40 protein-coding genes (2 of these 40 cut by a window edge) are annotated in these 57,671 nt (G+C 33.1%); 25 read left to right on the top strand and 15 right to left on the bottom strand.

Going from position 1 to position 57,671, the window contains the following annotated elements; all coding sequences use genetic code 11:
* From BM246_RS15950 to rplS, 5 genes are all read left to right on the top strand, one after another.
* Nucleotides 1-1,155: the 3' portion of a glyceraldehyde-3-phosphate dehydrogenase gene (locus BM246_RS15950; protein WP_074939239.1), read on the top strand. It extends 294 nt beyond the left edge of the window; the window shows 1,155 of its 1,449 coding nt (coding positions 295-1,449); its start codon lies beyond the left edge, outside the window; the stop codon is at nucleotides 1,153-1,155.
* Nucleotides 1,156-1,287: 132 nt separating this feature from the next.
* Nucleotides 1,288-1,902 carry a hypothetical protein gene (locus BM246_RS15945; RefSeq protein ID WP_042502859.1) on the top strand — a complete coding sequence of 205 codons (615 nt, stop codon included), beginning with the start codon at nucleotides 1,288-1,290 and terminating at the stop codon, nucleotides 1,900-1,902.
* Between the two features lie 138 nt (nucleotides 1,903-2,040).
* Complete coding sequence (gene trmD, locus BM246_RS15940; protein ID WP_042498253.1) at nucleotides 2,041-2,718, top strand: tRNA (guanosine(37)-N1)-methyltransferase TrmD; 678 nt, start codon at nucleotides 2,041-2,043, stop codon at nucleotides 2,716-2,718.
* Nucleotides 2,719-2,834: 116 nt separating this feature from the next.
* Nucleotides 2,835-3,560, top strand: coding sequence for a tRNA-uridine aminocarboxypropyltransferase (locus tag BM246_RS15935; protein ID WP_231961871.1), 726 nt, complete (start codon nucleotides 2,835-2,837; stop codon nucleotides 3,558-3,560).
* Between the two features lie 350 nt (nucleotides 3,561-3,910).
* The gene (rplS, locus tag BM246_RS15930; RefSeq protein WP_042502860.1) at nucleotides 3,911-4,261 is read left to right on the top strand and encodes a 50S ribosomal protein L19; all 351 of its coding nucleotides are present in this window, start codon (nucleotides 3,911-3,913) and stop codon (nucleotides 4,259-4,261) included.
* A 781-nt stretch (nucleotides 4,262-5,042) separates the two neighbouring features.
* On the opposite strand, the gene BM246_RS15925 is transcribed toward rplS, so the two are convergent.
* Nucleotides 5,043-6,629: a solute:sodium symporter family transporter gene (locus BM246_RS15925; protein WP_083415831.1), complete on the bottom strand. Its 1,587-nt coding sequence runs from the start codon at nucleotides 6,627-6,629 to the stop codon at nucleotides 5,043-5,045.
* A 163-nt stretch (nucleotides 6,630-6,792) separates the two neighbouring features.
* On the opposite strand from BM246_RS15925, the gene BM246_RS15920 reads away from it, so the two are divergent.
* The 5 genes from BM246_RS15920 (at nucleotide 6,793) to BM246_RS15900 (ending at nucleotide 19,672) form a co-directional block, all read left to right on the top strand.
* A complete protein-coding gene (locus BM246_RS15920; RefSeq protein WP_175489808.1) occupies nucleotides 6,793-7,671 on the top strand; it encodes an aldose 1-epimerase in 879 nt (292 codons plus the stop codon).
* Between the two features lie 17 nt (nucleotides 7,672-7,688).
* Nucleotides 7,689-8,837, top strand: coding sequence for a galactokinase (galK, locus tag BM246_RS15915; protein ID WP_074939233.1), 1,149 nt, complete (start codon nucleotides 7,689-7,691; stop codon nucleotides 8,835-8,837).
* A 23-nt stretch (nucleotides 8,838-8,860) separates the two neighbouring features.
* Nucleotides 8,861-9,880 (top strand): UDP-glucose--hexose-1-phosphate uridylyltransferase, encoded by a 1,020-nt coding sequence (locus BM246_RS15910; RefSeq protein ID WP_042498245.1) that lies wholly within the window; start codon nucleotides 8,861-8,863, stop codon nucleotides 9,878-9,880.
* A 559-nt stretch (nucleotides 9,881-10,439) separates the two neighbouring features.
* Nucleotides 10,440-13,106: a LamG-like jellyroll fold domain-containing protein gene (locus BM246_RS15905; RefSeq protein WP_074939231.1), complete on the top strand. Its 2,667-nt coding sequence runs from the start codon at nucleotides 10,440-10,442 to the stop codon at nucleotides 13,104-13,106.
* A gap of 182 nt (nucleotides 13,107-13,288) precedes the next feature.
* A complete protein-coding gene (locus tag BM246_RS15900; RefSeq protein ID WP_083415829.1) occupies nucleotides 13,289-19,672 on the top strand; it encodes a LamG-like jellyroll fold domain-containing protein in 6,384 nt (2,127 codons plus the stop codon).
* A 92-nt stretch (nucleotides 19,673-19,764) separates the two neighbouring features.
* Here the strand turns inward: BM246_RS15900 and hisS are convergent, their stop codons facing one another.
* From hisS to rpsF, 7 genes are all read right to left on the bottom strand, one after another.
* Entirely contained in the window at nucleotides 19,765-21,135 is a 1,371-nt protein-coding gene (hisS, locus tag BM246_RS15895) for a histidine--tRNA ligase (protein WP_074939227.1), read from the bottom strand.
* A 71-nt stretch (nucleotides 21,136-21,206) separates the two neighbouring features.
* Nucleotides 21,207-21,674 (bottom strand): DUF6495 family protein, encoded by a 468-nt coding sequence (locus BM246_RS15890; RefSeq protein WP_042498229.1) that lies wholly within the window; start codon nucleotides 21,672-21,674, stop codon nucleotides 21,207-21,209.
* Nucleotides 21,675-21,713: 39 nt separating this feature from the next.
* Entirely contained in the window at nucleotides 21,714-22,586 is an 873-nt protein-coding gene (locus BM246_RS15885) for a glycerophosphodiester phosphodiesterase family protein (RefSeq protein WP_074939225.1), read from the bottom strand.
* A gap of 66 nt (nucleotides 22,587-22,652) precedes the next feature.
* Nucleotides 22,653-25,787 carry a TonB-dependent receptor gene (locus tag BM246_RS15880; protein WP_074939223.1) on the bottom strand — a complete coding sequence of 1,045 codons (3,135 nt, stop codon included), beginning with the start codon at nucleotides 25,785-25,787 and terminating at the stop codon, nucleotides 22,653-22,655.
* Between the two features lie 136 nt (nucleotides 25,788-25,923).
* Complete coding sequence (gene rplI, locus BM246_RS15875) at nucleotides 25,924-26,370, bottom strand: 50S ribosomal protein L9 (protein ID WP_042498223.1); 447 nt, start codon at nucleotides 26,368-26,370, stop codon at nucleotides 25,924-25,926.
* 13 nt (nucleotides 26,371-26,383) lie between these two features.
* Nucleotides 26,384-26,680 (bottom strand): 30S ribosomal protein S18, encoded by a 297-nt coding sequence (gene rpsR / locus BM246_RS15870; protein ID WP_042498218.1) that lies wholly within the window; start codon nucleotides 26,678-26,680, stop codon nucleotides 26,384-26,386.
* Nucleotides 26,681-26,682: 2 nt separating this feature from the next.
* Nucleotides 26,683-27,021: a 30S ribosomal protein S6 gene (rpsF, locus tag BM246_RS15865; protein WP_042498216.1), complete on the bottom strand. Its 339-nt coding sequence runs from the start codon at nucleotides 27,019-27,021 to the stop codon at nucleotides 26,683-26,685.
* Nucleotides 27,022-27,227: 206 nt separating this feature from the next.
* Between rpsF and BM246_RS15860 the strand changes: the two genes are divergently transcribed.
* Nucleotides 27,228-27,923, top strand: coding sequence for a LytR/AlgR family response regulator transcription factor (locus BM246_RS15860; RefSeq protein ID WP_042498213.1), 696 nt, complete (start codon nucleotides 27,228-27,230; stop codon nucleotides 27,921-27,923).
* Nucleotides 27,924-27,993: 70 nt separating this feature from the next.
* On the opposite strand, the gene priA is transcribed toward BM246_RS15860, so the two are convergent.
* From priA to nadC, 4 genes are all read right to left on the bottom strand, one after another.
* A complete protein-coding gene (gene priA / locus BM246_RS15855; protein ID WP_074939221.1) occupies nucleotides 27,994-30,444 on the bottom strand; it encodes a replication restart helicase PriA in 2,451 nt (816 codons plus the stop codon).
* 24 nt (nucleotides 30,445-30,468) lie between these two features.
* A complete protein-coding gene (locus tag BM246_RS15850) occupies nucleotides 30,469-30,891 on the bottom strand; it encodes a DUF2147 domain-containing protein (RefSeq protein WP_042502886.1) in 423 nt (140 codons plus the stop codon).
* A 2-nt stretch (nucleotides 30,892-30,893) separates the two neighbouring features.
* Complete coding sequence (locus BM246_RS15845; protein WP_074939219.1) at nucleotides 30,894-31,835, bottom strand: YihY/virulence factor BrkB family protein; 942 nt, start codon at nucleotides 31,833-31,835, stop codon at nucleotides 30,894-30,896.
* A gap of 114 nt (nucleotides 31,836-31,949) precedes the next feature.
* The gene (gene nadC / locus BM246_RS15840) at nucleotides 31,950-32,810 is read right to left on the bottom strand and encodes a carboxylating nicotinate-nucleotide diphosphorylase (RefSeq protein ID WP_042498210.1); all 861 of its coding nucleotides are present in this window, start codon (nucleotides 32,808-32,810) and stop codon (nucleotides 31,950-31,952) included.
* Nucleotides 32,811-32,938: 128 nt separating this feature from the next.
* Here nadC and rlmH point away from each other — a divergent pair, with 128 nt between their 5' ends.
* Nucleotides 32,939-33,412, top strand: coding sequence for a 23S rRNA (pseudouridine(1915)-N(3))-methyltransferase RlmH (rlmH, locus tag BM246_RS15835; RefSeq protein WP_042502889.1), 474 nt, complete (start codon nucleotides 32,939-32,941; stop codon nucleotides 33,410-33,412).
* Between the two features lie 138 nt (nucleotides 33,413-33,550).
* Here rlmH and BM246_RS15830 read toward each other — a convergent pair whose 3' ends face one another.
* From BM246_RS15830 to BM246_RS15820, 3 genes are all read right to left on the bottom strand, one after another.
* Nucleotides 33,551-33,850 (bottom strand): HPF/RaiA family ribosome-associated protein, encoded by a 300-nt coding sequence (locus BM246_RS15830; RefSeq protein ID WP_074939217.1) that lies wholly within the window; start codon nucleotides 33,848-33,850, stop codon nucleotides 33,551-33,553.
* A 107-nt stretch (nucleotides 33,851-33,957) separates the two neighbouring features.
* Nucleotides 33,958-34,371, bottom strand: coding sequence for a response regulator (locus BM246_RS15825; RefSeq protein WP_042498201.1), 414 nt, complete (start codon nucleotides 34,369-34,371; stop codon nucleotides 33,958-33,960).
* A 10-nt stretch (nucleotides 34,372-34,381) separates the two neighbouring features.
* A complete protein-coding gene (locus BM246_RS15820; protein ID WP_074939215.1) occupies nucleotides 34,382-39,619 on the bottom strand; it encodes a PAS domain S-box protein in 5,238 nt (1,745 codons plus the stop codon).
* A 274-nt stretch (nucleotides 39,620-39,893) separates the two neighbouring features.
* Between BM246_RS15820 and BM246_RS15815 the strand changes: the two genes are divergently transcribed.
* The 13 genes from BM246_RS15815 to BM246_RS15755 all read left to right on the top strand — a co-directional run.
* Nucleotides 39,894-40,472, top strand: coding sequence for a non-canonical purine NTP diphosphatase (locus BM246_RS15815; protein WP_074939213.1), 579 nt, complete (start codon nucleotides 39,894-39,896; stop codon nucleotides 40,470-40,472).
* A gap of 66 nt (nucleotides 40,473-40,538) precedes the next feature.
* Nucleotides 40,539-42,764 (top strand): RelA/SpoT family protein, encoded by a 2,226-nt coding sequence (locus tag BM246_RS15810; protein WP_074939211.1) that lies wholly within the window; start codon nucleotides 40,539-40,541, stop codon nucleotides 42,762-42,764.
* Nucleotides 42,765-42,790: 26 nt separating this feature from the next.
* Complete coding sequence (locus BM246_RS15805) at nucleotides 42,791-43,258, top strand: Fur family transcriptional regulator (RefSeq protein ID WP_042502895.1); 468 nt, start codon at nucleotides 42,791-42,793, stop codon at nucleotides 43,256-43,258.
* Nucleotides 43,259-43,269: 11 nt separating this feature from the next.
* Complete coding sequence (locus BM246_RS15800; RefSeq protein WP_042502897.1) at nucleotides 43,270-44,547, top strand: adenylosuccinate synthase; 1,278 nt, start codon at nucleotides 43,270-43,272, stop codon at nucleotides 44,545-44,547.
* A 147-nt stretch (nucleotides 44,548-44,694) separates the two neighbouring features.
* Nucleotides 44,695-45,273: an RNA polymerase sigma factor gene (locus tag BM246_RS15795; RefSeq protein WP_042502899.1), complete on the top strand. Its 579-nt coding sequence runs from the start codon at nucleotides 44,695-44,697 to the stop codon at nucleotides 45,271-45,273.
* A 99-nt stretch (nucleotides 45,274-45,372) separates the two neighbouring features.
* Complete coding sequence (locus BM246_RS15790) at nucleotides 45,373-46,305, top strand: FecR family protein (protein ID WP_074939209.1); 933 nt, start codon at nucleotides 45,373-45,375, stop codon at nucleotides 46,303-46,305.
* Nucleotides 46,306-46,387: 82 nt separating this feature from the next.
* The gene (locus BM246_RS15785; protein WP_074939207.1) at nucleotides 46,388-49,825 is read left to right on the top strand and encodes a SusC/RagA family TonB-linked outer membrane protein; all 3,438 of its coding nucleotides are present in this window, start codon (nucleotides 46,388-46,390) and stop codon (nucleotides 49,823-49,825) included.
* Between the two features lie 11 nt (nucleotides 49,826-49,836).
* Nucleotides 49,837-51,273 carry a SusD/RagB family nutrient-binding outer membrane lipoprotein gene (locus BM246_RS15780; RefSeq protein WP_074939205.1) on the top strand — a complete coding sequence of 479 codons (1,437 nt, stop codon included), beginning with the start codon at nucleotides 49,837-49,839 and terminating at the stop codon, nucleotides 51,271-51,273.
* 10 nt (nucleotides 51,274-51,283) lie between these two features.
* Nucleotides 51,284-52,861 (top strand): calcineurin-like phosphoesterase C-terminal domain-containing protein, encoded by a 1,578-nt coding sequence (locus tag BM246_RS15775; protein ID WP_074939202.1) that lies wholly within the window; start codon nucleotides 51,284-51,286, stop codon nucleotides 52,859-52,861.
* A 60-nt stretch (nucleotides 52,862-52,921) separates the two neighbouring features.
* The gene (locus BM246_RS15770) at nucleotides 52,922-53,827 is read left to right on the top strand and encodes a glycerophosphodiester phosphodiesterase family protein (protein WP_074939200.1); all 906 of its coding nucleotides are present in this window, start codon (nucleotides 52,922-52,924) and stop codon (nucleotides 53,825-53,827) included.
* 124 nt (nucleotides 53,828-53,951) lie between these two features.
* Nucleotides 53,952-56,114: an OstA-like protein gene (locus BM246_RS15765; RefSeq protein WP_074939198.1), complete on the top strand. Its 2,163-nt coding sequence runs from the start codon at nucleotides 53,952-53,954 to the stop codon at nucleotides 56,112-56,114.
* A gap of 37 nt (nucleotides 56,115-56,151) precedes the next feature.
* On the top strand, nucleotides 56,152-57,336 hold the full coding sequence (locus BM246_RS15760; protein ID WP_074939196.1) for an aspartate aminotransferase family protein: 1,185 nt from the start codon (nucleotides 56,152-56,154) through the stop codon (nucleotides 57,334-57,336).
* A 147-nt stretch (nucleotides 57,337-57,483) separates the two neighbouring features.
* A protein-coding gene (locus tag BM246_RS15755) for a tetratricopeptide repeat protein (protein WP_042498179.1) crosses the window boundary here: on the top strand, nucleotides 57,484-57,671 show its start. Its footprint extends 1,204 nt past the window's final position; only the first 188 of its 1,392 coding nucleotides appear in the window; the start codon lies at nucleotides 57,484-57,486; the stop codon falls past the right edge of the window.

The following is a 57,671-nucleotide window of genomic DNA, read 5'->3' as shown; positions in this document are numbered from 1 at the left end:
GAGTTTCAATCAGAAGACAACAAGTATAATAACGCCACAGCATTTGTTGCTTCAAAATTGAAAGATGCTCACAAAAACGGAAGTATTGATCCTAAAAACGTGATACTTTATGGTTTTGGTAGAATTGGTCGTTTGGTAGCCCGAGAACTTATGGCCAAAACAGGCCAAGGTAGTCAAATGCGTTTACGCGCTATTGTAACACGAGGAACTATAGATGCACAAATTTTAGAAAAACGCGCCGCGCTTTTACGTAATGATTCTGTACATGGAGATTTTTCAGGAACTGTTTCTATTGATGTTAAAAACGAAGCTTTAATTATTAATGGCACTACTGTAAAAATTATTTCAGCTAATAACCCAGAAGATATTGACTACACCGAATTTGGTATAGACAACGCTTTAGTTATTGATAACACTGGTGCTTTTAGAGATAAAGAAGCTTTAAGCAGACATTTAAAATCTAAAGGTGTCGATAAAGTATTGCTTACTGCACCAGGAAAAGGAATACCAAATATTGTATACGGTGTAAACCATAAAGAGAATAACCCAGACAAGCATGCTATTTTCTCAGCCGCATCGTGCACAACCAATGCCATTACGCCTATTTTAAAAGTTATGGAAGATTCTTTTGGTATAAAAAGTGGCCACTTAGAAACTATTCATGCCTATACAAACGATCAAAATTTAGTCGACAATTTTCACGGAAAATACCGTCGTGGTCGTGCAGCCGCATTAAATATGGTAATTACAGAAACTGGTGCTGGCACCGCAGTTTCTAAAGCTTTACCAAGCTTAGAAGGCAAGCTAACATCGAACGCCATCCGTGTGCCTGTACCTAACGGATCGTTAGCAATTTTAAATTTAGAACTTGAAAAAGAAACATCTCTTCAGGCTGTAAATACTATTTTAAAGAAATATGCTTTGGAAGGTGATTTAGTTGAACAAATAAAATATGAGCTAAGCGATGAGCTAGTATCTAGTGATATTGTGGGTTGTTCTGCACCTTCTATTTACGATAGTAAAGCCACTATTGTTAGAAAAGACGGCAAAAACATCCTGCTTTATATATGGTATGATAATGAATATGGCTATAGCCATCAAGTTATTAGATTGGCTAAATATATTTCTAAAGTAAGAAGGTTTACCTATTATTAGAATAAAACATCTAAAATAAAATGTTACCCGTATATAAATTAGCCTCATTTTAATGAGGCTTTTTAACTAATTATAAGCATATTTTCATAACTTCGTAAACCGAATTCAACCCATAAAAAATTATTCTTAGAAATGAATTTTACTAAACAACTGTTCTTCATAGCCTGCGCGTTTTTATTGACGCTTTCGTCTTTTTCTCAAACCAATGCAACACAAGAAGAAGATAAATTATCTTTAAATAGTGGCTCAATAGATAACCAGTTTGAATTTGTTATCCGTCGTTCTAACAGCTGGCAAGATTATAAAACCGTAAAGAAAACATGGCTTTACACGCTTAAAGCACATACTTTAGATTCTCTAAAAGCAGTGCATAAAGATTTAGTAGACACCCAATTGGTAGTTAAAAATCAAGCAAAAGAAATTGCTGATTTAAAACTAAACCTTTCTAATACACAAACAGACTTAGAAAAAACAAATACCGAAAAAAATAACATGGCATTGTTTGGTTTACAAATGAGTAAATCGAGCTACAACGTGCTTATGTGGTCTATTATTGGTGGGTTATTAGCTTTTCTACTTTTCTTTATCTACAAGTTTAATAATAGTAACGCGATTACTCGTGCTGCAAAGAAAAGCTTAGCAGAAACAGAAGAGGAATTTGAAGAGCACAGAAAAACAGCTCTAGAACGTGAGCAAAAAGTACGTCGCCAATTGCAAGACGAAATAAATAAGCAGAAAAAAGCTTAAACGCTTCAGTATACAATATTTAAAATCCGTAATCTTTATTACGGATTTTTTTTGTGCTAAACTTTAATTATGATGCTCTAAAACTTAATTAAAAATACCAAACAATTCATTTATCTTTGTGGCAGATAAAAACAAGCCATGCGTATAGATATTATTACCGTTTTACCAGAATTATTAAAAAGTCCGTTTGAAGCTTCTATTCTAAAACGTGCCATTGAAGCCGATTTAGTAGAAGTGCATTTTCATAATTTACGCGATTATACTACCGATAACTATAAATCTATTGATGATACTCAGTTTGGTGGTGGCGCAGGTATGGTAATGATGGTAGAACCTATTGATAAGTGTATTTCGGCATTAAAAGAGCAACGTGAATACGACGAGGTGATTTACATGACACCCGATGGTGAAACCTTAAAGCAAGGTATTGCTAACCAATTATCGATGCATGAAAATATTATTATTTTATGCGGACATTATAAAGGTGTAGACCAACGTGTGCGTGATCAATTTATTACGCGCGAAATTTCTATTGGAGATTATGTGCTTTCTGGTGGAGAACTAGGAGCAGCTGTGCTTTGTGATGCAATAATTAGATTAATACCTGGGGTTTTGGGTAATGAAACTTCTGCCCTAACCGATTCTTTTCAAGATAATTTATTAGCGCCTCCTATTTATACAAAACCTAGAGAATATAAAGGGTGGAAAGTTCCTGAATTATTATTTAGTGGCAATTTCCCTAAAATTGAAAAATGGAGAGAAGAGCAAGCTTACGAGCGTACTAAAAAATTGAGACCCGATTTATTGGATGAATAAAAAGGCTGTGGTGCGTACTTTAGTTGTGAATTGTAAATAGGAAAAACCCAATGCGCAAAAAGTAGATAGACAATTCGATCAATTTTAAAAATTGAAAAACAAAAACGATTCCCAACTTGCAATCAGAAATAACAAACCCAAGAATAACATGTTACAAGTGCATGAGACCTTCAAGTACATGTATTTGTGAGCACATTAGTCCTTTAAAGACTAAAACTCGTTTTATTATTCTTATGCATCCTAAGGAATATAAAAAGGAAAAAAGCGGAACAGGACATATAACAAATCTTCAACTTGAAAATTCAGAAATTATAGTTGGTGTTGATTTCACCAATAATAAGCGTGTAAACGACATACTGGCTAAAGAAAACAGTTCTTCTTTTTTACTTTACCCTGGGAAAGATAATTTCAACTTATCAATAAGAGAAAGTTTAGAAATAAATTCTTTTATGGGCAATAATGCAAACCTATTTCTTATTGATGGCACCTGGCCTTGCGCTCGTAAAATGCTTAAACTAAGCAGAAACTTGCAGAAATTAAAAAGAGTGAGTTTTGATAATACAATAAAATCAAAATTTATTATCAAGCAGCAACCAGAATCTCTTTGCCTTAGTACTATTGAGTCGGTTTACACGGTATTAAATTTACTTAAGGATAGTGATTTAGAAGAATGTGACACAAAAGACTTTCTTATTCCTTTTGAAAAAATGATTGAGCATCAACTGGAATATATGCTAAACCCAAATAATAAAAACTATTGCACTACTGCGAATAAAGCGATTACTCCTAAAACCATGTATAAGAAGAATACGGAAAGGAATATTATTTTTGAACAAAAATAGATACAATATCTCTATTGATAGTTTTAGACCTTTCGGGTAGCCAAATGTTTGTAGGTAGTTGTGTTAAGGATAGCAGCGGCATCCTTTTTGAGAAACTTAAAATAGACTGAATTTATTATTGATAACTATACTTTTAAAAAGAAGAAAACCATAGCACCATAGCTAAAACCTTCTCAAAAAGATATAGCGGATAGCCTGACCTGCAAGGGAACACCCTAATTGGTGTTTTAAATTTAATATTTTAATTGTGGGTTTTAAAATATTAAGTATCTTTGCAGCCAATTTCGGGTTAACCTCTGGCGAGAATCGTGAATGTTGTTCTGAATTAATAATTAAATAAATATAAAGATATGGAATCTTTAGTAAAATTTGTTCAAGACGAGTTTGTAACAAAAAAAGATTTTCCAGAGTTTGGAGCTGGAGACACAATTACTGTATACTACGAAATTAAAGAGGGTACTAAAACACGTACACAGTTCTTTAGAGGTGTAGTTATTCAAAGAAGAGGATCAGGTTCTTCTGAAACTTTTACAATTAGAAAAATGTCTGGTACTATTGGGGTAGAACGTATTTTCCCTGTTAATTTACCTGCATTACAAAAGATAGAAGTTAACAAACGTGGTAAAGTACGTAGAGCTAGAATCTACTACTTCAGAGGTTTAACTGGTAAGAAAGCTAGAATTACTGAGCGTAGACGTTAATTACAAAACACTGTTTTACAGTAAGTTAAAAGCCTTAAAATTTATCTTAAGGCTTTTTTTATGAACAAATGTTAATAACCTTAGTTCATAAGCTGTTGATAATTAGAGTCTTAAAAATTTTTAGATTTCGCATTGTGGTTGTATCTTAGCAGTAAGGATAATGACAACAATAGTTGGTTTCACTTCAACACTGAATTTACATTTAATTCTAAATAAGATAACGTTCTTACAAATTATTGTTTTTTAAGATTTTGTTATTTCAGGTGTATGCGTGAGTAGCAAAAAAAGGACATTGTAAAACACCAAATGCCACATGGCAAGCGGTTTTAATAATGGACTACTTATAATAAAGCATGAAAACGAAGGTTTAAATGAATTTTATAAGTTGTGTTAATTGTGAAATACCAGCGAAAGCAAACCATCACCTTTTAACATCGAGAAAAACAATTACCACGATATATTAGTGTAATAGGTCAATACATTTTGAAATTACAGTAGTATATCAATTGAAATAGCAAACTTGAATTGAATAGGTTTTGATGAAAATTCGAATCGACTTAGTGAAATATTACTAAATTCAAGAAAACAAGAAAACTATTTCAAAAAAGCCATATCAAAGGAGATTAAGTTCTGCAGTGATATGGCTTTTGTTTTTTTATAGCTTTTGGGGCTATACCTCTACCCTAGTTCATACAACCCGATCTAAGTGTTCTTAATACTATATAAAAAGAAAAAGCGCTCATTTAAAAATGAACGCTTTTTAATAATCTTATATGTTTCTCTATGAGAAATACACGTAAATACCAATTACTATAACGCAGATAGCAATACCAACTGTTTTTAAATGTTTCCATGGTGTAATATCTACTTGTTTCGTAAACTCTAATACAAAAGCTTCTTTACGCGGATATAGTTTACCAATGATTAACATGATAATTACATTGAGCACAAACAAAATTGCCATTACATGTAAAAAATGCGGATAGTTATCGGCACCTACTACAAATGGTTTTACTACAAACTGACTTAAACTATATAGCACAACACCTGAAATAATAGCCACTTTTGCAGCAATTGCTGGCACATACTTTGTTAAATACCCAACCACAATAATAGTTAAGATAGGGATACTGTAACAACCGTTTACTTCTTGCAAGTATCCAAATAATCCGTCGGGAGCATTTGCAATTAAAGGCGCAATACACATGGATAGAATAGCTAAAACCATCCCAAAAGATTTTCCTGCAAATACGGTTTGCTTTTCGGTTGCTTCTTTATTAATGTGAGATTTGTAAATATCGATTCCGAATAATGTTACTGAACTATTTAATGCCGAATTGAACGAACTTAAAATAGCCCCAAACAAAACAGCCGCAAAGAAACCTACTAAGCCCGCTGGCAATACCTCGGTTACTAATCTTGGATAAGCTTCATCTGGATTCTCTAAAGTATCACCAAACATATGGAAAGCAATAATACCTGGTAAAACAACAATTAATGGCCCGAGTATTTTTATTCCCGATGCTAATAACAATCCTTTCTGGCCTTCTTTTAAGTTTTTAGCTCCTAAAGCACGCTGGATAATAGCTTGATTGGTTCCCCAATAGAACAACTGCACCAACATCATCCCTGTAAAAATTGTTCCAAAAGGAATAGCCGACTCCGGACCTCCTAAAGCTTTAAATTTATCAGGATTAGTTTCCATTAAAGTTGATACACCATCACCTATACTTCCTTCTCCAATAGCTAACAATCCAAAAAATGGAATTAATAGCCCACCAATTAACAAACCGACAGCATTTATAGTATCAGACACGGCAACTGCTTTTAAACCACCAAATATGGCATAAACAGAACCTATAATACCAATCCCCCAAACGGTAATCCAAAGTGCTGCAGTTTTAGAAACTCCCAACATATCTGGCACATTAAACATCGAGTTAATTGCTAAAGCTCCAGAATAAAGTACAATAGGTAATAATACAACTACATAACCACTTAAAAATAAACCAGATGTTATGGTTTTGGTCATTTTATCGTAACGTTTTTCTAAAAACTGAGGCACAGTTGTTATACCGCCTTTTAAATATCTTGGCAATAAAAATACAGCTGTTACCACCATAGCAATCGCTGCTAATGTTTCCCAAGCCATAACTAAAATTCCTTCCTTAAAAGCCGACCCGTTTAAACCAACTATTTGCTCTGTAGATAAATTGGTTAGTAATAAAGATCCAGCAATTACAACGCCTGTTAAACTTCTTCCTCCTAAAAAATATCCATCCGAGGAATCTTCGTTAGATTTTCGTGTTGCTAAATAAGATATAATAGCAACCAAGGCAGTAAAGCCTAAAAATGATATAATTTGCATCATATGTTTGTGTGGTTTAGTTTAATTTAAAATTCAAATATATCTAAAAATAAGAACATAAATCATTATTAATTGTAAAAAATACATTTATTTTTAATAAATCACTTGTATTTGTGAGTCTAGTTCCTATATTTGTAAAACCAATTACCTTAAACAAAACATTTTGTACAGTATAACACACAGTCATTCAGCACTTGAAATAGAAAATTCAAGCAAAACCATTTTCGCCAAAATTTGCTTAAACGATGGTGCGAGCCTTCAAGAATTAAAACTTTTTGGACAAACTTTAATAAAAAACCTGGGTCCTTTAGAGTATAAAAACACCTATGCATCGTCCATTCTTTTTCCTTTTGCAAATAGAATAAAAGACGGCACTTACACATACAACAATGAAACGTATAAGTTTCCTGTTAATGAAGTACCAAATAATAATGCCTTGCACGGCTTAGTTTTTGATAAGACGTTTGATGTTATAGATGAAACAACTACAGAGAATAGCGCTTCTGTAAAACTACTATATAAGGAAGATAAAAAATCTGAAGGTTTTCCTTTTACCTACTCTATTCAGTTAGAATATAGAATTACCGAAACCACACTAGACTTAAACGTAGAGGTAAAAAATACAGATAGTGAAACCTTTCCGTTTACCTTAGGCTGGCATCCTTATTTTTTAAGTAGTAATTTATCTGAAAGCTTACTATCTTTTGAAAGTACTAAAAAAATGGTTTTTAGCGAACGTATGATTACGACAGAAACCACTAACAATCCAGATCCGTCTGAAATGTTATTAAAAGACAAACAACTAGATGATTGTTGGGAGCTAGATAAAACCGAAGTTGAATTTGCAACGCCTAATTATAATTTAAGCATAAACTCTTCCGAAGAAAATTGCTTTTTACAAGCTTATACTCCACCCCTAGTTAATGTAATTGCAATAGAACCAACAACAGGAGTTTCCGATAGTTTTAACAATAAAATTGGCCTAAAAACCTTAGCGCCAAATGCCACATACCAATTAGATTGGAGCCTAAAACTAAACTAACATAATACTAAGAAATTATGAACACAACTTTAGTAAACCAAATTAAACAGGAGTTTCTAGATAAATTTAACGAAGAGCCTTTAATGGTTTTCTCGCCTGGAAGAATAAATATAATTGGTGAACATACCGATTATAACGATGGTTTTGTATTTCCAGCAGCTGTAAATAAAGGTATTATTGCTGCTATTAATAAAACGCAGAATAGCACATCGTCTGTTTCTGCATCCGATTTTAAGGACACCATTTCTTTTTCAATAGATTCTATTGCTCCTATGATAAAAGAAAGTTGGGGAAATTATGTTTTAGGTGTTATTGCAGAAATACAGAAATTAGGTAAAACCATCGAAAATTTTAATATGGTTTTTGGAGGCGATATTCCGTCGGGTTCAGGCATGTCATCATCTGCTGCTTTAGAAAATAGTGTTGTTTTTGGTTTAAATGAATTGTTTAATCTTGGTTTAAGTAAAACCGAAATGATTTTTATTTCGCAAAAAGCAGAACACAATTACGTGGGTGTTAATTGCGGTATTATGGATCAATACGCGAGTATGTTTGGTATCAAAAACCATGCATTACTTTTGGATTGCCGTTCGATTGAAGCTAAACCTTTTGAAATTAATTTTGAAAATTATGAGCTCATGCTTATCAACACTAACGTGAAGCATAGCTTATCTGATAGTGCTTACAATGATCGCCGATCTGTTTGCGAGAGTATTTCTAAAATGCTTAACATAAAAGCCTTAAGAGATGCTAATGAAGCTGATCTCGAAAAAGTAAAAAATAAAGTTACAGACGAAGATTACCAAAAAGCCTTATTTGTAATACAAGAAAATGAGCGTGCAGAACAAGCCTCTGCAGCCATGCAAAATGGTGATTTAGAAATGCTGGGGAAATTAATTTACGGATCGCACCACGGTTTACAATACCAATATAAAGTGAGTTGTGACGAATTGGATTTTCTAGTTGAAAGCGCAAAAAAGAATAACAATATTTTAGGCGCACGTATGATGGGTGGTGGCTTCGGTGGTTGCACGATAAATTTAATAGCTAAAAATGCCGTAGAAGATTTTAAAACTTCGGTAGCACCAGCCTATAAAAAAGCGTTCGATAAAGATTGTTCTATTTACACCGTAGAACTTTCAGACGGGACACACCTTATAAAATAATTCAAAATTAAAAAGACATTATAATGACTACCGATTTACAAGATTTTTCGCATAAACGCTATAATATATTAACCGGTGAATGGGTTTTAGTTTCTCCACACCGTGCAAAACGCCCTTGGCAAGGACAAAACGAAGCTGTAAACAATGAAGTACGCCCATCTTATGATGAAAGCTGTTATTTATGTGCTGGAAATGCTAGAATAAGCGGAGAGAAAAACCCTAATTATGAGGATGTTTTTATTTTTACTAACGATTTTGGAGCCTTACAAACCGACTCTAAAGTTTTTAAAGTTGAGGATGGTTTATTAAAAGCGCAAAGCGAACAAGGTATATGTAAAGTGATTTGTTTTAGTCCAGACCACTCCAAAAGTTTAGCAGACATGACACCTAGCGAAATTGAAAAGGTAGTTTTTGCTTGGCAACATGAATACAATGAACTTGCTGAAAACGATTTAATAAATTACGTTCAAATTTTTGAAAACAAAGGAGCGGTAATGGGCTGTAGTAACCCACATCCGCATGGCCAAATATGGAGTCAGACTACGTTACCAAACGAAGTTGACAAAAAAAACACACAACAATTAAACTACTTTAACAAAAATAAAAGTAGTCTTTTAGGCGATTATTTAGCTCAGGAACTAGAAAAGCAAGAGCGTATTATTTTTGAAAACGATGCTTTTGTTGTGCTTATTCCGTTTTGGGCTGTTTGGCCGTTTGAAGCTATGATTGCTCCTAAAAAGCAGCAAAGAAACATATCTGAATTATCAGGAAATGAAACTTTACTATATGCTGAAGCTATTTCGGTAATAACTAAAGCTTACGATAAGCTGTTTAATACATCATTTCCATACTCTAGTGGTATCCATCAATCTCCTACAGACGGAGAAGCTAACGATCATTGGCATTGGCATATGAGTTTCTATCCACCATTATTACGTAGTGCAACGGTTAAGAAATTTATGGTTGGTTACGAAATGTTTGGCTCACCTCAACGCGATATTACCGCAGAGAGTGCCGTTAAAATGCTTCGCGATTTGCTTTAAATCATTAAAATATTTTCAAAAAAAAAGCCTTTACAATCAAAATTGTAAAGGCTTTTTTATGCCTTAAAGTTAAAATCTATTAACAGTTTTCTTCAAATTTAATCTACTTTATTCTACTCTTCATTTAAACAGTTATTCAATATATCGAATTGATATTTTACAAAAAACAGTAATTATATGTAAAAAATTCATTGTTTATATTTTTGTTTTCTACATGAAATCTAGCTCAAAACGACTCATAAACGAGTATTTTTCCTTACAAAAATGTATTTCAACGATTAATTAATGTGTTTCAACGTTTTAATTAGAATGTTTTATATGTTTGCAGTAAGAAATAAAACACGAACTAAAAACCGATATAAAAATGATCTAAAAAGAATCATTGGGTAACATAGCAAAAACTATTTTTTTACAATTCCCAAATTTCAATTAACCCAAAAGATATTTCATCAAAAATAACAGAAGAAGCAAAATAGAAATAACCTATAAGAAGTTCCCCCTAACTTCTTTCAAAATTCTCCCTAAGGATTTATAGCGTTAACTAAAACCTCACCTACTTATGAGCACTACATACAAATATAGCTGGCTTAAAAAATTCACATTAACCCTAATCGTAATTTATAATTTTACGATACCTTTAAATTTAAGTGCATATAACTTAATTGCAAAAGTTTCGGAGACTAGTAAAATAGCTTTATTAGAAACAAGCCTTACTGTTGGAGATTCTTCTATAAACGTAAACGGAAAGTATGAACTTTATTTTGATGGTTTGGATGATTATGCTGAAGAGCCTTATGTAATAGATTCTTGGGAAGAAGTATCAATTATGGCATGGATTAAACTTGATAGTTTATCTGAAGATGTTCAAATTATTGCTGGTCAGCGAGCTTTTTACCTTCAACTTAATGCTAATAAAAGTATTAGTGCTTTTGCAAATTCAAAAACATTAACAAGTAAAACATTATTAAACACAAATCAATGGTATCAAATTACAGTAACGCACAAGCCAAACGATTTTAAGTTATACATTAATGGTGAAGCAGAAGCTACAAGATCAACTGCTTCTGGAAACATACAACACGATACATCAAACTTTACAATTGGTAAATACCCAAGTAATAGCAGTAACTACTTTAATGGCTCTATAGATGAATTTCGTTTATTTAATAAAGCCCTTTCTAGTAATGAACTTCGTAAAATAATCTATCAAGAAATTGAAGATAATAATGGTATAGTAAAAGGGAGTGTTTTACCTAAAAACATCACTGATTTTAATGAAGAAACCAACACATCAACTGTTTTACCTTGGGAAAACTTAAAAAGGTATTACCGTATGGACGTTATTGAAGATAATGTGCTATATGATTCTGCTAACGTAATAAGTGATAATACCATACATGCAAAAATTCATAATATTGAAACCGTTAAAGAGCAATCTGCACCAATGCCATTTGTTACTACAAAATCGGGATCTTTAGAAAATGCTTTAAATAATATTGAAAAAGGTATAGATGGATCGGATGCTGTAAAATACAATTGGTCTATAATAAACATTAAACACAACGATGTATATTATTCTAATACTCAAAAACACTTGGGATTAATTGTAGACAATACTGATGCAGATTTAAACCCAATTACCTACGTGGTTAGAAACGATTCTGAATTAAACGTGAGCTGGTATTTAAACCTAAATGGCATTATTGATTTAAAAGGAAAGTCTCAATTAATACAAGGTTTAGAAAGTACTCTTGCTAATACTAGCCAAGGTAAAATAATACAAAACAGAAATCTTGAAGGAGACATATATACATACAATTACTGGTCTTCTCCTGTAGGACAAACTAATAATGTAACAAACAATAATAATTATAAGTTAACCGATGTTATTAAAAACATAAGCTTTTTGAGATCGGGTTACAATGGAACACAAACTGCAGTTGCGGATTATTGGATTTGGAAATATTGTAACTTAATGAACAACAACATCCCAATTTGGCAACACGTTAGAAGTACTGGTACTTTAAAGCCAGGTGAAGGTTTTACGATGAAAGGTACTGGAATTGGTAATGAAAAAGTTGTACAAGACTATCTAATTGAAGGGAAACCAAATAATGGAGATATAAACATACCAGTTTATGCCGGAAACGAATATTTAGTGGGTAACCCATATCCATCTCCTATTGATGCTCAACAATTTATTTTGGACAACAGCGAAGAGCATTCTGGGGTTACAACAGGTATTATTTATTACAAAGAACATTATAGTGGCGGTACGCATAGCCTTGGTGATTTTCAAGGTGGTTATGCAACATACTCACTTGCTGGTAGTGTTCCTGCTGTTTGGCTAGGTGAAACTGCTCCCGTAACAACAGAAAACGGTTTAAGTTTAGAAGCCTCAAGACAGTATATTCCCGTTGGTCAGGCATTTTTTATGATGGCAAAAACTTCTGGTGATATTAAATTTAATAACGGACAACGCGCTTTTCATGCCCATAACAAGGTCGCTGCCAAATCATCTCATACTAAAATAGCTGCGGAAGATGATAACAGACCAAAGCTTAGATTAGGTTTTAACTCTGTAAACCAAATACATAGACAACTACTAGTAACTGCCGATGAGCATGCTACTTCTGGTTACGATTCAGGGTTTGATGCTCAAGATATTGATCAATTATCCGATGATATGTATTGGCTCATTAATAATGAAAAATTCAGCATTCAAGGTATTGATATTATAGATGAAACTACAAAAATCCCTTTAGGTATTCACACAAAAACCAATGGAGCGAATACTATTAGTCTTGATGAGATAGAGCATTTTCCAGAAGATTTAAATATCTACCTATATGATAAAGAATTAAATATTAGTCATAATTTAAAAGAAAGCGATTATACTATTTATTTAGCGGCAGGTTCTTATTTAAATAGATTCGAAATTACGTTCATCGAGCAAGCAACTTTAGCTAATACAGAATTTGAAAATAATAAAATCGATATGTACTTTTCAAATTCAGAAAACAGCATCGTAATTAACAACCCTTCTTCGATTTATATCGAATCAATTCAAATGTATAATTTGGTTGGCCAATCGGTTTTCAATCTTGAAACTAAAACAAAAAAAAGTAATTTCTCACATAGGGTAGAGAAAACACATCCAGGCGTATATATTTTGAAAATAAAAACAAGTCATGGTGTCTTAAGTAAAGAAGTATTGAAAAAATAAATAACTCCCTCATTTAAAAACTATTACACTTAAAATAGTTTTCTATAAAACTAAAAAAACCAAAATAAACCCCCATAAAAACACATTTATCTAGATAAACAGATTTGTTTATAGGAATTTATTTCCATAATATTGACGCTCCCTCCCTCTAGTCTCTCAATAATTATGATAATAGCGTCTTAATGAAACAACCAGATCTGATTAAATCTCGAAGGTTTTTTATGCCTTCTTTTTTAGAAAAACTGTCTTCAAAAAACAATAAATACAATCCATTGTTTTTGATAAAATCTTTATCTCAGTTATCTAAAAACCATTCAAATTATTTTCTAAAATCATTACAGCCAAAAAAAGCATCACCCATATTCTTTTTAATATGTTGCCTTTATTCTGTTGTCGCTTTTTCTCAAGTGCCTGTTAATAATGATTTAATAGATGCCACAACTGTTACGCATAGTTCAAGTTGGTGTTCTCCCGATGGCGCTTACACTACACTTAATGCAACAGCCGATGGCCCGAAAGGAATAGCATGGGCAAATGGACCTAACTTTAACGTCTGGTTTAAATTTCAAGCTACAGCTGAACAAGTAAAGATTAACTTGAATCTCGGTAGTATGCGTAACCCGTATTTAGCACTCTGGGATCATACCACAGCTGAAATTAAAAGTGCGCGTTATACCGATGCTTCTAGTTCAATTTATGTACAATCCAATAGTTTAACTATTGGCCAATGGTATTATATTTCTGTGGATAACTACAGTGCTCTGGGTAATCGCGGCACTTTTAGTTTATGTATTGAAGATAAAGTTGGTTTTGACTATAAAGAAGGCGCTATTGAAGTTCCGCATACAGGAAATTGGTGCTCTTCGGATGCCGAATACACTACAGATAATGGCTCTCCAGATGGGCCTAAAGGTTCAGCATGGTCTAGTGATCCTAATGCCAATGTATGGTTTAAATTTAAAGCAACAACAACCCAAATAAATGCCGAAGTAAAATATGGCGGCGTATTGGGTGATATTCGCTACCCGTTGTTAGCGCTTTGGGATGCATCTGGATTAGAAATTAATAGTACAAATTTCAACTATACTGGCAATATTAATAATATACAATCCAATAATTTAACCATTGGAGATTGGTACTATGTATCGGTAGATAATTATAGTGCTTCTAGCAACCGTGGTAACTTCACCTTTTGTGTTGATGATAAAGTTAATTTTGATTACAAAGAAGGTGCTATCGAAATACCACATATTGGAAATTGGTGCTCTGCCGATGCTGAATACACTACAGTTAACGCCTCTCCAGATAGAGCTAAAGGCTCAGCATGGTCTAGCGAACCTAGCGCAAATGTTTGGTTTAAATTTCAAGCCACAACAACACAAATAAATACTGAAGTAAAATATGGAGGAACCTTAGGTGATGGTCGATACCCATTATTAGCACTCTGGGATGCATCTGGAACTGAAATTAATAGTACAAATTTCAATTATACGGGAGACTACGTTAATGTTCAATCTCCGAATTTAACTATTGGCAATTGGTACTTTATATCGGTAGACACTTACGGCTCTACAGGTCACCGTGGTAGTTTTACCCTATGCGTTGATGATAAGGTAAATTTCGATTATAAAGAAGGTGCTATTGAAGTACCACATACTGCGGACTGGTGCTCTGTTGATGCTGAATATTCAACAGTACACGCATCTCCCGATGGAGTTAAAGGTTCTACATGGGCTAACGGACCAAATTTTAATGTATGGTTTAAGTTTAAAGCCACATCTACACAAGTAAATGCTGAAGTAAAAAAAGACGGTACCTCAGGAGATATGCGTTATTCTTACGTAGCGCTTTGGGAGGAAGATGGTACTGAAATTACGAGCAAAAATTACAATAATGCGCTTAACACCAGAAATGTTCAATCTAACAATTTAACTATTGGAAATTGGTACTATATATCTGTCGATAACCACAGTTCTACAAATTATACTGGTAGTTTTACTTTGTGTGTTGATGATGAAGTAAATTTCGATTATAGAGAAGGTGCTATTGAAGTACCACACACCACAAGTTGGTGTTCTGGCGATGATGAATATAATACCTACAACGCCTCTCCCGATGGCACCAAAGGCTCTAATTGGTTTGATGGACCTAATTTCAATGTCTGGTTTAAATTTCAGGCCACGGCAGCTCAAGTAAACGCACAAGTAAAAACAGGAGACCCGTCTAAAAACATACGCTATGCCTCTATGGCGCTTTGGGATCAATCAGGAAATGAGGTAAAAAGTGCTCGTTATTACAGCGTTGATAGCTCAATTAATGTGCAAACCAATAATTTAACCATTGGAGACTGGTATTATATTTCTGTAGACCACAGAAACAGCATCTATTATATGGGGGATTTCACTTTGTGTATTGAAGACAAAGTAGGTCACGATTATAAAGAAGGAGCTATTGAAGTCCCTCACACAACCTCTTGGTGTTCCGGAGATGAAGAATATACAACATTCAATGCGTCGCCAGATGAAGCTAAAGGCAGCAACTGGTACGATGGACCTAATTACAATGTCTGGTTTAAGTTTCAAGCTACAGCACAACAAATAAGTGCGCAACTAAAAATAGGCGGTACATACGGAGATATTGTCTACCCCTTTATTGCAATTTGGGATAATGCTGGAACAGAAATTAAAAGCACTAATTATTACAGCAGTTACAGTTCTATTAAAGTACAATCAAACAATTTAATTGTTGGAGATTGGTATTACATATCGGTAGATAATCGCGACAATATTAATTATCGTGGTACATTTAGTTTATGCATCGAAGATAAAGTCGATTTCGATTATAAAGAAGGAGCAGTTGAAGTTCCTCATACCGACTCTTGGTGTTCTGCAGATGCTGAGTATTCTACAGTCCATGCTTCACCCGACAGCAATAAAGGTACCGCATGGTTTGATGGCCCTAACTATAACGTTTGGTTTAAGTTTCAAGCTACTTCAACACAATTAAGAGCAGATGTGAAAATTGGTGGAACTAACGGTGACGTAGATTTCCCTTTTATTGCACTTTGGGATGTTGCGGGAACCGAAATTAAAAGCACGAATTACTATAACAATGAATCCATAAACCTACAAACCAATAATTTAACTATTGGAGACTGGTATTACATATCAGTAGATCATAGAAATAGTATTTATTACCGTGGTACTTTTACTTTATGTATTGAAAACAAAGTAGGTTATGATTATAAAGAAGGTGCATTAGAAGTACCGCATACCACAAATTGGTGTTCCGGAGATGCTGAGTATTCTACAATTCATGCAACAGCAGATCGAGATAAAGGTAGTGCTTGGTTCGATGGCCCGAATTACAACGTCTGGTTTAAATTTCAAGCCACAACAACACAACTAAAAGCAGATTTAAAAATTGGCGGTTCATACGGTAATATGGATTACCCATATATAGCACTTTGGGATGTTGCAGGAACCGAAATTAAAAGCGAGAATTACTTCAATAGCACGGACTCCATCAATCTACAATCTAACAATTTAACTATTGGCGATTGGTATTATATCTCAGTAGATCATAGAAACGCGGCCTATTACCGTGGTGCATTTAGCTTATGTATTGAAAATACAATAGATTATGATTATTATGAAGCCGCTATAGATATCACTTCATTAATAAACTCTTGTTCTGCAGATGCCATTTACACAACACGAGGAGCTTCGCCAGATTTAAATAGCGGAACGGCTTGGAATAATAGTGGGCCTAAATACAACCGATGGTTCAAATTTATTGCTCCTCCAGTTTCAGGTCAATTTAATATTCTAATTGATAGAGGTGACGAAAAAGGTACACAGAGAGGAACTCAAGTGGCCTTATGGAAAGATGGCGGAACTATAGAAGTCAACAGTGCTAGATATTCATCTTCAAATGATGATGTTACATTATCGGCTACTAATTTAACACCAGGAGATACCTATTATATCTCGGTAGACACATACTCAAGTAATAGCTATACCGGTACATTCACAATCTGTTTAGAAAACACATTTATAGATTTTAATGGTACGGATTATTATATAGACTTTGGCAGAAACCATAATTTTACAAGTCAATTTTCATTAGAATCTTGGGTACTTCAAAAAACCAATTCCGGAACGGCAGCAATAATTTCAAAAGGAGAAACCCAAACAGGTAACCTTAGAGGTTATCATTTAACTATAAAAAATGGTTACCCTAATCTGTCTTGGTATGACAACTCAGGAAATGCTATTTTAGATCTCTCTTCACCTTTCGAAATTACCAACAATACTTGGCACCATGTGGCAACATCGTTTAACGGAAGTATAGCATCACTATACCTCGATGGAGTTTTAGTTGCAAGCCAGAGCACAGCAAGACCTATAAGTAATACTCAATCTTTTTTAATAGGGGCTAGTTATGATAGTAGTTTGGCTTCTTCGGTAAAAAATCACTTCAATGGTTTTATAGATGAAGTTCGTGTATGGAATGTCGGCTTAACACAACAGCAGATTCAAGATATGATGAATCAGGAAATAGCTCAATCTGGAACTGTTGTAAACGGTAAAATTACTAATCAAGATGTTCATTCTGGTTTACGCTGGTCTAATTTAAGAGGATATTACCCTATGACAGATAACACCGCCACCGACCATTCAAACTATAATATAGATGGTACATCAAAAAACAATACCACTACCATTCAAGCACAAACCGCACCCTTACCATATAAATCTGCTGTAAACGGAAACTGGGAAGATGCAACAACATGGCTAAATAACAATGTACAATATGCACCAAACACCGATATGTATGGTACGCACATAAATTGGAATATTACGGAAATAAATCATGATATTACAAATAACACCGGACATAGCGTTTCTGCTTTAATAATAGATAGCCCTGCGACATTAACAGTAAAAGCTTCCGATAGTTTAAATGTTTCTAGATACTTAAAATTAAATGGAGCCCTTACTTTAGAGGAAGACTCTCAACTTATACAAGGTGTAGACAGTGAACTAGATGTTACGAGTTCGGGGATTTTACACAAAAACCAACAAGGAAGCGCTGATACCTTTACTTATAATTACTGGTCTTCTCCTGTTGGTCCGCAAAACACAACTTCAAACAATAACAGCTATACATTACCAGAAATTTTTGATGGTGTTACCTTTTTAACATCAGGTTACAACGGAACTGTATCGCCTTTAGGTATTTCTACTGCTTGGATTTGGAAATTCAACAATAGAACATTAGGTAACTATGCAGAATGGCAACACGTAGGAAACACTGGCTCTATGTTACCTGGTGAAGGATTTTCAATGAAAGGTCCGGGATCTGGAGTTCCATCAGATTTGCAAAATTATCTCTTAAAAGGAAAACCTAATAATGGAGATATTAACTTACCTATTAATTCTGGTAACGAATATTTGGTTGGTAACCCTTACCCGTCTGCAATTGATGCTAAAGCTTTTATATTAGATAATGGTACTACTATCGCTGGACCAGGATCTACAACAGGAACACTTTATTTTTGGGAACACTGGGGAGGAAATTCACATAACCTAAGTAGCTACCAAGGCGGTTATGCTTCGTATTCTCTATCAGGTGGTGTACCAGCTGCAGCAAAAGCTACAAGTGATCCTAATGTTGATCAAGGTGGTGTATCTACTAAAACACCAGGCAGATACATTCCCGTTGCTCAAGGATTTTTTGTTACTGCAGAAGCAACAGGAACTATAAAATTTAACAACTCACAACGTGTTTTTCAAACCGAAGATGGCACTAATTCTGTTTTTCTAAAATCTACTAACAGTAAAAACACAAACACTTCTCCAAATAATCATGACGATTTACGAGAGAAGTTAAGAATTGGTTTTTACTCTACAAATAAGATTAAAAGACAACTATTAACTACCGTAGACCCAAGTGCATCTATTGGTTACGATTGGGGATATGATGGACCAAACATCGACTATCAAATTGATGATATGTATTGGTTAATTGATCATAACACCTACGTTATACAAGGTATAAATGAAATTACCGAAACAACCGTTTTACCTTTAGGTATTCACTTAAAAAACGAAGGTGTAAATATTATTTCTATCGATGAGATAGAGAACGAAGTAACACCTTACAACATCTATCTTCATGATAAAGAATTAAACCTTTATCACAATTTAAGAGAAAGTAATTACTATGTTACTTTAATTGCAGGTAAATACCTCGATCGTTTTGAAATTACGTTTACAAACAGTTCGGAAACTTTAGGAACAAAACCTTTAGAGTTGATAAACCGACCTGTATTAGTTTCTTTTTCTAACGATAATGAAAGTGTTGTTATTAGCAATCCGAATGCACTTTACATAAAGTCTACAGAAATCTTTAATATGTTAGGTCAGTCTGTTTATAACTTCAACACTCAATCGAATCAAACGTCTATAATTCAAGCTACTGAAAATCTTAGTTCAGGATCATATATTATAAAACTAAACACCGATAATGGTATTGTTACCAATAAGGTATTAATAGAATAGATAAACACTCAACATAATATTTATATGAAAAAAAGCGCCCTGAAATTAATTTTCAGGACGCTTTTTTTAGTAATATACTTTATATTTTATGCTTACTTTATTTGTTTTATCAAATCAGGTAGCGATACATTTAGTTGTTCACCCGACACCATATTTTTTAAAGTGTAAGTATCAGATTCCATTTCGTTATCACCAACTAAAACTACAAAAGGAATAGCTCGTTTATTAGCGTGATTCATTTGTTTTTTCATCTTAGCAGCATCAGGGTAAAGTTCTGCATTAATATCATTTTCACGTAACACCTTAATAGCTTTTAAACTAAATAAAGCCTCTTTATCTCCAAAGTTGATAAATAACACTTCAATGTTTTTTGATACCGTTTCAGGGAACAAACCAAGTTCTTCTAAAACTAAATAAATACGATCTAAACCAAAACTAATACCAACACCACTCATATCTTTCATACCGAAAATACCGGTTAAATCGTCGTAACGACCACCGCCACCAATAGAACCCATACTCACCGTTTTTGGTGCTGCGACTTCAAAAATAGCACCAGTGTAATAATTTAAACCTCTGGCTAAAGTAACATCGAGTTGCAATGCTGCTGTTTTTAAACCTAATTCTAAAATAGCTTCGTTAATAAAAGCCAATTCTTCAATACCTTTTTTTCCTTCTTCGGACGTGTTTAAAATGGATTTTAAGCTTTCTATTTGAGATTCAAAATCGCCAGAAAGTGTAAATAACGGTTGAATTTTTGTAATGCCTTCTTCTGAAATTCCTTTAGAACGCATTTCTTCTTTTACCTTCTCCTCGCCTATTTTATCAAGCTTATCTAAAGCCACCGTGAAATCGATTAATTTATCGCTTGCTCCAATAACTTCTGCAATACCAGAAAGTATTTTTCGGTTATTAATTTTAATAGTAACGCCTTCTAGTTTTAATGCTGAAAAAACAGTGTCGTAAAGCTGAATAAACTCTACTTCTTGCCAAAGTGATTTAGATCCAACGACATCGGCATCACATTGAAAAAACTCTCTAAAACGGCCTTTTTGTGGTCTATCAGCACGCCAAACTGGCTGTATTTGATAGCGTTTAAAAGGAAATTCTATTTCGTTTTGGTGCTGTACTACGTAACGTGCAAAAGGTACAGTTAAATCGTAGCGGAGTGCTTTTTCTGAAATACTAGATGTTAATTTGGTAGAGTCTTTTTCAGTGTAAGCTTGCTCGTTAGCCTTGTTTAAATAATCACCTGAATTCAAAATTTTAAAAATCAAACGATCGCCTTCTTCTCCATATTTCCCCATTAAGGTATCGGAGTTTTCAAAACTTGGTGTTTCTATAGGTTGAAATCCAAAGGTTTGAAAAGCGCCACGAATACTATTAAAAATATAGTTTCGTTTTGCAACTTGTTCTGGGTTAAAATCTCTAGTTCCTTTTGGAATACTTGGTTTTTGAGCCATATATAAACACCCTACTCACGTAGGGTTTTCTTTTTAATTAGTACTTTTTTAATTTCCGCGTAAGCGAATCCTTAATTAATCAGCTTATAAAAATACTTGTACAATTCACCTTTAGTAATAGAAGCGCCTTGTTCAATCATTTTAAATTTATCTAAATTTTTATCATCAGAATAAGCTTTATCTGCTTGCAAAAACTCAACACTTTCATCCATTAAGTTTTCACGAAGCCAATCGTATCCTTCCTGTGTTGTAATATCAACATCGTTTTTTATGTTAACTACAATGGCATGCATTTGATCTTCCTTTAAATGAAATAAATACATGTGTTTTGGAGCAAAATGCTCAAGATATTCCGCTTTATTTAGAGCGCCTTCCCAAATTAAATCACTAAACACATCCAATTCCATTTCAGCTAAATCGGGTTTATTAGCTTTTAAGTTGGTCCACTCATCGGCAGTTATAGATTGGGTTGCCAAAAAGTTTATAAATTCTTGGTGTAATTCTTCGAACTGTTCTTTTGTTAATCTTGAATACTTCATTCTTATATGTTTTTCTCGAAATTAAGAGAATTGTATATTTTATTTTTTAATATTTAAACTTGCAGCCGCTGCAAAAGGCCTATCGGTTGCAATAACGTCAACACCTAAATCAACCCATTTTTTGTAAAGACGATCACCTTTAGCTTGAGCTTGTTTATCTAAGTTTCCTAAAGTACCGAGCATACAAGTAATACCTAAATCGTGTAGTTTTTTATAAAATGGTTCAGGAGACAATCTTGTTCCGGTAAAAGCAATCATATTTTCAGTAGGAATTTCAGAATGTAACAACCAATCTAATTCCTTATCATTTCTAGCAGATACAGATAACAACAATTCTGGAGCTGCTTTATAGGCTGCGCTGGCTTGTTTCATATCATAAGTAATAATTATAGAAATATCTTCAGCACCAGTTTCTTTAACCAAAGCGACAACTTGATCTACAGAAACACTCTTTTTTATATCGATAGTTAATATCACATTATTTTCTTTAGCCCAAATAAGAACATCTTTAAACAATGGAATTTTAAAAGTGGTTTCGTTACCAAAATCGTCTTCTAAATTATACTGTAATAATTCTTGATAGGTATAATTTGTAATATCACCTTCGCCCGTAGAAGTTCTACCTAAGCTATTATCGTGCATTAAAACAAGTACATTATCTTTAGTTTTAGCGATATCAATTTCATAAACGGCAGGAATACTATCGTTTATATACTTTAAGGTTTCTAAACAATTTTCTGGGTAATTCTCAATAGACTTCCCTCCTCTGTGCACACTAATAACAGGAGTTTTATTAGCCTGATAAGCCAATCGCTCAATTAAAACCGATTTTGTAGATGCTTCTTGTTTTTTAGGTTCTTCTTTACACGAAAAACTCACTACAAAAAGACAAAGTATAACTATATATTTCATATTATTTATAAAAAAAGCGCCCCTTAGTTAAGGAGCGCCAAATTTAAGAATATATCTGTTATTATCTTAGAAAATATAACGTAAACCTACTTGAGCTTGCCATCTAGAAGCTAAACTAGAATCAAAACCAAAGGTTTGAGTTTGATTTCCGTTAAAAGAGTAAGTTGGCACTCCTGTATCGTCAACAGAAACTCCTATTGGTTGTACATTATTTGGTTGTTGTATAATTCCCCAATCTGAATTTAATAAGTTACCAAAGTTTAAAATATCTAAACTAAATTGGATGGTATTTGTTTTATCTTCAGATACTTTAATTCTATAATCTTGCATGAACTTTACATCCCATTTACCTCTCCAAGGCGCTAATGCTCCGTAACGTTCTGCATATTGTCCTCTATTGTCATTTAAGTAATCGTCTTGAGCTATATAAGACTCTAATGCAGCAGCATCTCCAGTTCCAGCAAATTGCATTTGACCAATTTCACTAGAAGTAGGAATATAAATTAAATCGTTTATTCCAGAACCATCTCCATTTATATCTCCACCATAGGTATAGTTAAAACGAGCACCTTGTGCATATTCAAAAAATGTAGATATTGTGGTAGACCATTTATCGTTTCCGTAATCCCATTTTTTACTAGCTACACCTATAAAACGATGCTTATCTCCATATTTAGAATGCGAAAGCACATCGTTATTTACGTTACCTAATGCAGGGTTACCGTTAAAGGCGTCTCCTGTAATTTCAGCCTCAATAGAGTTTACATCCCTAGCATCTAAATAACTATATGCTAGCATAGAATATATACCGTTAGCAAAGGTTTTTTGAGCTTTTAAAGATGCATTCCAAATACGACCTTTATTCGAGTTTGTCATTACAAAAGCATTGCCATTAATAACTTCTCCCCAAGGTAATGTTGCTTTGGCATGATCACCATCTCCATAAATGGCTCTATTATCTACACCTTGTAACTGACTTGTAGGTTTATTTAACCCCCAGTTTTGAACGTGAATTCCATTTACATCTTTAGTATATGATAAATCTGCTGTTAATATAATACCGTTTTCAAGTTTTCTATCTAAACCTAAGTTTGTTCTCCAAACTTGTGGAAATTTAAAATCTGGATCTACAGCTTGGTAGAAAAATGCATCTACACCACTTACTTGGTTTCCTACCCAAACAAAAGGAAAACGCCCTGTAAATAAACCTGTACCACCTCTTAATTGAAAAGAGCTATCGCCATTAGCATCATAATTAAAACCAACTCTAGGCGATACTAACCAATCATTATTAGGCATTCTTGTTGAATCTATTAGTAAAGGTTCTCCTGTATTAGGATCTAAATATTCTACATCTGGCAAATAGATTTCTCCATTTTCTGTATCTATAAATTCTTGCGCATTATCTGCTGTATCAAAAAACAAAGGCTTATCAAAACGAACACCATATGTTAATTTTAGTTTTTCAGAAACATTCCATTCATCTTGAGCATAAAAAGCCAACTGACCAACGTTTGTTTCTGCTAATAACCAGCCATTATCTACTCCATCAGCCAAACTATTTCTAGAGTTGAATGTTGCTTGTGCTCCTGCAAAATCATAATCAGCAGCATTAAAATCTGCAATATCCACGCTTCCAAAAACATCAAAACCATATCCTTTTAAATTAAAAGAGTTATCGAATTCAAATTTCTCGAAAGATGTTCCGATAGTAAAGGTGTGATCGCCTTGAAAGAAGTTTAAATTATCTGTAAATTGAAATACTTTTTGATCTAACTTGTTATTAATTGAAAAAGGTTCGTGACCCGCTATAATATATGGAGAACCATCTTTATAAATATTAATAACTGGAGCAGGTGTAGAAAACGGTGTTCTAAAATCGTCGAAATGTGTATACCCAATTTGTAATTTATTAGTTGATGTTTCGGATAAAGTAGAATTTAACTCAACCTGTATAGATTTTAAATTATTATTAATTTCGTAACCCGAATTTTGAAATTGTAACGTTGTTGCATCTGGACCACGTGGATTAATAGCCGAAGGATGGGCTGGTTTTTCTTGAGAAGCATTTAAAAAATTGTAAATAACAGCTAAACGGTTGCTATCATTAATATTCCAATCTATTTTAAAAATACCTTTTGTAGATTCCGAAGCATGTGTAAATCCTTGGTAAGCCCCTGGATCGTAACCTTGAGCTCTTAACGCTGTTTGCACAGCAATTAAATCACTTTCTAAAACTCTTGACTCGGTAATACCGCCGGTACCCGTGTTTGGTGTCCAGCCGTTAGTTCCTAAATCGTCACGTTCATCCTTTTCAAAATTCGCAAAAAAGAATAATTTATCTTTAATAATTGGTCCTCCAATACTCACACCATATTGTGTTTGGTTTAAGTCCGGTCTCGCCACATCTTCTCCTTTAATTTTTTTCCCAGTCATGGTTTCATCTCTATAAAACCCATAAACCGTACCATGAAATTGGTTTGTTCCACTTTTAGTAACAGCATTTACTGAAGCTCCAGTAAATCCAGATTGTGTAACATCATAAGGTGCTGTAGATACTTGAATTTGCTCTATAGCATCTAAAGAAACGGGTTGAGAACCTGTTTGCCCACCTGGAGTTGCTGCATCTAATCCAAAAGGATTATTAAAAATGGCACCATCTAAGGAGAAATTGTTAAACTGATCGTTTCTACCTCCAAAAGATCCACCACTAGCAGTTGGCTCTAATCTTGTAAAATCAGATTGCGATCTAGAAATAGTTGGTAAACGTGTTAACTCTCTACGACCAACACTAGTTTCTGCTCCAGTTCTATCACTACCAAAAGTACCTGTACCTCCTGTACCTTGTATAACCACAGCATCTAGTTGTTCGCTATCTTCAGATAAAGTAACATCTACATTTTGAGTTTTCCCTAATGTTAGGTAAACATTATTAAAGGTTTGCTCTTTGTAACCTACATAGCTCACTGTAATAGTGTATGGCCCACCTACTCTTAAATTTAGTAAATTAAAACGGCCATCAAAATTAGTTGCTGCTCCATATTTTGTACCTGTTGGTGTATGGATAGCTAAAACATTAGCTCCCGGTAAGGGAACTGAACCTTGATCTAAAACGAGTCCTTTAATATTAGAAGTGGTGACTTGTGCAAAAGCCATTACTCCAATAAACATAAAGAAAAATAATAATGTAATTTTTTTCATTGTTTGAAGATTGAGTTAAAGTATTAAGTTTGAAAAATTATGCATGCATAACGCTAGTAAAAATAGACCAAAAAAAAACCACTCCAAAGGAGTGGTTAATTATATTTAAAACTTTTATTAACTTTATGTTAACAAATTAGTTTGCTTGAGCAATAACGTCGAATTCTAAATCAACATTTACATCTCTGTGTAAACGAATTGCGGCAGTATATTTACCTAAACGTTTAACAGTTGTAAGCGTAATATATTTCTTATCAATTGCTTGACCTTCTTTTTCTAAAGCCGCTGCTAAATCGATGTTGTTTACAGAACCAAATAATTTATCTCCTGTTCCAACTTTAGCTTGGATTTTAATTTCTAATGCTTTTAAAGCTTCTGCAACTACATTAGCTTCATCAACTATTCTCTTTTCTTTAAAGGCACGTTGCTTTAAATTTTCTGCTAATACTTTTTTAGCTGAAACAGTTGCTATAATAGCTTGTTTCTGAGGAATTAAAAAATTTCTACCATAACCGTTCTTAACTGTTACAACATCGTCTTTAAATCCTAAATTTTCAACGTCTTGTTTTAATATAAGTTCCATTGTTATCAGTATTTTATTTTAATAAATCAGCTACATAAGGCATTAAAGCTAAGTGACGTGCTCTTTTTACAGCAACAGACACTTTTCTTTGATACTTTAATGAAGTTCCTGTTAAACGACGAGGTAAAATTTTACCTTGCTCATTTACAAATCTTAGTAACCAGTCTGCATCTTTATAATCTACATACTTGATACCTGATTTTTTGAAACGACAATATTTCTTTTGCTTATTAGTTTCAATATTTAGAGGCGTTAAATATCTAATTTCGCCGTCTTTTTTTCCTTTAGATTGTTGTTCTATTGATGACATAATTAAGCTTTTTGTTTAAGTTTCTCTCTTCTTCTTTCTGCCCAAGAAATAGCATGTTTATCTAACGCTACTGTTAAATAACGCATAAAACGCTCGTCACGTCTAAACTCTACTTCTAAAGGATTGATAACCTCTCCGGCTACTTGATACTCAAATAAGTGATAAAATCCACTTTTTTTGTTTTGAATAGGGTAAGCTAACTTCTTAAGCCCCCAGTTTTCTTTTGATACCATCTTAGCGCCGTTAGAAACAAGAAAATCTTCGTATTTCTTTACTGTCTCCTTTATCTGATCTTCAGATAAAACGGGATTTAAGATGAAAACAGTTTCATAATGATTCATAAAAATCTATTTTTATTGTTAAAAATTGGCTGCAAAAGTAATTAATATTTATATCTTACACAACTTAATCTTATTTATTTTATGCGAACAGCATATTATTTCAGTGTTAAAAAAATGTTAAAATTTACAGTTTGCCGATGATTTTTGGTTTTTAGCCGAATTTTTCGTACTATTGTCGATATCTTAACCGAAATAAAAGAAATGTTATGACATTAAACTGTGTAGTAGTAGACGATTCAGCCATACAACGCCTCTCTATTGTGAAATTAGTAGAGAACCATCCCTCATTAAATTTAATAGCAGAGTACAGTAGTGCGTTGGAAACCAAAAATGGTTTAAATACACATCAAGTAGATTTAATCTTTTTAGATATTGAAATGCCAGTACTAAACGGATTTGAGCTTTTAGATGTATTAAATAATAAACCTCAAATTATATTTGTAACAGGTAAAACGGAATATGCATTTAAAGCTTTTAATTATGATGCTACCGATTATTTACATAAACCAATTACAAGAGAGCGCTTTAACACCTCTGTAGATAAAGCTTTAGAGCAACATAGATTAACTCTAGACTTTAACGAAGAAGATGGCGAACATATATTTGTAAAAAGTAACCTTAAAAAACGTAAAGTTTACATTAAAGACATTAAGTGGATTGAAGCCCTTGGTGATTACGTTAAACTAGTAACTGAAGAAAATAGCTTAGTAGTTTTATCGACTATGAAATCTTTTGAAGCAGAATTACCAGAAGGTAAATTTTTAAGAATTCATAAATCTTACATCGTTAATTTGGATAAAATTGACAGATTTAATAGCAAAAACGTTGAAGTTGGTGCTTATGAAATTCCTTTAAGTAGAAATAAGAAAACGCAACTTGTTGATGCGTTAAATAATATTTAATAACGCTCTCCTTTAAAAAAAAGGAAAATTCTACTAAAATAATTATTACCCCATTTTTATTTTAGCTGAACTAGTAATTATCCACATTAAGGATAACACGAACCGAGCGAAAACCTTTTACATTCAAGAAGCTATTGTTAATTTTAATGATAGCTTCTTTTGTTTTTGCTAAAGAGTGTTCCTTCGGTATTTTTACCAAAATATTTTTATGATATTGATTTCTAATTCGTGATACAGGCGGGAATTCTGGCCCTAAAACATGTTCTTTAAACACTTGCCTTAACGACGTAGCATACCAATCTGCAGCTATTTCCACACGATTATAATCTTTATGTTTTAACGTAATTTTTATTTGCTTATAAATTGGAGGGTACTTAAAATTATACCGCTCGTTCATTTGTTCTTTAAACATATCGATATAATTATTAGTAGACACCTGCTGTAAAATATTGTGGTACGGATTGTAAGTCTGTATTAAAACCTTGCCGCGCTCTTCCGTTCTACCTGCCCTACCCGATACCTGCAACATAAGCTGAAAGCTACGCTCGTGCGCTCTAAAGTCAGGAAAATTAAGCATATTATCGGCATTCATAATACCAACTAGCTTTACGTTTCTAAAATCTAGCCCCTTAGTAAGCATTTGTGTACCAACCAAAATATCGATTTCTTGCTGTTCTAATGCCGTTATAATTTTCTCGTAACCATATTTACCACGCGTAGTATCCAAATCCATACGCGCCACGTTATGCTCCGGGAACAATACCTTTACCTCAGCTTCAATCTGTTCTGTTCCGAAACCTTTATTATCAAGTTCTGGACTACCACAAGCCACACATTTTCTAAGCATAGCCACAACATACCCACAATAATGACAACGTAATTGGTCTCGATATTGGTGGTACGTTAAACTCACATCACAATTAGGACATTGTGGTGCCTCACCACAAGTACTGCACTCTACAATAGGCGAAAAGCCTCTGCGGTTTTGAAACAAAATAATTTGATGCCCTTCCGCTAATGTTTCTGTCATTTCAGCAATAAGTCTATCGCTAAAATGACCTTTCATGCGCTTTTTCTTCTGCTTTTCTTTAATATCAACCAACTCCACTTCTGGCATCAATACATCATTAAAGCGATGCATAAGCTCTACAAAGCCATATTTGTTTTGCTGTGCATTAAAATAACTTTCTAAACTTGGTGTTGCCGAGCCCAAAAGCACTTTAGCCTTATGTAAATGAGCCAAAACTACAGCTGTGTCTCTTGCATGGTAGCGTGGTGCTGGATCAAATTGTTTAAACGATTGCTCATGCTCTTCATCAACAATTATTAATCCTAAATTATCAAAAGGTAAAAATATCGATGAACGCGCACCTAACACTATTTTCGCTTTCGCGGAAAGTTCTAAAACCTGATTCCAAACCTCAACACGTTCATGAGATGAATATTTAGAATGAAATACCGCGACTTGATCTCCAAAATAATTCTGAAGTCTATTAACCAACTGTGTGGTTAAAGCTATTTCTGGTAACAAATACAATACTTGCTGCCCAGAATTTAGAATATCTTCAATTAACTTAACATATACTTCCGTTTTCCCTGAAGAAGTAACGCCATGTAATAAAGTAACCTGATGCTTTTCGAAAGTGTCTTTTATTTCTGTTAACGCCGTTTCTTGATAGCTATTTAGTTTTTTAGAGTTTTCATTTTCTTCACCAGAATACTGAACACGGTCTGTTTGAATAAAATATTCTTCTAAAACACTTTTATCTATTAAAGATTTTATAATTGAAGTTGAAGCACCACTCTCTTCCGATAACTCAGAAACTTTTACAGGTTTTCTCGTTTTTGCAGAAATAGAAAACAACGTCATCACGACATCACGCTGCTTTGGAGCGCGACTTAAATCGTTCATTAACTCATGAAATTCTTTTTCCGTAGAATAAAACGTATGCAACTTAACATAGCGCACTAATTTTGGTTTATACTTTTCGTAAACCTCTTCTTCAACAGAAATAGCTTCTTTTTCAATTAAGCGCTTAATAACAGATAGCACATTCTTTTTACTCAAGATATTAGAAATATCCTGAATTTTTAAAGACGATTGATGGTGCAAAGCTTCGTAAACCAAAAACTCATCATCTTTTAAAGTAGATTCGTCTATAGTGGTTTTATTATTCTTAGAAATTACAGTTTCACTTTCTAAAATAAATGCACTTGGCAATGAGGCACGCATAACATCTCCCATGGTGCACATATAATAACTAGAAACCCAATCCCAAAGCTTCAATTGCTTTTGATTAACAACAGGAGTTTCGTCTAAAATTTGCTGAATTTCTTTAGCTTCATAAGCCGTTGGTGCATCATGATGCACACGATAAACAATACCCGTATAAATTTTAGATTTCCCAAAAGGAACAGCAACACGCATACCTGGCTCTATAAAATCGAACTCCGAAGCTGTAATGCTGTAGGTGAATAATTTTTGAAGCGGAACGGGTATTATAACGTCTATATAGTGCAAAGTAATAATCCTTAAATTGAATAATTATTTATGTCGAATCCAATATTGCGTAAGGTATAAAAATGCAATATAGCCTCGAACTTGTAGCTTACCTGTTTCTTTATCTAACACAATTCTACATTTGTACTCTTTACCATTTTCAGCATCGAAAATAGTTCCATTTTTATAATGCTCTCCATGTTTTTCGAGTTCATTGATAATAACCATACCAAGAATAGGCTTATCTTTTTTATCACCTTCGCAATCTTGACACAAGGTGTTTTTATCAAAGGGTTCAAGAATTTCTATAACCTTGCCGTACACTTTACCATTTTCTTCATAAATATCGATAATACATTTGTGCGCTCCTGTTTCATCATCAACTGTTTTCCATTGTCCTAAAATGTCTTGAGATTGAACTGATATCGACAGCATGCAAATTGTAATTAACCAAATGTATTTCTTCATAATTAAAAGCTTTTTCTAAGTTTATTTAATGAGGCGTTCAACTCGTAACCAAGCAACAAAATATTAGAGTTGAGCCATAAGTAAAACATTAATATTAATAACGCGCCAATAGACCCGTATAGTTTATTGTATTGTCCGAAGTTTTCGATATACAAACCGAAAAAATAAGACGTTAATATAATAAGTAAGGTTGTAAAAAGAGCACCTATTGAGAAAAAATTAGAATATTTCCCTTCTTTTGTGCCAAAATAATATAAGGTTGCCGTTGCTAAATACACCATAAGTACAAAAAATAAATACTTTACAACATCGGTCCAGAACAAGCCTTGGCTCGCTACCTCGTAACCACGATGCTCTAAGGCATCAAACAAGCCTTGCACCACGTACAACTGAAAATAACCTAACACCACAATGGTAATAATAAGTAAAAATGCCAATATTAATGCAATACCTAATGCATACAGATATTGTTTAAACACATTTCGGGTAAGTTGCTCGTGATACGAGTTCTCGAACCCCGAAAACACTGCATTTACACCATTTGCCATTAAACCAATGGATAAAACAAACACAGAGGATAATAGACCGCCACGCTGCGATTGGTCGATGTTTTCAAAAATATTTTCAAAGAAAAAATCTGATGTATTTGGTGGTAAAAACGATTCTAGAAACACTAAAAATTCTATTTTAAAATCATCTATAGGTACATATGGAATAATGATAAGCACAAATAATAGAAACGGAAAAATAGCCATAAAAAAACTAAAAGCGATGGCACTAGCTCGTGTAGCTAAAGCACCTTTTGCAATCCCGATAACATAAAGCTCTACTAAATCGTAAAATGAAAGACCTTCTAACCCTGGTAATTTTAATTTTTTTAAAAACCGAACCAAGATATTAATTACAGGAATTTTATCTAGCTTGTCTTCAATGGGTTTTGTCATTAATAAAAAATTAAACAGAATAAATACAAAGTTAATAAAGTAATTACTGAAAGCAAGGTATAAAAAAAGAGTGTCTATATAGACACTCTTTTATATATTTTATGAAATTAAAAACTATTTCATCGCTTTTAAACTTAAATCCATATTGTGTACAGAATGCGTTAACGCTCCACAAGAAATAAAATTAACTCCACATTCGGCATAATGACGAATTGTTGCTTCGTTAATATTTCCAGAAGATTCTGTTAAACACTTATTACCAATTAATTTTACCGCTTTTCTAGTATCTTCATAATCGAAATTATCTATTAAAATACGATAAACACCTTCTGATTGTAAAATCTCTTCAACTTCACTTAAATCGCGAGCTTCTACCATAATTTGTAAATCTCTACCAGTTTCTGTTAAATATTCTTTAGCCATAGTAATGGCTTTAGTAATTCCTCCAGCAAAATCGATATGATTATCTTTAAGCATAATCATGTCGTAAAGTGCAAATCTGTGATTTTCTCCACCACCAATTTTTACAGCCCATTTTTCTAACACACGAATTCCTGGTGTAGTTTTTCTAGTATCTAAAATTTTAGTTTTAGTACCTTCCACCAAATCCACAAACATTCTCGTTTTAGTAGCAATAGCACTCATACGTTGCATTGCGTTTAAAACCGTACGCTCTGCTTTTAAAATAGATTGAGAAGAACCTTCTACATACATAACAATATCTCCGTATGTTACCTCTGTTCCATCTTCAATACGTACATCTAATTTTAAATTTTTATCTACGTAAGCAAAAACTTTTTTAGCAAAATTAACACCGCCAATAATACCTTTATCTTTAACTAAAAGTTTAGCTTTTCCTCTTGCATTTTCAGGGATACAAGCTAAAGAACTATGATCACCATCACCAACGTCTTCACGTATAGCGTTAGAAATTATCATTTTCACTTCTGTATCAAATTGTTCCTGTGTAATCATAATTTGTTTTTGGTTTGCAACAAAAGTAAGAAATTGATTTACGAAAATAAATTTTACTTTTACGAAATTTAAGAATTTTTCTTATTTAAATACATTATTCATAAATACTAAATAGTAATTTTGCTTATATGACTATCAAACTTATTGCCATAGGAAAAACAGACAACAAACAACTTTTAGCGTTAATAGCTGATTATCAGAAGCGTTTAGGTTTTTACATTAAGTTCTCGTTAGAAATTATTCCGGATATAAAAAATTCTAAAAATTTAAGTGAAGATTTACAAAAACAAAAAGAAGGCGAACTTATTTTGAAGAAATTAAGCAATACCGACACCTTAATTTTACTTGACGAGAACGGAAAACAGTTTAATTCTGTAGGTTTTTCTGACTATTTGCAAAAACACATGAACTCTGGAATTAAGCAATTGGTTTTTGTTATTGGTGGACCTTACGGATTTTCGGATGAGATTTACGCCGTAGCAAAAGGTAAAATATCTTTATCTAAAATGACATTTTCGCACCAAATGATTCGCCTGTTTTTTATTGAACAACTTTATCGGGGTTTTACTATTTTAAGAAATGAGCCTTACCACCACCGTTAGGTTAAAATTATAATTTTTAAACTTTTAGTAAAACAGATTTTAATCTAAGATTTTATTAAAACCTTATTCAAAAGCAAAAAAGAGGGCTAAAATAAAATTTCAGCCCTCTTTCTAACTTGTATATGATACTCTTAAATTCTAGTGCGTTTTATAAACTTCTTTACGTTTTTTAAGTTGTTTTTCTAAATCGTTAACTGTTTCTCTAACCGACACCTCAAAATTACGCTCGTTTGATGTTGCAAATATTCTTGGTCCTGGTAAGCTTAATTCAATATTACATATTTTACCAGCATCATGAGCCTTTTCATCTTGTTTAAAATGAACCGTTGCGCTTATTAAAAACTCATAACGATTAAATAATTTCTCTAATTTCTCTTCTGTGAAAGCTGTTAATGTTTCGCTTGCATCTACTCCTACGTATTCAAAATTTACTATCATAACTTATATTTTATATTATCAAATATAGCTTTGGGAATTCTGATTTTAAATGATTTTCGTCATATATAAAACGCTTTTAACCCAACTAACTCATACTCAACAGCTCTCTAATTACTTTCTTTTATTAATTGTTCCATTATGCTTTTAAGCTTCCCTGGCTCAATAGGTTTTATAATATAATCTGATATATCACTAATTCTTTTAGCCTTTTCAATATCTACAGGATCTACAGATGAAGACACCATATATATTACTGTTTTCTTACCAAGCTTAGATTTAATTTTAACATACTCTTCCATAAATTGATAGCCATCCATAATAGGCATATTAATATCTAGAAAAATAACATCTGGAAGCTCATCATTTTGGTTTAGATTGCTTAACAGAAACTCTAAGGCTTCTTCTCCATCAGAAAAAACTTTTATATTTTTTTCAAACTCCAATAACTCCAGTGTTTTCACTACAGTAAATTGATAAATATCATCATCATCAACTATGCAAATATTAACAGGTGTATTCATCATAACTCAATTAATTAAAATTAATATAAAACGTAGTACCCTCGTTTACTTTACTTGTTGCATATATTGTACCATTCAATGCTTCTACTTGTGTTTTAACCATAAATAAACCAACACCCTTTGCTTCTGGATGCCTATGAAATACTTTGTTAAGGCCAAATAATTTATGACCGTGCTTTTCTAAATCAATTCCTAAGCCATTATCTTGAAAGAACAATCTAACTTTTCCATCGATAATCTCAGATTTAATAAATATTTCTGGAACACGATTTTTAGAGCGATACTTAATAGAATTCCCTACTAAGTTAAGAAAAATACTTTCTAAATAAATTCTATCGTATTTTATTTTTGATATTTCGGAGAAATCGCTAGTAATAATAGCCTCATTCTTCATGATTTGCCCTGTTAAAATTTCTTTTGTTTTATTTAAAACATCATTAAATTTAAGTTTTTCAAATTCTTTAGGTGTGTTGTTTTTAATTTTAACAGCATCTACTAAAGTATTTAATGTCACCGTAAGGTGATTTATTACTTTTTCAAATTTCTCGAACAAAAATGCTTTATCATCTTCACTAACTGAAGCGTTATACAGACCTAGAAGCGAATTAAGATTACTTACTGGAGCTCTTAAATTATGCGATGTAATGTGTGCAAAATCGGCTAATTGATTATTATTTTTAATTAATTTTTGAGCTAGAATCTCTAAATCATTTTTAGCTTTAATTATTTTATTTTGAGCCGACTTTTGATCCGTAACATCCCTTATTACAGCAGATATTAACATCCCTTCTTCTGTTTTCAAGGGGCTTAAGCTCATTTGTATAGGGAATTCCCTTCCATTTTTATTAATAGCGAACATATCTCTACCTTCAGACAGTTCGGTTGTTTTCGGTTTATTAAGAAACGATTTTCTCTGAAACTCATGATCTTCTAAAGATCGAATTGGCAAGAGTAAATCTATAGGTTTATTATAAATTTCGTCTATTTTATATCCAAAAAGTAATTCTGCCTGCTTGTTTATAATTTGAATTAAGGAGTCTTCATTAGTAATTACCATAGCATCTGGCGCAGACTCTAGTAAGCCTCTAAACTTATTCTCAGCCATTTTCTGGGCTGTTACATCTTGGCAAGTTCCTGTCATTTCAATAACTTCACCATTAGCATCTGTAGCCACCTCTGCTAAGAGTTGAATTGTTTTTAAAGAACCATCTGGCAACGAAATACGATGTGTTAAATCTAAAAAGTCTTTATCAGCAATAGCCTGCTCTACATGCTTTGAAACAAGTTCTTTATCATCCTCATAAACAGAACTAAAATAGGTATCATAAGCCAACTCAGTATCTTTATCCAATCCAAAAATTTTATAAAGATTAGCAGACCATTTTACCTCATTTGTGATAAGGTCCCACTGCCAATTACCCATCATGGTAATTTTCTCAGCAAAAGTTAACAATTGATTTTTACGTAGCAACTCTGCCTTAGCTAATTTTTGCGCCGTAATATCCCGTATTGCCGCAGAAACTAAAACACCATCTTCCGTTTCTAATGGACTTAAAGTTATTTGAACGGGAAATTCTTTTCCCTCCTTATTCATAGCTGCTAAATCTTCTTCCCCCGAAGATTCAGTTCCTACTAAATCTCCTAATAACGTATCAACTTTAGCTTCGCAGCCCGTTAAAAAACGTTTAGGCAATAGTAAATCGACAGATTTATTATATAATTCTTCAATTTTATAACCAAACATTTTCTCTGCTTGCTTATTAATCATTTGAATTTTGGAAGCCTCATCAGTAATCACCATAGCATCTGGCGCAGATTCTAACAAGCCTCTAAACTTATTTTCCTCCATTTTTTGTTCGGTAACATCTTGGCAAGTTCCTATCATTTCAAAAATTTCTCCTTGATCATCAAGAATTACCTCACCTAAGAAATGAACTGTTTTTATTTTTCCTCTACTTGTAACTATGCGGTGTATAAAATTATCCGGAAACTTCTTTTCTAAAAAAGCATCTTCTATAAAACGCGTAATAAATGCTTTATCGTCGGGATGCACATAACTAAAAAACGTATTATAATTTAAATTCTCATCCGTTACATCATGCTCAAAAATACCATACAAATTAGCCGACCACTTTAGGGTATCTGTAACAACATCCCATTGCCAATTCCCCATCTTTGTTATTCTTTCAGCAAAATTTAGAAAATGATTCTTACGCAAAAGTTCGGCTTCAGCCATTTTATGTTCCGTAATATCTTGGGTGGTTCCAATCATTTCGATAATTTCACCTTGATCATCAAGAATAACCTTACCTAAAGAATGTACGGTTTTCAATTCACCATCTGTAGTAATAATACGGTGTATAAAATTACTCGGGAACTTTTTTTCTCTGTAAGCCTCATCTATATATTTAGTAACCAAGTCTTGGTCTTCTGGGTGAACAAAATTAAAAAACGTATAATAATTTAAATCTGTTTCGTTTTTATCACTTCCGTAGATACCATGCATATTGTCCGACCATTCTAATGTATCAGCAACTACATTCCATTGCCAATTCCCCATCTTGGCTATTCTTTCAGCAAAACTTAAAAAATGGTTTTTACGCAATAACTCACTTTTAGCCAATTTTTGGGCTGTAATATCTCGTATTGCTGCTGACACCAATACACCTTGCTCCGTTTCAAGAGGGCTAAGACTTATTTGTATTGGAATTTCTTTTCCTTCTTTATTAATGGCATACAATTCTTTTTCTTCTCCTATAGATCGAACGTGAGGTTTTTCAAAATAGTTTTCTCTATGCCCCTGGTGAGGTCCTGAGAATCTTTGAGGAATTAGTATTTCTACAGATTGCCCTAACAATTCGTCTATGTTATAGCCAAATAATTTTTCAGCTTGTTTATTTATAAGTTGAATTTCTCCTTTTTCATTAGTTATTACCATGGCATCTGGAGCAGATTCTAATAAGCCTCTAAACTTATTTTCTGCCATTTTCTGTACGGTAATATCTTGGCATGTTCCAATAATTTCAATAACGTCTCCTACTTCATTTGTAATTACCTCACCTAATAACTGAACTATTTTCACATTTCCTTTAGCAGTAATTATACGGTGTACAAAGTTGTTTTCAAATACTTTGTTTTCTAATGAAGCTTTAGCATGAAGCCCTACTTTCTCCTTATCCTCTGGGTGAACAAACTTAAAAAAATCATCAAACCCCATAGTATCCACATTAAGGTCTACCTCATAAATCTCATACATTCCACCTGATAACTTCCCTGTATTATTGACAACATCCCACTGCCAATTTCCCATTTTGGTAATTTTCTCAGCAAATGTTAATAATTGATTTTTTCTTAAAAGTTCGTTTTGAGCAATTCTTTTTTCCGACACATCGGTTGATACTCCTAAATACCCAATAAGCTCACCTTCTTCATCTTTTATAGAAGTTAAGGTTAATTGTACCGGCAGCGTTGTTCCGTCTTTTCTTAAATACGTCCATTCACGAGTATCATAAGCATTATTTTTGGAGAGTTCTAACTGCGCATTAAAGCCTTCGGAATCTTTTCCATATAGATCAGCTATATCTATTCTAAACCTATCGAGTTCTTCTTGTAAATGATACGAGCTTGGTCTTTTTAGACCAATCATTTCAGATGCAGAATATCCTGTTAGAAGTTCAGCTCCATGATTAAAATGATTAATAATACCATCTGCATTAGTAGAAACAATGGCTATTGTTCCAGAATTAAAAATGGCTTTCAATTCTGTATGCGCTTTACTTAAAGCAAGCTCAGAACTTTTTATCTTATCAATATCTTGAAAAATCCCGTAAATACGAACACATTCGCCATTTACTAATTCAGCCTGACCAATGGCCCGCGTCCAAACCGTTTTTCCATTAGCTGTTACTAATTCCAGTTCTATATCGTAAGACGTACCATGCTCCATTGCCTTTCTAACAGCTTCTTGCATGGCATCTCTACTTTCTCCCTCCTTAAAAAAATTAATAGCCGTTTCTAAATCTGGCTCATAATCTAAAGGTAACTCATGTATTTCAAAAACAACTTTACTCCAAAATATGGTGCCTTTTATTAAATCAACATCCCAAGTTCCAATACGAGCAATTTCATTTGTTTTTTCTAATATTTTTTCTATCCTATCTTTTTCTTCCTCTTTCTGTTTAATATGCGTAATATCACCGGTATGCATAATTAAGCCTCCAACAACACCTTCGGAAATATACCAAGGCCGCACATCCCAATAAATCCATTGCACTGTGCCATCCAAACGCACAAAAGGAGCTTCATCACAAACATCTATCGCTCCATTTAAGCATTTTTGATGGTTGGCTTTCCACTCGTCTCCAATTTCAGGAAAAAGATCATAATGGCAGCGACCAACAATCTCTTCATGTTCCATTTTATAATCTGAAATCCATTTTTTAGAAGCTGCTATATAGCACATATTAGTATCTAACATAGCAATAGCTGTTGGAGCCTGCTCTATAAATATTTTATTATTGGCTTCTTTAATTTCCAAATCTGTTTTAAGCTTTCTAAGCTCGGAAAGGTTTGATTTTATTTCAGCTCTTGACGCTTCTAACTCATAGTTAGAAGATTTTATTTCTTTTAAATTGAACAAAAATTTCTTGAATGCTGGGCGTATCACTGTTAAAAAACCACCTAGTAACAATAAAAAGGTTCCTATAGCAAGAGAATAAATAACAGTTTTTAAAGTTTTTAGATTTTTCTCTCCTTCTTTTTGATATTCAGAAATTAAAGTATCAATATTTTCAAAGTAAGGCTTCTCGAATTCTGCAATATTTTCTAATTCTGCTTTTAATAATTCAAAATCAGATTGACCAATAACATTTTTACCAAAAGCTGATAATTTATTTAAATAGGATTTATTTTTTTCTAGAAGAACAGCTACAGTTTCGCTATTTTCCTTTTTGTTATTAATAGCCTGCTGATATGCCTGTAAACTATCCCATTGTTTTGTAACATTCGATAAATTGTCTAGTAAGTTTATATTGGCCTCCTGCTTGTCGTCATACCCAATACTAAACGCAATTTTAGAGATACGCTGAGCCAAAACACGTTGTTTTCCAGCAACACTAATTAATTTAGAATCTAAAATCTGTGAGCTGATACTACTTTGAACAATAAACAAGGCAGTTAAAGTGATTATTATAATAGAAGAGACAAATAGTAGATATCTTTTCTTTATAGATTTTTCTAATTTTTCCATTAATAGCTTTTAGCAATCAATATTAATTGACTTTACTTAACAAAAATTATTTTTATTTTAATTCTAATATTTAAAAATAGAATGCTATTATTACACTTAAGCCACATTGGAATAAGAAAAACACGAAACAGAGGGATATATGTATTATTATTCGGGGCTACAAATATTAACAAAACTATGCCAAAATATGAAATTATATATAATTATGTACGTTTTTTTTACAATAAGTTAAACTAAATAAGACTTTTACAGTCATAAAAACCCCACATTACGAATGAGACTAGTTTTTGCTACAAATAATATGAATAAAATAAAAGAAGTACAATCTTTAATTCCGAGTGAAATTGAACTTCTTAGTTTAAAAGATATTGGCTGCTTTGAAGATGTGCCTGAAACTCAAAATACAATTGAAGGTAATGCCAAGCAAAAAGCCGAATACATAAAAACGAATTATAATTACGACTGTTTTGCTGACGATACAGGCCTAGAAGTTAATGCTTTAAACGGCGAACCAGGAGTTTATTCGGCACGTTATGCAGGAGAACAGCGTAATGCAGAAGATAACACCAACAAACTTTTAACCGAATTACACAATGAAACCGATAGATCTGCCCAATTTAAAACGGTAATCGCACTACATCTAAATGGAGAACTGTATACATTTACAGGTATTTGTAAAGGTGAAATTACAACACAAAAGCATGGTAAAAAAGGTTTTGGTTACGATCCCGTTTTTAAACCCAATAACCATAACAATACCTTTGCCGAAATGGACTTAAGTGTAAAAAACAGTATTGGCCATCGAGGTAAAGCTGTTAAGCAGTTAGTTGATTTTTTAAATGAAAAAAATTAAGCATAACGCATTAAAAAAAAATCTTTTTGGGGTTGGCTATTAAAATTGTTTTATTACATTTAGTCTATGACAGAGGAATACTTAGAAAAAGAGAATGCGGCCATAAAAAAAGCGTATAAAGAACTGCTAAAGGTTAGTTACACTACGCTTTCTGATGATGATAAAAAACTAATTCGTAGGGCTTTTGAAGTTGCCGTAGACGGACATAAAGACCAACGCCGTAAATCTGGAGAAGCTTACATTTTCCATCCCATTGCTGTGGCCAAAATTGTAGCTCAAGAAATTGGCTTGGACGGCACCTCTATTGCCGCTGCTTTACTGCATGATGTTGTTGAAGATAGCCCAGATTATACCATAGAAGATATTGAAAAACAATTTGGCAAAACCATTGCAACCATTGTTGCTGGATTAACCAAAATTTCTTCTTTAAGTAAAGATCAAGATATGGATGTTTCGCTCCAAGCGGAAAACTTTCGTAAAATGTTACTTACTCTAAATGATGATGTTCGCGTTATTATTATAAAAATTGCCGATAGGTTGCACAACATGCAAACTATGGATTCCATGAGGCCGGATAAACAAATTAAAATTGCCTCGGAAACCCTTTATATTTATGCTCCTTTAGCCCACCGTATTGGACTTTATAATATAAAAACAGAATTAGAAGATTTAGGCTTAAAATATCTAGAGCCTTTAGATTACAACGATATTTTAAACAAAACTAAAGAAAGCAAAAAAGACCAAGATCTTTATATTGAACAATTTAGTGAAGTTATTAAACACTCTCTAGACAAAGAAAAACTAAACTACACGATAAAAGGACGTCCGAAATCTATTTTCTCTATTAGGAAGAAGATGATTAACCAAGGGGTATCTTTCGATGAAGTTTATGATAAGTTTGCAATTAGAATTATATATAAATGTGATGCCGACCCGCAGAACGAAAAATTTCTTGCTTGGAAAATATATTCTATAGTTACCGATCACTTTAGGCCAAACCCTATTCGTCTTCGCGATTGGATTTCTTCACCTAAAAGTACAGGCTACGAGGCGCTACATATTACAGTAATGGGGCCAAAAGGCCGTTGGGTAGAAGTGCAAATACGTAGTGAGCGTATGAATGAAATCGCCGAAAAAGGTTATGCAGCACACTATAAATATAAACAAGGAAGCGAAAAAGAAGATAATTTAGAAAGTTGGATAAATAGATTGCAGGAAGCCTTAGAGAATCCGCATACCAATGCTGTAGATTTTGTAGAGCAATTCAAACTAAATCTATATTCAAAAGAAATATTTGTCTTTACTCCTAAAGGAGATTTAAAATCTTTACCAAAAGGTGCCACAACTCTCGATTTTGCATTTAGCATACATACTGAAGTTGGTATGAAAACGAGAGGCGCTAAAGTTAACGGCAAGCTGGTACCGCTTAGTTACGAGCTAAAAAGTGGAGACCAAGTCGATATTTTAACTTCAGAAAATGCCAAACCTAATCCAAACTGGTTAGATTACTCTACCACGGCGCGCTCACGAAGTAAAATTAAATCTGCCTTAAAAGAAGACAGAAAACTTATAGGAGAAGATGGTAAAGAAATTTTACGCAGAAAATTAAAACAACTTAAAATTAACCTTAACGAAGCTTCTGTTAACGAAATGGTTAACTACTTTAAGCTTAAAACAAGTTTAGATTTATTTTACAGAGTTGGTCTTGGTACTATAGATAACACCATGCTTAAGGCATATGCAGCATCGAGAAGTAATGCTTTAATGAGTTTCCTTAAAAGTAAAATAACTCGTAAAGCCAATATTAATACCGACGAATTAGAAAAAGATGAAATTACAGCAAAATACGATGCTGTTGTTTTTAATAAAGAAGAAGAAAAGCTAGATTATAAATTAGCCACCTGTTGCCACCCGATACCTGGTGATGATGTTTTTGGGTTTTTAACTGTTTCCGATGGTTTGAAAGTTCATAAAATGAATTGCCCCAATGCATTGAGTTTACAATCTAATTACGCCTACCGGATCATGCCTGCCAAATGGATCGATTCTTCTCAGCAAGAATTCTTGGCACATATTTCTTTAACCGGAATTGATCATATTGGGTTAGTCAACGACATTACCACCATAATTTCTGAGAACATGAGTGTTAATATGAAAAGTATTAGTTTTCAAAGTGACGACGGGCTTTTCTCAGGAAAAATTGATGTTGTGGTGAAGAATAAAACCCTTTTGAAAAAACTTTTAGACCGTCTTAAAAAAATTAATGGTATAGATAAGGTTACTAGAGTGTAAAAAAAGTGTAAATTTGCGATGAAATTATGGATACAAAAGTAGATACAAAAAATCAAGACATAGTTAAAAGCGTTTTTACAAGCTTTTTAGAGAATAAGGGACACCGTAAAACCCCCGAACGCTATGCTATACTTCAAGAAATTTATAATAACAACGAACATTTCGATATAGAATCTCTGTATCTTAATATGAAAAACAAAAAGTATCGTGTTTCGAGAGCTACACTTTACAATACTATAGAACTACTTCTAGAGTGCGGTTTGGTTAGAAAACACCAATTTGGCCAAAATCAAGCACATTACGAAAAATCTTATTTTGACAGGCAACACGACCATGTTATCTTAACAGATACAGGAGAAGTTATCGAGTTTTGCGATCCTCGAATTCAATCTATTAAAAAAACTATCGAAGAAGTTTTCGATATTGAGATAAATAATCATTCACTCTATTTCTACGGGAAAAAAAAATCTCCCGATAGCAAAAAGGACAACTAACTAATTTTACAATGGCAGTAGATTTACTACTTGGATTACAATGGGGAGACGAAGGCAAAGGGAAAATTGTTGACGTACTAACCTCTAACTACAACATTATTGCACGTTTTCAAGGTGGACCAAACGCAGGACACACTTTGGTTTTCAACGGAAAAAAACACGTTTTACACACTATTCCATCGGGTATTTTTCATGATGATGCTACCAATTTAGTAGGAAACGGTGTTGTTATAGACCCAGTAATTTTTAAAGGTGAACTTGACAAACTTGAAGAACAAGGCGTAGATTACAGAAAATCGCTAGTTATTTCAAGAAAAGCACACATCATTTTACCAACACATAGATTACTAGATGCAGCTAGCGAAACCTCTAAAGGAAAAGCTAAAATTGGATCTACATTAAAAGGTATTGGCCCAACTTACATGGATAAAACCGGAAGAAATGGTTTACGTGTTGGCGATTTAGAATTAAGCGATTGGAAAGAAAAGTATAGAGCTTTAGCTAATAAGCATCAGTCTATGATTTCTTTTTACAATGTTGAAATTGAATACGATTTAGACGAGCTTGAAAAAGAATTCTTTGAAGCTGTTAAAGTTTTAAAATCTCTTAAATTTATAGATTCTGAAGAATATGTTTACCAAGCACAAAAATCTGGTAAAACAATTTTAGCCGAAGGCGCACAAGGATCTTTATTAGATATTGACTTTGGAACATATCCATTTGTAACATCTAGTAACACCACTGCAGCCGGTGCTTGTACTGGTTTAGGTGTTGCTCCAGGACAAATTGGTGAGGTATTCGGGATTTTCAAAGCTTACACAACTCGTGTTGGTTCTGGCCCATTCCCCACTGAATTATTTGACGAAGATGGTGCTCAAATGGCAAAAGTCGGTAACGAATTTGGTGCAACTACAGGTCGTCCACGTCGTTGTGGATGGTTAGATTTAATTGCGCTTAAATATGCTTGCCAAGTAAATGGTGTTACTCAATTAATGATGATGAAAGGTGATGTGCTTTCTGGTTTTAAAACCTTAAAAGTATGTACAGCTTACAAATATAAAGGAGACGTTATAGAGCATTTCCCTTACAACATCGAACCAGAAAATGTAGAACCAGTTTATACAGATTTTAGCGGTTGGGAAGAAGATTTAACAGAAATGTCTGAAGCATCTCAACTTCCAAAAGCTTTAAATGAATATATTGAGTTTTTAGAAAAAGAATTAGAAATTCCTATTACTATCGTTTCTGTTGGACCAGATAGAAAACAGACAATTTTCAGAAATAAATAAAACCTATTTCTAAATAATATTTTAAGACCTGATATGTTTCTCGAAACTGTCAGGTCTTTTTTTGTTGCTTATTTCTTAACTATTAGTTAAACTAAATGCTTTCAATAAAATTCATTTTACAGTTACATTTGTTTGTATGCTGTAATTATGAAACGACCTCTCAAAAACTCTTCTAACGAACAACTTCAAATCCTTCTAAAAAAAGGTAATGAGAGTGCTTTCAACGAAATATACATTCGCTATTGGAAAATTTTATATACCTATGCATACCGAATTTATACTGAAGAAAAAATTTGCGAAGATATTGTTCAAGAGGTATTTATAAGCCTCTGGCACAAATCTAAAACCATAGAAATAGTAAATCTTGAGGGATATCTTTTTAGAGCCATTAAGTACAAAATAACAACCTATATCCGCGATTTAAAATTTACTTCTACCCATTTTGAAGCACTAGAAAATATTTTCATTTCTAGTCCGTCAGAAAAAAACCTAGAGTACCAAGAGCTAGAAGAAAGCCTGTTCTTAGAAATTGACAAACTAACTCCTAAATGCAAAAGAGTATTTATTTTAAGTAGGGTTGAACAATTATCTAATACCGAAATTTCTCAAAAACTAGACATCTCTATTCGAACGGTAGAAAAGCATATTAGCGATGCGCTTAAAAAATTAAAATCTTCTCTAAAAACAAATCATATTATTGGTTTTGTTATCACAATGTTTCTATAAAGTAAACATGGGGCTACTTATATTAAGAAACCTTTAACCTCCACTTTTCTTCTACGTGTTATACTTAAAAATTGAGACTTGTAAATAAACAAGACCATTTTGAAAGACAAACATTTTATTCACATAGCTAAAAAATACATTAATAACGTTGCCACTAAAGATGAAAAAAGGCAAGTCGATAATTTTTACGATGCCATGCAAGAAAAGCATAAATCGATCCCCATTAATTTAAGCTTTCGAAAAGAAAGAAAAATAAAAAATGCTATAGACAGCGTTATTCATAAAAAAGCACATCCATTTAACTACAAAAATCTTTCCATTGCTGCTTCCATTTTACTCATTATAGGTATCACCTTTTCATATTCACTTCTTAGTATAAACCCCATAACTATTAAAACTCAAATGGGTGAACGAAGAGATGTATTACTTCCAGATAGCAGCCGCGTGTTCTTAAACTCAAACAGTAGTATAACTTATCATGATAATTTTACAGATGAAAGACATATTACATTAACAGGTGAAGCTTTTTTCAAAGTAACCAAAAACCTAAAGAAGCCTTTTATTATATCTTCAAATAATACAGAAACTAAGGTTTTAGGAACATCCTTTAATATTAACGCTACCAACAACAATAAAACTATCGTTAGTGTAAATACCGGTAAAGTACTTGTTCGCTCCAAAGTATCTCCTAAAAACAAAGTGATTTTAACCAAAAATCAACAAGTTACCTTTTTAAATCAAACACCTATTATTCTGAATAATACCAATAGTGATGATTTAATTGCTTGGACCAAAAACATTATTGTTTTGAATAACGAAACACTCGAAAACACAGCTAAGATTTTGGAAAACTGGTATAATGTTTCAATAGAATTTAAAGATGAAAAAACGAAACAAGAAACCATTACCGGAAAATTTAATAATGAAACCTTAAAAAACGTCATGAAAAGTATCGAGCTACTTAAAGATTTAAAAATAGATTACTTAACACCAAACCATATTATTATAAGAAAGAACCAAAAGAAAAATTAATAATAAAAAAACCCATTTCCGCTGCAACGAAAATGGGCTGAATAACAAATAACATTAAATTAATTAACGTTAATCATTGAAAATGAATACTAAATTACACTTTTTTAAAAATTATTTAACTCTTAAAAATTTTTATTTAATATGTATGCTATTAACAACAACGATAGCCACTGCAAAATCTAATAACATAACCAATACTCAAGTCTCTTTAAATTTAAAAAATGCTTTAGTAACAGATGTGTTTTCCGCTATTGAAAACCAAACTGCTTATACTTTTATTTTTGATAATTCAATAACAGAAATACCTCAAAAAGTTTCTATTAATTCTACAAATGAAGATTTACAAACTATTTTAAAGAAAATATCAAAACAAAGCGGATTTCAATTTAAAATCTTAAACCATACCATTACCGTTTTAAATTCTAGAGAACAAAAACTTGTTAAAGGTAAAATTATGGATGAAGCAGGATTACCGTTACCTGGCGCCACTGTAATGGAAACAGGTACTAAAAATGGTACCTCAACTAATTTTGATGGTATGTTTAGTTTAGCGTTAACTGAAGAAAATGCAGAACTAACTATTTCTTTTATGGGCTATATTTCTAAAACCATAAAAGCAAAACCTGGCACTTTATTAGAAATTGTTTTACAAGAAAACATAAATAGCCTAAACGAAGTCGTTGTTACCGCTTTAGGTATAAAACGAGAAGAAAAAAAACTAGGTTTCTCGCAAGCCACCGTTGAAAGTGAAAGTTTAGCACAAACAGCACCTAACAACTGGTCGTCTGGATTAAAAGGAAAAGTTGCAGGCTTAAATATTGTATCGTCGGGTTCTGGCCCAATGAATTCACAGCAAATAACACTTAGAGGTAACAACTCTTTAAATGCTAACGGCAACAATGCACTTATTGTGGTTGATGGCGTACCTGTGAACAGTGAAATGACAACTTCAGGATCATCAAATGCTTATATAGGCGAAGATTCTCCAATAGATCACGGGAATGGAATATCAGATCTGAATTTAGATGATATTGAAAACGTAACTGTTTTAAAAGGCCCAGGTGCAACAGCACTTTACGGAAGTCGTGCTGCTAATGGTGCTTTAATTATTACTACAAAATCTGGTAAAAAAACAAAAGGGTTGGGTGTAACCTATAACTCAAGTATAAGCTTAGATGTTATACAACGTTGGCCAGATTGGCAATATAAATATGGGCAAGGAACAGGTAAAAGTTTTAATACTGAAGGCATTCCTTATTATTCTTATGGTTCTTCGGAAGATGGTAATAGTACTGGCGGAACAAGTAGTGCTTGGGGGCCTGAATTTAACAATCAATATTACTACCAATACGATCCGAATTTAGAAGGCCAATCTGCTCAGCGTGAGGTTTGGCAACCTTACGAAGATAATAGGAAAGACTACTGGCGTACCGGTGTAACAACCACCAATAATATATCTATTCAAGGAGGAAATCAAGAAGGCTCAATGCGACTTTCTGTTGGACATTCTAAAAACGAATGGATTATGCCTAACACTGGTTTTGAAAGAGTAACAGCGTCTTTAAACGCTAATTATCAAGTTTCAGATCATGTAAAAATAGGTTCTGTTGTAAACTATAATAATAGAACTAGTGACAATTTACCAAGTACAGGTTACAACAACGGTTCTATAGCTTACTTTATGATTTTTCAAAACCCTAATGTTAATTTAGATTGGTATCGTAATATTTGGAAACAAGGTCAGGATCAAATTCAACAAATTCAGCCATTTAGCTCTTACATAGACAATCCATACGCCATAGCTTATGAAGCAACAAATGCGCTAGCAAGCAATCAAATCGTAGGAAATATTTTTAGTGACATTCAATTAGCTCCACAATTAAAATTAATGCTAAGAACATCATTAAACACCTATTACCAAGAAAGAGAACAAAAAAGACCATACAGTATCAACCGATACAAACAAGGTTTTTACGAAACACAAGACGTTTGGAAGCAAGAAGTTAATACCGATTTCCTGCTAAGCTATGACAATGAACTTAGTGATAAATTTTCATTTTCTGCTTCTTTAGGAGGAAACTCTATGGATTATAAATATAGAAGAACAGATGCTTCTGTTGATGGTTTAGTTGTTCCAGGCGTTTATAAATTAGCTAACGGCGTAAACAATCCGCTAATTCAAACCTATGACAAAAACAAAAGAGTAAACAGCTTATATGGTTTGTTTTCAGTGGCTTTCGACAATAAAATATTTTTAGATTTAACTGGAAGAAACGATTGGTCTAGCACCTTACCCATAGAAAATAATTCATTTTTCTACCCATCGGCAAATGCTAGTTTTATCATGTCTGAAATATTCGATTTACCCGATGCGATGGATTACTTAAAATATCGTTTTTCATACGCGCAAGTTGGTAACGACACCGATCCTTATAAAACGAGTAAATATTATAGTCAAAGTGCGTTTGCTAGTTCGGCATCTGTAGCTACCAACTTGTTCAATGCCAATTTCAAACCTGAAATAACAACAAGTTATGAAACAGGTATCGAAGCTCGTTTATTAAACAACAGAATAAACTTAGACGCCACTGTTTACGAAACAACGACTAAAAACCAAATTATTTCAGTGCCTTTAGATATCACTACAGGTTATAGCTCTGGGGTTTTAAACTCTGGTGAAGTGCGTAACCGAGGGGTAGAATTGACACTTAGCGGAAAAATAATAAAAAGAGAGAAGTTTAATTGGAAAAGCACACTAACGTGGTCTAAAAACTGGAATAAAGTTTTAAAACTTGCTGATGGAGTTGATGGTCAACAAGAAATAGGCTCTGGTGGTAATGCCACATTATTAGCTAAAATAGGCGGTACAACAACCGCTATTTACGGGTTTGGTTTTGTACGTTCGCCAGAAGGTGCAATTGTTTATGATAATGCAGGGCTACCAGCCTACCCAGACGAAATTCAATACATAGGAGACGCTAGTCCAGATTGGAAAGCTGGTTTAAATAACAGTTTTAGCTTTGGAAATATAACGCTTAATGTTATGGTCGACGGTCAGTACGGTGGCATTGTTTACTCTCAGTCTAATCACAAACTTATTCAACAAGGTAAATTAACATCTACTTATGAAGGACGAGAAACAGGTTTTATAACAGGAGACGGTGTGGTATTAAATACAGATGGCACATATTCTCCAAATACTACTGCTGCAATAACTCCAGACTGGTACAATCGTTACTACCGTCGTGCCAATGTAGAATCGAACTCTTTTGATGCTTCATTCTTAAAATTAAGAGAAGTGAGTTTGCAATACAACTTTCCTAAAAAATCTTTAAAAAATACAGGAATTACAAGTTTAAGCATTTCCGCCTTTGGAAGAAATTTAGCAACCGTTTCTGATTTTCCAATCTACGACCCTGAAACAGCTGCCTTAAATGGAGACACTATTTTACCAGGAATTGAAATGGGACAAATGCCTTCACCAGCCAACTATGGTTTTAACTTAAAAGTAAATTTATAAAATCTATAAAAATGAAAACACTAAAATATTTATTTTGTACACTACTTTGCTTTACTATTGTAGTATCATGTACAAATGATTTTGCAGAAATTAACGAAGATCCAAATCGTATTAATGAAATTAGTCCTGGCACGTTAATAAACCCAATTATCTATGGGTTAGCAGCCCATAACGCCGGCAGAAGCGCCAGTGTTACATTCGATTTAATGCAAGTATCTGTACCACTACCTAGTGTTTCTGGTGGTTTACATCGTTATGATGTAAGTCAGAGTGCCGGTAATTCATCATGGAATAATTATTACAAATGGCTTAATAATATCAAGGAAATGCATGCTGCAGCCCTAATATTAGAAGACAAAAATTACGAAGCCATCGCTTTAACACTTAACGCTATGGTCTATGCCAACCTTACCGATATATTTGGGCCTGTACCAATGACAGAGGCAGTAAAAGGTGATGAAGGAAACTTCTACCCTGCTTTCGACTCTCAAGAGCTTATTTATGAAACCATTCTTGCAGACCTTGAAAAAGCCAATAGCATTTATGATGTTAGTAAAGGTATGGCTTACGCCGATGACATTCTCTTTTTTAATGATATTAAAAAGTGGCAAAAATTCACAAACTCATTACACTTAAGGTTATTGCTTCGTATTTCCAATAGAACAGAAACCAACGCGTTTCAAAAAATGACGGCTATAGTCAACAATCCTATAACCTATCCTGTATTTGAAAACAATGAAGAGTCTGCTATTTTACAAGTTACTGGTGTTACTCCAAATGTATCTCCTTGGGGTAGGCCACAAGATTTTAGTTTATTTACTAAAATAGCTTCTTTTTTTATTGATAATTTAAATGATTTTGAAGACCCAAGACGCGCTTATATTTCAACCATTGCTAGAGACTTGAATAATGTAGAAATAGGATATAAAGGAATACCTAGTGCTTTCGACGGTCCCGAATCTCAGTTTACCTATAACGCTTCTGCTCTCAATACAACCCAAGCAAACAACCCTATGCAAATTTTCCTATTAACTTATGCAGAGGTTGAGTTTATTAAAGCAGAATTAGCACAGCGTGGCTATACTTCTAATGCAGAAACACATTATAACAATGGTGTTACAGCTGCAATTGAACAGTTTAATATTGAAATGCCGTCAACTTATTTTGATAATTCCAATACAAAATATGATGGTACCTTAGATATAATCATGCTACAAAAATATTATGCCCTTTATTTTGTCGATTATCAACAATGGTTTGAATATAGACGTACTGGGTTGCCAGTATTACCAACTACAGAAGCCATGTTAAATGATAAAATAATGCCTGTTCGTTTTTACTATCCAACTGATGTGCAAATAAACAATGCTTCTAATTACAAAAAAGCAGTTGAAATGTTAGGTGGCCCAGATGATATAAACACACCGGTTTGGTGGGAAAACAAATAATTGAGATACCATGAAAAAAACAACATTTATTCTAACATGTGCCACCTTATTAACATTAGGTGTAACAGCACAAAACAAGGTAACAGGTTATGTTTACAACGACCTGAACCAAAACAATAAAAAAGAAAGAAAAGAACAAGGCATTAAAGATGTAGCCGTTAGTAACGGAGAACAAGTGGTTTTAACCGATAAAAATGGAAAATACGAACTCCCAATTGGTACCGATCATATTATTTCTGTTATAAAACCTTCTGGGTACAACGTTACTACAGATGCCAATAACCTACCCAAATTCTTCTACAACCACAAACCTCAGGGTTCTCCAGAATTAGAGTTTAAAGGAGTAGCCCCCACAGGTAAACTTCCTAAATCGATTAATTTCGGATTAATTAAAACAGAAGAAATCACTAAATTTACAGCACTGGTATTTGGAGATCCACAAGCTTATACTTTAGAAGAAATAGAATACTTTAAAAGAGGTATCGTTTCTGAAGTTGAAGCCATCAAAAATGTACCTTTTGGATTAAGTTTGGGCGATTTAGTCGGTGATGATTTAAGTTTATTTAATCCATATATTGATGCTGTAAAAGAAATTGGAGTGCCTTGGTATAATGTTATGGGAAACCATGATATGAACTTTGATGCTAAAACAGATACTATTAGCGATGAAACATACGAAGCTCATTTTGGCCCAGCAAATTATGCTTTTAACTTTGGTAAAGTGCACTTTATTATTTTAGATAATATTCTTTATCCAGATCCTAGAGATGGCAAAGGCTATTGGGGTGGATTTCGAGAAGATCAATTAAATTTTGTAGCCAACGATTTAAAATTTGTTCCAAAAGATCACCTTATCGTTTTGGCTTTCCATATCCCTCTAAGCGAACCAAATGGCGATGCTTTTAAAGATGAAGATCGTGAAAAGCTATTTAGTCTATTAAAAGATTATCCTAATACACTATCACTTTCAGCTCATACACACATTCAAAAACAAACCTTTTTTGATGCTTCACAAGGTTGGTTAAGAGCAAAACCACATCATGAATATAATGTAGGGACTACTTCTGGTGATTGGTATTCGGGCAAATTAAACGAAGCCGGCATCCCTATTTCAACCATGAGAGATGGTACGCCAAAAGGTTACGCTTTTTTACATTTTGATGAAAACAAATACAACATAGAATATAAAGTAGCTGGAAAACCAAAAGATTTTCAGATAGAAATTTTTGCTCCAAAAGTAGTTGCGCAAGGAAGAAAAACAAGAGCGGGAATTTATGCCAACTTCTTTATGGGTAGTGAAAAAGACACAGTTTTATATCGTATTGATAGTGGTGAATGGCAGCCTATGAAGCACGTCCAAGATTACGATCCCTCCTATGTGTCACAGGTTAATGAATGGGATACCAAAACCGAATTAATGGTTGGAAGACGGTCGTCAAATCCAATTATCAGTAATCATTTATGGCGTGGTTCCATACCGACTAAATTAGAAATTGGAGTCCATAAAATTGAAATTAAAGCTACGGATATGTTTGGAAACGAGTATACCGAAACGAGTTCTTACAGATTAGAAACTCCAAAACAATAAATTTAAACCAAAAGCTTGTTTGTCCGTAAAATGATAAACAAGCTTTTTAATTATAAACAGATGAAAATATTGAAAACCTTAACAGTTATCTTACTCATATTAACCGTGAGTTGTAAATCAGAAACTAAAGAACCAATTACAAAACATAACATTAAAGTTCAAGGACATCGTGGTGACCGCGGCAACTTTCCAGAAAACTCAATCGAAGGTTTTTTAAGCGCACTTCATAAAGGCGCAAATGTTCTTGAGCTAGACCTAATTATATCAAAAGATAATCAAGTCGTGGTATCGCATGAGCCTTACATGTCTTCTTTGTATATGTCTAAAGCTTCAGGTGAACCTATTTTAAAATCCGAAGAGAAAAATTATAATTTATACCAAATGACGTATGATAGCATTAAAACATTTGATGGAGGTTCTAGAGGAAATCAAAATTTCCCGAATCAAAAAAAAATAAAAACTTACAAACCCTTGTTAAGCGAAGTGTTTGATGTTATCGAAAAAGAAATTAAAGAGCATAAATTACCTTCCGTAAAATACAATATAGAAATAAAATCAATAGCGGAGGTTTATGGAATCTATCAACCCCAACCAGATATCTTTGTTGACTTAGTTATGCAAATCATTCAAGAAAAACAAATGGAAGACAAAGTGAATATCCAATCTTTCGATACTACCCCCCTTAATGTTTTACATCAAAAATATCCCAAAATTGAAATCGCTTATTTGGTTTCAAAGGGAAGCATTCAAAGTAATTTGAACCAATTAGATTTTAAACCTCAAATTTATGGAGCAAATTTCAAACTCATAGAAAACAAAACAACAGTTGATTCTCTAAGAGATTTAAATATAAAATTAATTCCATGGACGGTTAATAATGAGAAGGACATAAAACGAATGATTGAATTACAAGTAGATGGCATCATTACCGATTATCCAGAACGCGTACTAAATTTGTTAGATTAATTATTAAAAATAAAGTCAAATATTTTAATGCTTGAGAAACGCTTCAAAAATTATTGAAGCGTTTTTTACATCAATACAATTATACTGTTTAATAATCGTTATTTTTGTCACAAACATTTTCATTTTGATAAGAACAAAATTTATATACACTTTCATCATTTTCTTTCTTGGAATTTCAACAATTTTAACCGCACAAGATAAAAAGAAAATAAGCATTGAATATGCTGGGCGATTAAATGTAGATGAAGAAAATTATCCAGGAGCAAAAGTACTAACACGTAACAGCATGCAGCAGGTACATATTGCCCATGCTGGTAGTAATATGTGGTGCGATAAGGCCATTTACTACAGTGGTGAAAACTTCGTTGAAGCTTACGGAAATGTTATTGTAAAGCAAGGTGATACCATAACCATGACATCTAAATATGTTGAATATAGTGGAACCTCTCAACTAGCCTTCGCTAGTGGTGAAGTTGTTTTAAAAAGTCCAAATTCAACTATTTCTTCAGATACTTTATATTTCGATAGAATAAAACAACAATCTTTTTATAAAAGTGGTGGTAATGTTGTTAAAGATTCATCAGGAACTATTACAAGTAAAATTGGTCGTTATTATATGACTGATAAAAAATTCCAGTTTGTTGACGATGTTGTTTTAACAGGTGACGGCACTGTGGTAAATTCAAATTATTTTGATTTTTATGAAGATACAGGACTTGCTTATTTATTCGGCCCATCAACCATAACAACAGAAGATAGTAAAACCTACTGTGAAAAAGGCTTTTATGACACAAAAAACAAGACTGGGTATGCACTGAAAGATTCTAAGATATATTATGATGATCGTATTATAGAAGGTGATAGTCTATATTTTGATAACACTAAAAGTTTTGCTTCAGCAACCAACAATATTAAAATTACTGACACTATAAATAAGAGTATTGTAACGGGCCATTACGCCGAAGTTTTTAGAGCTAAAGATTCTCTTTTTATCACTAAACGCGCCTTAGTAACAACGGTTCAAGAAAAAGATTCTGTCTATTTACATGCCGATAAAATAATGGTTACCGGTAAACCTGAAAATAGAATTACCCGAGCCTATTACAATGCTAAACTCTTTAAAACAGACATTAGTGCAAAAGCCGATTCTATTCATGCTGATCAAAAAACAGGTATTACCGAATTAATAAATCTAGACCGCTTTGCTCCTACCGATGCTTTTTCAACAAAGCGACGCCCCATTCTATGGAATAACGCAAACCAAATGACAGGTGACACTATTCATTTAATCTCAAATTCAAAAACAGAAAAACTAGATTCACTTCGTGTTTTTAATAACGCTTTTATAATTAGTAAAGATACTATTAGTGAAAATGGATATAATCAAATTTTTGGAATAACCTTAGTTGGTTTATTTAATGACGCGAATGAATTACGAGAAGTAAATATTAATAAAAATGCAGAATCTATATTTTATACACGTGATGAAAATCAAGAATTAATAGGTATAGACAAAGCTAAATCTGGTAGTATAAAGATGTTATTTGCAAATAGTGACATTGAAGAATATACGCGATTAAATACTGTTGATGGCACACTATTCCCTGAAAAAGATTATCAAGAAAAAGATAAATTCCTGAAAGGTTTTGATTGGAGAGAAGATGAGCGCCCTCTAAGTGTTGACGATTTATTTAAAGAAGATGAACCTTTCGAGCTAGCCGTAATAAAAGGTTTAGAAGATTATGTACCACAAGAAAACTTTTTTGATGAGGAGTTGTTGGAGCGGATAAATATTATTAACATAAAAAGAAATGAAATTAGGTATAAAAACCCTTTATTCACAAACATACTAAAACAAAATCAAACATTAGATTCAAAAGATTGGATAAAAAGTAACTTAATTATAAAATCAAAAACAGAAACCTCACCTATTAATAATAGTACCGCTTTTGAACTTTCAAAAAACGGAGGTAATAGCCATGTCTTTTTTCTAACACCTTTTACAAATGGTGAATTTCAATTTTCCATTTGGTTAAAAGGAGAAGGAACTGTTTATATGCTGTTCCAAGAAAATGGCAAGTCTTATAACTATGGTCTTTCCCAAATAACTCTCAGCAATAAATGGAAAAAACACGTGTTAAAAATCAATAAGAAAACAGACAACAATATTAAAATAAAAGTGATACTTAGCGGTGTACACCTAACAAAAAAACTGTTCGCTTGGAACCCAGAAATAATAAAATTTAACAACAACAACAACAACAACAACAACACTAAAGAATACTAATTACTTCTAACGATAACTTTAGTTCTTATTATTGATAATGAAACCAGACTTTCTCTCCCACCAAGCCCAAACCTCTCCTCACCCATTAGCTATGGAAATTTCCCATGCTAAAGGTTCATATATTTATGATACAAACAATAAAGCTTATCTCGATTTTGTAGCCGGAGTTTCAGCATGTCCATTGGGTCATCAACACACTAAAGTTAATTCTGCCATAAAAAACCAACTCGATCAATATTCACATGTTATGGTTTATGGCGAATACATACAAAAACCAGCAGTAGAGCTCACCAAACTTTTAGCAAAACATTTACCAACATCATTACAATCCACATATTTAACTAATTCAGGAACTGAAGCTATAGAAGGCGCACTAAAGTTAGCAAAACGTGCTACTGGGAGAAGTGAAATGATAGCAGCAAATCACGCATACCACGGTAACACCATGGGAGCTTTGAGCGTAATGGGGTATGAAGATAGAAAACAAGCCTTTAGGCCATTACTTCCTGATGTTAAATTTATAGAATTTAATAACGAGGATGATCTCTCTAAAATAACAACAAAGACTGCTTGTGTTATTTTAGAAACCATACAAGGTGGAGCCGGCTTTATAGAACCACAAAACAATTACTTAGAAAAAGTAAGAAAACAATGTGATGCCGTTGGAGCTCTTTTAATTTTAGATGAAATTCAACCAGGTATTGGAAGAACAGGTAAGCTTTTTGGGTTTGAACATTACAATTGTATTCCTGATATTTTAGTTACTGGCAAAGGACTTGGAGGCGGTATGCCTATTGGTGCATTTACAGCATCTCTTGAATTAATGAATCTTTTACAAGATAACCCCAAACTTGGTCATATTACTACTTTTGGAGGCCATCCCGTAATTGCAGCTTCTGCATTAGCAACTCTAACTGAAATTACAAAAAGTAACTTGATAGAACAGACCCTTAAAAAAGAACAACTCTTTAGAAAACTATTAGTTCACCCTTTAATAAAAGAAATTCGTGGTAGAGGTTTAATGTTAGCCATAATAACACCTTCTGCAGGTATAACAAATGCACTTATTTTAAAATGTCAAGATGCCGGATTAATACTATTTTGGCTACTTTTTGAGCCAAAAGCCGTTAGAATCACCCCACCATTAACAATTTCTAATGATGAAATAAAGGAAGGTTGCTCTAAAATTCTCAATATTTTAGATGAAATAAAAAACACTTAAAAGCTTAACATACAAAGTATTATATTTTAAAACTCAAATAAAAAACAAAAATGTTCATTACTTTGTTAAAAACATTTTCGTCGGTTTTGGTGTAAACCAAAAATAGAATACTAACTTTAATAAAGTAGAAAACACACAAAAGTGCTTATGGAGTATGGTCACGACCACAATAATAGCTTACCTCTAACTAAATTTGAGTCGATGCTTAAAACAAATCATGTTTTATTTTTCGATTCAGAAGAGTTTGAAAATATCATTCATCATTATCTTAACTTAGGAAAAATTGCTTTAGCAAAAAAAGCGATTAAACTAGGTTTGGATCAGCACCCTACATC

Origin of the sequence: Algibacter lectus (assembly GCF_900112395.1) — a bacterium.
Lineage (GTDB): Bacteria > Bacteroidota > Bacteroidia > Flavobacteriales > Flavobacteriaceae > Algibacter > Algibacter lectus.
This window is presented reverse-complemented; position numbering and strand designations above follow the sequence as displayed.

Coding starts and splice junctions, on each gene's coding strand:
- BM246_RS15945 (WP_042502859.1), top strand. CDS start 1,288: ATGAATTTTACTAAACAACTGTTCTTCATAGCCTGCGCGTTTTTATTG.
- trmD (WP_042498253.1), top strand. CDS start 2,041: ATGCGTATAGATATTATTACCGTTTTACCAGAATTATTAAAAAGTCCG.
- rplS (WP_042502860.1), top strand. CDS start 3,911: ATGGAATCTTTAGTAAAATTTGTTCAAGACGAGTTTGTAACAAAAAAA.
- BM246_RS15925 (WP_083415831.1), bottom strand. CDS start 6,629: ATGCAAATTATATCATTTTTAGGCTTTACTGCCTTGGTTGCTATTATA.
- galK (WP_074939233.1), top strand. CDS start 7,689: ATGAACACAACTTTAGTAAACCAAATTAAACAGGAGTTTCTAGATAAA.
- BM246_RS15910 (WP_042498245.1), top strand. CDS start 8,861: ATGACTACCGATTTACAAGATTTTTCGCATAAACGCTATAATATATTA.
- BM246_RS15905 (WP_074939231.1), top strand. CDS start 10,440: ATGAGCACTACATACAAATATAGCTGGCTTAAAAAATTCACATTAACC.
- BM246_RS15900 (WP_083415829.1), top strand. CDS start 13,289: ATGAAACAACCAGATCTGATTAAATCTCGAAGGTTTTTTATGCCTTCT.
- hisS (WP_074939227.1), bottom strand. CDS start 21,135: ATGGCTCAAAAACCAAGTATTCCAAAAGGAACTAGAGATTTTAACCCA.
- BM246_RS15890 (WP_042498229.1), bottom strand. CDS start 21,674: ATGAAGTATTCAAGATTAACAAAAGAACAGTTCGAAGAATTACACCAA.
- BM246_RS15885 (WP_074939225.1), bottom strand. CDS start 22,586: ATGAAATATATAGTTATACTTTGTCTTTTTGTAGTGAGTTTTTCGTGT.
- BM246_RS15880 (WP_074939223.1), bottom strand. CDS start 25,787: ATGAAAAAAATTACATTATTATTTTTCTTTATGTTTATTGGAGTAATG.
- rplI (WP_042498223.1), bottom strand. CDS start 26,370: ATGGAACTTATATTAAAACAAGACGTTGAAAATTTAGGATTTAAAGAC.
- rpsR (WP_042498218.1), bottom strand. CDS start 26,680: ATGTCATCAATAGAACAACAATCTAAAGGAAAAAAAGACGGCGAAATT.
- rpsF (WP_042498216.1), bottom strand. CDS start 27,021: ATGAATCATTATGAAACTGTTTTCATCTTAAATCCCGTTTTATCTGAA.
- BM246_RS15860 (WP_042498213.1), top strand. CDS start 27,228: ATGACATTAAACTGTGTAGTAGTAGACGATTCAGCCATACAACGCCTC.
- BM246_RS15850 (WP_042502886.1), bottom strand. CDS start 30,891: ATGAAGAAATACATTTGGTTAATTACAATTTGCATGCTGTCGATATCA.
- BM246_RS15845 (WP_074939219.1), bottom strand. CDS start 31,835: ATGACAAAACCCATTGAAGACAAGCTAGATAAAATTCCTGTAATTAAT.
- nadC (WP_042498210.1), bottom strand. CDS start 32,810: ATGATTACACAGGAACAATTTGATACAGAAGTGAAAATGATAATTTCT.
- rlmH (WP_042502889.1), top strand. CDS start 32,939: ATGACTATCAAACTTATTGCCATAGGAAAAACAGACAACAAACAACTT.
- BM246_RS15830 (WP_074939217.1), bottom strand. CDS start 33,850: ATGATAGTAAATTTTGAATACGTAGGAGTAGATGCAAGCGAAACATTA.
- BM246_RS15825 (WP_042498201.1), bottom strand. CDS start 34,371: ATGAATACACCTGTTAATATTTGCATAGTTGATGATGATGATATTTAT.
- BM246_RS15820 (WP_074939215.1), bottom strand. CDS start 39,619: ATGGAAAAATTAGAAAAATCTATAAAGAAAAGATATCTACTATTTGTC.
- BM246_RS15815 (WP_074939213.1), top strand. CDS start 39,894: ATGAGACTAGTTTTTGCTACAAATAATATGAATAAAATAAAAGAAGTA.
- BM246_RS15810 (WP_074939211.1), top strand. CDS start 40,539: ATGACAGAGGAATACTTAGAAAAAGAGAATGCGGCCATAAAAAAAGCG.
- BM246_RS15805 (WP_042502895.1), top strand. CDS start 42,791: ATGGATACAAAAGTAGATACAAAAAATCAAGACATAGTTAAAAGCGTT.
- BM246_RS15800 (WP_042502897.1), top strand. CDS start 43,270: ATGGCAGTAGATTTACTACTTGGATTACAATGGGGAGACGAAGGCAAA.
- BM246_RS15795 (WP_042502899.1), top strand. CDS start 44,695: ATGAAACGACCTCTCAAAAACTCTTCTAACGAACAACTTCAAATCCTT.
- BM246_RS15785 (WP_074939207.1), top strand. CDS start 46,388: ATGAATACTAAATTACACTTTTTTAAAAATTATTTAACTCTTAAAAAT.
- BM246_RS15780 (WP_074939205.1), top strand. CDS start 49,837: ATGAAAACACTAAAATATTTATTTTGTACACTACTTTGCTTTACTATT.
- BM246_RS15775 (WP_074939202.1), top strand. CDS start 51,284: ATGAAAAAAACAACATTTATTCTAACATGTGCCACCTTATTAACATTA.
- BM246_RS15770 (WP_074939200.1), top strand. CDS start 52,922: ATGAAAATATTGAAAACCTTAACAGTTATCTTACTCATATTAACCGTG.
- BM246_RS15760 (WP_074939196.1), top strand. CDS start 56,152: ATGAAACCAGACTTTCTCTCCCACCAAGCCCAAACCTCTCCTCACCCA.